Annotated in this window: 56 protein-coding genes (2 of these 56 cut by a window edge); 31 read left to right on the forward strand and 25 right to left on the reverse strand. The window is 58.5% G+C overall.

Annotated elements, in window-relative coordinates; genetic code table 11:
- A protein-coding gene (gene hemL / locus PMI22_RS11765) for a glutamate-1-semialdehyde 2,1-aminomutase (RefSeq protein WP_007946646.1) crosses the window boundary here: on the forward strand, window positions 1–743 show its 3' portion. It extends 541 nt beyond the left edge of the window; 743 of the gene's 1,284 nt are visible here — the last part of the coding sequence; the start codon falls outside the window, past its left edge; the stop codon is at window positions 741–743.
- A gap of 224 nt (window positions 744–967) precedes the next feature.
- Entirely contained in the window at window positions 968–1,522 is a 555-nt protein-coding gene (locus PMI22_RS11760) for a tetratricopeptide repeat protein (protein ID WP_007946647.1), read from the forward strand.
- 138 nt (window positions 1,523–1,660) lie between these two features.
- Here PMI22_RS11760 and PMI22_RS11755 read toward each other — a convergent pair whose 3' ends face one another.
- A complete protein-coding gene (locus tag PMI22_RS11755) occupies window positions 1,661–1,990 on the reverse strand; it encodes a DUF1820 family protein (protein ID WP_007894425.1) in 330 nt (109 codons plus the stop codon).
- Between the two features lie 135 nt (window positions 1,991–2,125).
- On the opposite strand from PMI22_RS11755, the gene miaB reads away from it, so the two are divergent.
- The 5 genes from miaB (at window position 2,126) to lnt (ending at window position 7,556) form a co-directional block, all read left to right on the forward strand.
- Complete coding sequence (gene miaB / locus PMI22_RS11750) at window positions 2,126–3,454, forward strand: tRNA (N6-isopentenyl adenosine(37)-C2)-methylthiotransferase MiaB (protein WP_033049358.1); 1,329 nt, start codon at window positions 2,126–2,128, stop codon at window positions 3,452–3,454.
- Window positions 3,455–3,687: 233 nt separating this feature from the next.
- Complete coding sequence (locus tag PMI22_RS11745; protein WP_033049346.1) at window positions 3,688–4,692, forward strand: PhoH family protein; 1,005 nt, start codon at window positions 3,688–3,690, stop codon at window positions 4,690–4,692.
- On the forward strand, window positions 4,685–5,179 hold the full coding sequence (gene ybeY, locus PMI22_RS11740; RefSeq protein WP_007946650.1) for an rRNA maturation RNase YbeY: 495 nt from the start codon (window positions 4,685–4,687) through the stop codon (window positions 5,177–5,179). The genes PMI22_RS11745 and ybeY overlap by 8 nt, the downstream gene beginning before the upstream one ends.
- Before the next feature lie 5 nt (window positions 5,180–5,184).
- Window positions 5,185–6,024 (forward strand): HlyC/CorC family transporter, encoded by an 840-nt coding sequence (locus tag PMI22_RS11735; protein ID WP_007946651.1) that lies wholly within the window; start codon window positions 5,185–5,187, stop codon window positions 6,022–6,024.
- Window positions 6,025–6,032: 8 nt separating this feature from the next.
- A complete protein-coding gene (gene lnt / locus PMI22_RS11730; protein ID WP_007946652.1) occupies window positions 6,033–7,556 on the forward strand; it encodes an apolipoprotein N-acyltransferase in 1,524 nt (507 codons plus the stop codon).
- A gap of 121 nt (window positions 7,557–7,677) precedes the next feature.
- On the opposite strand, the gene PMI22_RS11725 is transcribed toward lnt, so the two are convergent.
- Both PMI22_RS11725 and PMI22_RS11720 read right to left on the reverse strand, forming a co-directional pair.
- Window positions 7,678–8,439, reverse strand: a complete 762-nt coding sequence (locus PMI22_RS11725; RefSeq protein WP_007946653.1) for a YdcF family protein — start codon at window positions 8,437–8,439, stop codon at window positions 7,678–7,680.
- Between the two features lie 113 nt (window positions 8,440–8,552).
- Window positions 8,553–8,873, reverse strand: a complete 321-nt coding sequence (locus tag PMI22_RS11720) for a hypothetical protein (protein ID WP_007946655.1) — start codon at window positions 8,871–8,873, stop codon at window positions 8,553–8,555.
- A 279-nt stretch (window positions 8,874–9,152) separates the two neighbouring features.
- Here PMI22_RS11720 and leuS point away from each other — a divergent pair, with 279 nt between their 5' ends.
- From leuS to PMI22_RS11695, 5 genes are all read left to right on the forward strand, one after another.
- Window positions 9,153–11,759, forward strand: a complete 2,607-nt coding sequence (gene leuS, locus PMI22_RS11715) for a leucine--tRNA ligase (protein WP_007946656.1) — start codon at window positions 9,153–9,155, stop codon at window positions 11,757–11,759.
- Between the two features lie 88 nt (window positions 11,760–11,847).
- On the forward strand, window positions 11,848–12,453 hold the full coding sequence (locus tag PMI22_RS11710; protein ID WP_007946657.1) for an LPS-assembly lipoprotein LptE: 606 nt from the start codon (window positions 11,848–11,850) through the stop codon (window positions 12,451–12,453).
- Between the two features lie 39 nt (window positions 12,454–12,492).
- The gene (gene holA, locus PMI22_RS11705) at window positions 12,493–13,530 is read left to right on the forward strand and encodes a DNA polymerase III subunit delta (protein ID WP_007946658.1); all 1,038 of its coding nucleotides are present in this window, start codon (window positions 12,493–12,495) and stop codon (window positions 13,528–13,530) included.
- Between the two features lie 247 nt (window positions 13,531–13,777).
- Window positions 13,778–13,942, forward strand: a complete 165-nt coding sequence (arfA, locus tag PMI22_RS11700) for an alternative ribosome rescue factor ArfA (RefSeq protein ID WP_007946659.1) — start codon at window positions 13,778–13,780, stop codon at window positions 13,940–13,942.
- Between the two features lie 61 nt (window positions 13,943–14,003).
- Entirely contained in the window at window positions 14,004–15,326 is a 1,323-nt protein-coding gene (locus PMI22_RS11695; protein ID WP_033049348.1) for a lytic murein transglycosylase, read from the forward strand.
- Between the two features lie 119 nt (window positions 15,327–15,445).
- On the opposite strand, the gene PMI22_RS11690 is transcribed toward PMI22_RS11695, so the two are convergent.
- From PMI22_RS11690 to PMI22_RS11630, 13 genes are all read right to left on the reverse strand, one after another.
- Window positions 15,446–16,396 carry a S66 peptidase family protein gene (locus PMI22_RS11690; RefSeq protein WP_007946662.1) on the reverse strand — a complete coding sequence of 317 codons (951 nt, stop codon included), beginning with the start codon at window positions 16,394–16,396 and terminating at the stop codon, window positions 15,446–15,448.
- Window positions 16,397–16,566: 170 nt separating this feature from the next.
- The gene (gene lipA, locus PMI22_RS11685; protein WP_007946663.1) at window positions 16,567–17,589 is read right to left on the reverse strand and encodes a lipoyl synthase; all 1,023 of its coding nucleotides are present in this window, start codon (window positions 17,587–17,589) and stop codon (window positions 16,567–16,569) included.
- 1 nt (window position 17,590) lies between these two features.
- Window positions 17,591–18,238 carry a lipoyl(octanoyl) transferase LipB gene (gene lipB / locus PMI22_RS11680; RefSeq protein ID WP_007946664.1) on the reverse strand — a complete coding sequence of 216 codons (648 nt, stop codon included), beginning with the start codon at window positions 18,236–18,238 and terminating at the stop codon, window positions 17,591–17,593.
- Window positions 18,238–18,513: a DUF493 domain-containing protein gene (locus PMI22_RS11675; RefSeq protein ID WP_007946665.1), complete on the reverse strand. Its 276-nt coding sequence runs from the start codon at window positions 18,511–18,513 to the stop codon at window positions 18,238–18,240. Before PMI22_RS11675 ends, lipB begins: the two co-directional genes overlap by 1 nt.
- 87 nt (window positions 18,514–18,600) lie before the next feature.
- Complete coding sequence (locus tag PMI22_RS11670) at window positions 18,601–19,758, reverse strand: D-alanyl-D-alanine carboxypeptidase family protein (RefSeq protein ID WP_007946666.1); 1,158 nt, start codon at window positions 19,756–19,758, stop codon at window positions 18,601–18,603.
- A gap of 322 nt (window positions 19,759–20,080) precedes the next feature.
- Complete coding sequence (locus PMI22_RS11665; RefSeq protein ID WP_007946667.1) at window positions 20,081–21,094, reverse strand: septal ring lytic transglycosylase RlpA family protein; 1,014 nt, start codon at window positions 21,092–21,094, stop codon at window positions 20,081–20,083.
- Window positions 21,094–22,104, reverse strand: a complete 1,011-nt coding sequence (gene mltB / locus PMI22_RS11660; protein WP_007946668.1) for a lytic murein transglycosylase B — start codon at window positions 22,102–22,104, stop codon at window positions 21,094–21,096. Before mltB ends, PMI22_RS11665 begins: the two co-directional genes overlap by 1 nt.
- Window positions 22,105–22,121: 17 nt before the next feature.
- Window positions 22,122–23,225 carry a rod shape-determining protein RodA gene (gene rodA, locus PMI22_RS11655; protein ID WP_162131650.1) on the reverse strand — a complete coding sequence of 368 codons (1,104 nt, stop codon included), beginning with the start codon at window positions 23,223–23,225 and terminating at the stop codon, window positions 22,122–22,124.
- Between the two features lie 31 nt (window positions 23,226–23,256).
- Complete coding sequence (gene mrdA, locus PMI22_RS11650; protein ID WP_007946670.1) at window positions 23,257–25,152, reverse strand: penicillin-binding protein 2; 1,896 nt, start codon at window positions 25,150–25,152, stop codon at window positions 23,257–23,259.
- Window positions 25,153–25,162: 10 nt separating this feature from the next.
- Window positions 25,163–25,630 (reverse strand): 23S rRNA (pseudouridine(1915)-N(3))-methyltransferase RlmH, encoded by a 468-nt coding sequence (gene rlmH / locus PMI22_RS11645; RefSeq protein WP_007937439.1) that lies wholly within the window; start codon window positions 25,628–25,630, stop codon window positions 25,163–25,165.
- Between the two features lie 9 nt (window positions 25,631–25,639).
- Complete coding sequence (gene rsfS / locus PMI22_RS11640) at window positions 25,640–26,134, reverse strand: ribosome silencing factor (RefSeq protein WP_007946671.1); 495 nt, start codon at window positions 26,132–26,134, stop codon at window positions 25,640–25,642.
- 71 nt (window positions 26,135–26,205) lie between these two features.
- Entirely contained in the window at window positions 26,206–26,895 is a 690-nt protein-coding gene (nadD, locus tag PMI22_RS11635; protein WP_274517762.1) for a nicotinate-nucleotide adenylyltransferase, read from the reverse strand.
- Window position 26,896: 1 nt separating this feature from the next.
- Window positions 26,897–28,168, reverse strand: coding sequence for a glutamate-5-semialdehyde dehydrogenase (locus tag PMI22_RS11630; RefSeq protein ID WP_007946673.1), 1,272 nt, complete (start codon window positions 28,166–28,168; stop codon window positions 26,897–26,899).
- A 189-nt stretch (window positions 28,169–28,357) separates the two neighbouring features.
- Here PMI22_RS11630 and PMI22_RS11625 point away from each other — a divergent pair, with 189 nt between their 5' ends.
- The gene (locus tag PMI22_RS11625; protein WP_033049360.1) at window positions 28,358–29,056 is read left to right on the forward strand and encodes a DNA-3-methyladenine glycosylase; all 699 of its coding nucleotides are present in this window, start codon (window positions 28,358–28,360) and stop codon (window positions 29,054–29,056) included.
- A 179-nt stretch (window positions 29,057–29,235) separates the two neighbouring features.
- Complete coding sequence (locus tag PMI22_RS11620) at window positions 29,236–30,552, forward strand: bifunctional DedA family/phosphatase PAP2 family protein (protein WP_007946675.1); 1,317 nt, start codon at window positions 29,236–29,238, stop codon at window positions 30,550–30,552.
- A 21-nt stretch (window positions 30,553–30,573) separates the two neighbouring features.
- Here PMI22_RS11620 and PMI22_RS11615 read toward each other — a convergent pair whose 3' ends face one another.
- From PMI22_RS11615 to PMI22_RS11605, 3 genes are read right to left on the reverse strand one after another with little or no spacing between them, the layout of a single operon-like run.
- On the reverse strand, window positions 30,574–31,164 hold the full coding sequence (locus PMI22_RS11615) for an LON peptidase substrate-binding domain-containing protein (protein ID WP_007946676.1): 591 nt from the start codon (window positions 31,162–31,164) through the stop codon (window positions 30,574–30,576).
- A gap of 10 nt (window positions 31,165–31,174) precedes the next feature.
- Window positions 31,175–31,891, reverse strand: a complete 717-nt coding sequence (locus PMI22_RS11610; protein ID WP_007946677.1) for an LrgB family protein — start codon at window positions 31,889–31,891, stop codon at window positions 31,175–31,177.
- A complete protein-coding gene (locus PMI22_RS11605) occupies window positions 31,888–32,250 on the reverse strand; it encodes a CidA/LrgA family protein (RefSeq protein WP_007946678.1) in 363 nt (120 codons plus the stop codon). The genes PMI22_RS11610 and PMI22_RS11605 overlap by 4 nt, the downstream gene beginning before the upstream one ends.
- A 195-nt stretch (window positions 32,251–32,445) precedes the next feature.
- Between PMI22_RS11605 and PMI22_RS11600 the strand changes: the two genes are divergently transcribed.
- From PMI22_RS11600 to PMI22_RS11590, 3 genes are all read left to right on the forward strand, one after another.
- The gene (locus tag PMI22_RS11600; protein ID WP_007946680.1) at window positions 32,446–32,901 is read left to right on the forward strand and encodes a MaoC family dehydratase; all 456 of its coding nucleotides are present in this window, start codon (window positions 32,446–32,448) and stop codon (window positions 32,899–32,901) included.
- Between the two features lie 101 nt (window positions 32,902–33,002).
- Window positions 33,003–34,721 carry a C13 family peptidase gene (locus tag PMI22_RS11595; protein ID WP_007946681.1) on the forward strand — a complete coding sequence of 573 codons (1,719 nt, stop codon included), beginning with the start codon at window positions 33,003–33,005 and terminating at the stop codon, window positions 34,719–34,721.
- A 27-nt stretch (window positions 34,722–34,748) separates the two neighbouring features.
- A complete protein-coding gene (locus PMI22_RS11590) occupies window positions 34,749–35,390 on the forward strand; it encodes an oxidoreductase (protein WP_007946682.1) in 642 nt (213 codons plus the stop codon).
- A 110-nt stretch (window positions 35,391–35,500) separates the two neighbouring features.
- On the opposite strand, the gene PMI22_RS11585 is transcribed toward PMI22_RS11590, so the two are convergent.
- The 4 genes from PMI22_RS11585 to PMI22_RS11570 form a co-directional block, all read right to left on the reverse strand.
- Window positions 35,501–35,785, reverse strand: coding sequence for a YceK/YidQ family lipoprotein (locus tag PMI22_RS11585; protein WP_007946683.1), 285 nt, complete (start codon window positions 35,783–35,785; stop codon window positions 35,501–35,503).
- Entirely contained in the window at window positions 35,778–36,407 is a 630-nt protein-coding gene (ubiX, locus tag PMI22_RS11580) for a flavin prenyltransferase UbiX (RefSeq protein WP_162830879.1), read from the reverse strand. Before ubiX ends, PMI22_RS11585 begins: the two co-directional genes overlap by 8 nt.
- Window positions 36,407–37,756, reverse strand: coding sequence for a UDP-N-acetylmuramate:L-alanyl-gamma-D-glutamyl-meso-diaminopimelate ligase (gene mpl / locus PMI22_RS11575; RefSeq protein WP_007946685.1), 1,350 nt, complete (start codon window positions 37,754–37,756; stop codon window positions 36,407–36,409). The genes ubiX and mpl overlap by 1 nt, the downstream gene beginning before the upstream one ends.
- 176 nt (window positions 37,757–37,932) lie before the next feature.
- On the reverse strand, window positions 37,933–39,846 hold the full coding sequence (locus PMI22_RS11570) for a sigma-54-dependent Fis family transcriptional regulator (protein WP_007946687.1): 1,914 nt from the start codon (window positions 39,844–39,846) through the stop codon (window positions 37,933–37,935).
- Window positions 39,847–40,410: 564 nt separating this feature from the next.
- On the opposite strand from PMI22_RS11570, the gene exaC reads away from it, so the two are divergent.
- From exaC to PMI22_RS0129475, 11 genes are all read left to right on the forward strand, one after another.
- Window positions 40,411–41,931 carry an acetaldehyde dehydrogenase ExaC gene (exaC, locus tag PMI22_RS11565; RefSeq protein WP_007946688.1) on the forward strand — a complete coding sequence of 507 codons (1,521 nt, stop codon included), beginning with the start codon at window positions 40,411–40,413 and terminating at the stop codon, window positions 41,929–41,931.
- Window positions 41,932–42,179: 248 nt separating this feature from the next.
- Complete coding sequence (gene eat, locus PMI22_RS11560; RefSeq protein ID WP_007946689.1) at window positions 42,180–43,550, forward strand: ethanolamine permease; 1,371 nt, start codon at window positions 42,180–42,182, stop codon at window positions 43,548–43,550.
- A 111-nt stretch (window positions 43,551–43,661) separates the two neighbouring features.
- Entirely contained in the window at window positions 43,662–45,056 is a 1,395-nt protein-coding gene (locus PMI22_RS11555; RefSeq protein ID WP_007946690.1) for an ethanolamine ammonia-lyase subunit EutB, read from the forward strand.
- A gap of 8 nt (window positions 45,057–45,064) precedes the next feature.
- Complete coding sequence (eutC, locus tag PMI22_RS11550) at window positions 45,065–45,889, forward strand: ethanolamine ammonia-lyase subunit EutC (RefSeq protein WP_007946691.1); 825 nt, start codon at window positions 45,065–45,067, stop codon at window positions 45,887–45,889.
- Window positions 45,890–46,003: 114 nt separating this feature from the next.
- The gene (locus tag PMI22_RS11545; RefSeq protein ID WP_007946692.1) at window positions 46,004–46,465 is read left to right on the forward strand and encodes a GNAT family N-acetyltransferase; all 462 of its coding nucleotides are present in this window, start codon (window positions 46,004–46,006) and stop codon (window positions 46,463–46,465) included.
- A gap of 286 nt (window positions 46,466–46,751) precedes the next feature.
- Complete coding sequence (locus PMI22_RS11540; protein WP_007946693.1) at window positions 46,752–47,408, forward strand: DedA family protein; 657 nt, start codon at window positions 46,752–46,754, stop codon at window positions 47,406–47,408.
- A 6-nt stretch (window positions 47,409–47,414) separates the two neighbouring features.
- On the forward strand, window positions 47,415–48,227 hold the full coding sequence (locus PMI22_RS11535) for a zinc-dependent peptidase (protein WP_007946694.1): 813 nt from the start codon (window positions 47,415–47,417) through the stop codon (window positions 48,225–48,227).
- Between the two features lie 113 nt (window positions 48,228–48,340).
- On the forward strand, window positions 48,341–48,868 hold the full coding sequence (ppa, locus tag PMI22_RS11530) for an inorganic diphosphatase (protein ID WP_003205933.1): 528 nt from the start codon (window positions 48,341–48,343) through the stop codon (window positions 48,866–48,868).
- 228 nt (window positions 48,869–49,096) lie between these two features.
- A complete protein-coding gene (locus PMI22_RS11525; protein WP_007946695.1) occupies window positions 49,097–49,843 on the forward strand; it encodes a S24 family peptidase in 747 nt (248 codons plus the stop codon).
- Between the two features lie 425 nt (window positions 49,844–50,268).
- Entirely contained in the window at window positions 50,269–51,483 is a 1,215-nt protein-coding gene (locus PMI22_RS11520; RefSeq protein WP_007946696.1) for a tyrosine-type recombinase/integrase, read from the forward strand.
- Between the two features lie 110 nt (window positions 51,484–51,593).
- Complete coding sequence (locus PMI22_RS0129475; RefSeq protein ID WP_033049353.1) at window positions 51,594–52,334, forward strand: hypothetical protein; 741 nt, start codon at window positions 51,594–51,596, stop codon at window positions 52,332–52,334.
- Window positions 52,335–52,412: 78 nt separating this feature from the next.
- Here the strand turns inward: PMI22_RS0129475 and PMI22_RS11515 are convergent, their stop codons facing one another.
- Both PMI22_RS11515 and PMI22_RS0129480 read right to left on the reverse strand, forming a co-directional pair.
- Entirely contained in the window at window positions 52,413–53,435 is a 1,023-nt protein-coding gene (locus PMI22_RS11515) for a YagK/YfjJ domain-containing protein (protein WP_177323433.1), read from the reverse strand.
- A 420-nt stretch (window positions 53,436–53,855) separates the two neighbouring features.
- A complete protein-coding gene (locus PMI22_RS0129480) occupies window positions 53,856–54,131 on the reverse strand; it encodes a helix-turn-helix transcriptional regulator (RefSeq protein WP_007946699.1) in 276 nt (91 codons plus the stop codon).
- 578 nt (window positions 54,132–54,709) lie between these two features.
- On the opposite strand from PMI22_RS0129480, the gene PMI22_RS11510 reads away from it, so the two are divergent.
- The 3 genes from PMI22_RS11510 to PMI22_RS11500 form a co-directional block, all read left to right on the forward strand.
- Window positions 54,710–54,982 carry a hypothetical protein gene (locus PMI22_RS11510; RefSeq protein WP_177323434.1) on the forward strand — a complete coding sequence of 91 codons (273 nt, stop codon included), beginning with the start codon at window positions 54,710–54,712 and terminating at the stop codon, window positions 54,980–54,982.
- Between the two features lie 97 nt (window positions 54,983–55,079).
- Complete coding sequence (locus PMI22_RS11505; protein ID WP_007946701.1) at window positions 55,080–56,048, forward strand: DUF932 domain-containing protein; 969 nt, start codon at window positions 55,080–55,082, stop codon at window positions 56,046–56,048.
- A gap of 129 nt (window positions 56,049–56,177) precedes the next feature.
- Window positions 56,178–56,512 carry the 5' portion of a JAB domain-containing protein gene (locus tag PMI22_RS11500; protein ID WP_007946702.1) on the forward strand. Its footprint extends 163 nt past the window's final position, so only the first 335 of its 498 coding nucleotides appear in the window; its start codon is at window positions 56,178–56,180; its stop codon lies off the right edge, out of view.

Genomic DNA, 56,512 nt, shown 5'->3' on the forward strand with positions numbered 1-56,512 from the left:
TCAACGACATCGACGCGGTGGAAACCATGCTCGCCGAAGTCGGCCGTGACGTAGCGTGCATCATCGTTGAGCCGGTCGCCGGCAACATGAACTGCGTACCACCGGCGCCGGGTTTCCTCGAAGGCCTGCGGACCCTGTGCGACAAGCACGGCGTGGTGCTGATCTTCGACGAAGTGATGACCGGTTTCCGCGTCGCCCTCGGCGGTGCACAAGCGCACTTCGGCGTTACGCCGGACCTGAGCACCTTCGGCAAGATCATCGGCGGCGGCATGCCGGTCGGCTGCTTCGGCGGCAAGCACGAAATCATGTCGCACATCGCGCCATTGGGCCCGGTGTACCAGGCGGGCACGTTGTCGGGTAATCCTCTGGCCATGGCCGCCGGCCTGACCACCCTGCGCCTGATCAGCCGTCCGGGGTTCCATGCCGAGCTTAGCGACTACACCAGCCGCCTGCTCGACGGCCTGCAACAGCGCGCCGATGCCGCAGGCATTCCGTTCGTGACCACGCAGGCGGGCGGCATGTTTGGCCTGTACTTCAGTGGCGCTGACGACATCGTCACCTTCGATGACGTGATGGCCAGCGACGCGGCCCTGTTCGGTCGCTTCTTCCACTTGATGCTCGAAGGCGGGGTGTACCTGGCGCCGAGCGCTTTCGAAGCCGGCTTCACCTCAATCGCCCACGGCGAGGCCGAGTTGAAACTGACGCTGGATGCCGCCGAGCGCGCATTCGCCGCATTGAAATAACGCTCTGCCGCTGACGTTGGCGACTGCCAGCGTCAGCTTTTACCTACATTCGCACCGTTCTTCCTACGCTACTGCTAATAATCTCCCGCAAATTGGGCGATATATTCCCCGCGCAGCAGAAAAACGAGTAAAGACTTTGTAAGGTTGGCCCTGCTTATTTCATAATGCGCGCTTATTGGATCCCTCGATGGGTCCGCGCGCCCTTCAGAGGTAAGTCGATTCTCATGAACCGCACCGGCCGCGCCCTTTCAATGGGCTGCCTGTTGCTCCTTCAGCCCCTGCTCGCGCTCGCACAAGCAGGCGGCAACTCGTTGTTAATCCCAGCGATGGGTCGCTGCACCCTCAATACTCAGCCGCAAGACCTGACGCAAGCGCTCGCCGCCTGCCAGAAAGCGTCGGATGAAGGGGATGCGCAAGCGCAATACGAGTTGGGTGAGTTCTACTACAACGGCAAAAACACGCCGCGCGACCTCAATAAAGCCCTCAGCTATTTCGAAAAAGCCTCCCTGCAAGGCCACGCGCAGGCGCAATTCAAACTGGGCACCATGTTCTTCCACGGCGAAGGCGTACCGGCCAACAACATTCAGGCGTACATCGTGCTGAAGATGGCGGCGGTCAATGGCGCGGAAGATGCGCTGGACACGGCGGATGAAGTGGCCGAGAAAATGCCGCGCGAAGAACTTGAAGTGGCGACTCAAGTGCTGGGACAAATCTTTCGTAAATACCTGATGGAATTGCAGAGCGCGGATGGGCGAACGCCGTTTTCGCCACTGCCCTGATTTCTGTATTGATCTGACTGGCCCCTTCGCGAGCAAGCCCGCTCCCACAGTTGATCTCCTGTGAACACAACATTTGTTAACACTAGAGATTCTGTGGGAGCGAGCCTGCTCGCGAATGGGGCGACTCGGTCTTGAGGCCTACTTCTCAGGCATCGGCATCGGAAACGGCATGACATTGCCGACCGCGCCACGGGCTTCGCTGATTTTCGGTGTGCCCAGACGCTCTACCTCGTCGATGCGCACAATCGAATGCATCGGCACAAAACTGCGTACCACGCCTTCAAACTGAGCCTTGAGCTTTTCTTCGCTCGGATCGACGACCACTTGCGTGCGCTCGCCAAAGACGAACTCTTCCACTTCCAGAAAGCCCCACAGATCACTTTGATAGATCTGCTTGGCATACATTTCGTACACCTGGCCCTGGTTGAGGAAAATCACCTTGTAGATTGGAGCTTCACGTTTGGTCATGGTGGGCGAGCAACACATTTGGGGATAAAAATGAGGGCGCGAACTATAGCATAGCCGCCGGACGCACAATGGTAGGAACCTTGGAACATGTTCCCTATAATGCGCGGTTCTTTGAATCACGTGATGACTGTATCCATGGCCAAGAAGCTTTACATCGAAACCCACGGTTGCCAGATGAACGAGTACGACAGCTCGCGCATGGTCGACTTGCTGGGTGAACACCAGGCCCTGGAAGTCACCGCTCGCGCTGAAGATGCCGACGTGATCCTGCTCAACACCTGCTCCATTCGCGAGCGCGCCCAGGACCGGGTGTACTCCCAGCTCGGCCGCTGGCGCGAACTGAAACTCGCCAACCCGGACATGGTGATCGCCGTCGGCGGTTGCGTGGCCAGTCAGGAAGGCGCCGCCATTCGTGATCGCGCGCCATACGTGGACGTGGTCTTCGGCCCTCAAACCCTGCACCGCCTGCCGGAAATGATCGACGCCGCACGCGCCACCAAATTGCCGCAAGTCGATGTTTCCTTCCCGGAAATCGAAAAATTCGACCATTTGCCCGAGCCACGTATCGATGGCCCGAGCGCCTACGTGTCGGTCATGGAAGGTTGCAGCAAGTACTGCACGTTCTGCGTGGTGCCGTACACCCGCGGCGAAGAAGTCAGCCGCCCGTTCGACGACGTGATTGCCGAGATCATTCACCTGGCTGAAAACGGCGTGCGTGAAGTGACGCTGCTGGGTCAGAACGTCAACGGTTATCGCGGCACGACTCACGACGGGCGCCTGGCTGATCTGGCCGAACTGATCCGCGTTGTGGCGGCTGTCGATGGCATCGACCGGATTCGCTACACCACGTCGCACCCGCTGGAGTTCTCCGACAGTCTGATCCAGGCCCACGCCGACGTGCCGGAACTGGTGAAACACCTGCACCTGCCCGTGCAATCGGGTTCAGACCGGATTCTCTCGGCGATGAAACGCAACCACACGGCGCTGGAATACAAATCCAAACTGCGAAAACTGCGGGCCGCCGTGCCGGGCATCTGCATCAGTTCGGACTTTATCGTCGGCTTCCCGGGCGAAACCGAAAAAGACTTCGAGCAAACCATGAAGTTGATCGAAGACGTCGGTTTCGACTTTTCCTATTCGTTTGTCTACAGCCAGCGCCCGGGCACTCCGGCTGCCGACCTGGCCGACGAAACACCTGAAGAGCTGAAAAAAGAGCGCCTGAACGCCCTGCAACATCGCCTGAACCAGCAGGGTTTCGAGATCAGCCGACAAATGGTCGGGTCGATCCAGCGGATTCTGGTCACCGATTATTCGAAAAAAGACCCCGGCGAACTGCAAGGCCGGACCGAGAACAACCGTATCGTCAACTTCCGTTGCGACAATCCGACCCTGATCGGGCAGTTCGCCGACGTGCACATCGACGCCGCACAACCGCACTCGCTGCGGGGCTCGCTGATCCAGTAACACCAATTTCAATTCAATAGGGATCAAATGTGGGAGCTGGCTTGCCTGCGATAGCGGTATAACAGGCAACATCTCTTTTGGATGTGAGTCCCTCATCGCTGGCAAGGCCAGCTCCCACAGTGAAGCTGCTTTGTTCTCGAGAGCAGGTTCATCCATTTAAGAGCTTTCGCACCCAGCCCAGTGGCGTTATCCTTGATTTCATCTTAATTGCCCCAGGGCGGCTAAATACGACCTTGAACGCACCCATAGAACCACATCGTTTCATCCTCGAGCCCTTTGAGGCTCGCCGCTTCGCCAATCTGTGCGGGCAATTCGACGAGCATTTGCGCTTGATCGAACAGCGCCTGACCATCGAGATCCGCAACCGCGGAAACCAGTTCGAATTGATCGGCGAACCCAAACACACCACCTCCGCAGAAAACCTCCTGCGCCGCCTGTACCGGGAAACCAAAGGTACCGAGCTTTCGCCGGACATGGTTCACCTGTTCCTGCAGGAATCGGCCGTCGAAGAGCTGGACAACGTATCGCCGTCCGAACCCTCCGTAGCGCTGCGCACCAAAAAAGGCATGATTCGCCCTCGCGGCTTGAATCAACTGCGTTACGTGAAGGAAATTCTCGGCAACGACATCAACTTCGGCATCGGCCCTGCCGGTACTGGCAAGACCTATCTGGCCGTTGCCTGCGCGGTAGACGCGCTGGAGCGCGAGCAGATTCGCCGCATCCTGCTGGTTCGCCCGGCGGTTGAAGCAGGCGAGAAACTCGGCTTCCTGCCCGGCGACTTGTCGCAGAAAATCGACCCATACCTGCGACCGCTCTATGACGCCCTCTACGAAATGCTCGGCTTCGAACACGTCGCCAAGCTGATCGAGCGCCAGGTCATCGAAGTTGCGCCACTGGCTTACATGCGCGGTCGCACGCTGAACAACAGCTTCATCATCCTCGACGAAAGCCAGAACACCACCGTCGAGCAGATGAAGATGTTCCTGACCCGTATCGGCTTTGGCTCCACAGCGGTCATCACCGGTGATATCACCCAGGTCGACCTGCCGAAAGGCACCAAATCCGGGCTGCACCATGTGATCGAGGTGCTCAAAGACGTGCCGGGTATCAGCTTCACCCATTTCATGCCCAAGGACGTCGTGCGCCATCCACTGGTGCAACGCATCGTCGAAGCTTACGAGCGCTTCGAGAACCGCGTGGCCGAAGAAGCCCCCAAGGACCACCGCCGCGATGCTTGAGCTTGATCTTCAACTGGCTACACAAGCGCCCGCCCCCAGCGAAGCCGAGTTCCGCCAATGGTGCGAACTGGCCCTGCGCCAGCGCACAGCCGATTCGGAGATGACCATTCGCCTGGTCGACGAAGAAGAAGGCCGCGAACTGAATCACACCTGGCGGCAAAAAGATTACGCCACTAACGTTCTATCGTTCCCCGCCGATGTGCCCGATGAGTTTCTCGATATCCCGTTATTGGGCGATCTGGTGATCTGCGTGGCCGTGGTGGAGCGCGAAGCCGCTGAGCAAGGCAAGGCACTGAAGGCCCATTGGGCACATCTGGTCATTCACGGCTGCTTGCATCTACTGGGTTACGACCATATAGATGACGACGAAGCCGAAGAGATGGAAGCACTGGAACGAACGTTGCTTGCTGAATTGGGCTATCCGGACCCGTACGCGGACGACGAAACAGAAACATCCCCTATTGTTACAACAAAGGATTCAGAGTAATCGCTATGAGCGAAGATCGATCGAGCAACGGGCAGAAGTCCTGGCTGGGTAAGCTCACCCAGGCTTTTGCCCACGAGCCGAAAAACCGCCAGGAGCTGCTGGAGCTCCTGCGCGACGCACACCAGAACAAACTGTTGGACAGCGAAGCGCTGGCCATCGTCGAAGGCGCCATCCAGGTTGCGGACCTGCAAGTACGGGACATCATGGTCCCTCGTTCGCAAATGGTCAGCATCAAGGCGACCCAGAGCCCTCGCGAGTTCCTGCCTGCCGTCGTTGATTCGGCCCACTCCCGCTACCCGGTGATCGGCGAAAGCCACGATGACGTGATGGGCGTGTTGCTGGCCAAGGACTTGCTGCCGTTGATCCTCAAGGAGAATGGCGACCGTTTCAACATCAAGGACCTGCTGCGCCCGGCCACCTTCGTGCCCGAGTCCAAGCGCCTGAATGTGTTGCTGCGCGAGTTTCGCGCCAACCACAACCACATGGCCATCGTCATTGACGAGTACGGCGGTGTGGCTGGGCTGGTGACCATTGAAGACGTGCTGGAGCAAATCGTCGGCGATATCGAAGACGAACACGACGTCGAAGAAGACAGCTACATCAAGCCGCTGCCCAGCGGTGACTTCCTGATCAAGGCGTTGACGCCGATCGAAAACTTCAACGAGTTCTTCGACAGCGAATTTTCCGACGATGAGTTTGATACCGTCGGCGGCTTGGTGATGAGCGCGTTCGGGCATTTGCCAAAACGCAACGAAATCACTGAAATCGGCCCTTATCGTTTCCGCATCCTGAACGCCGACAGCCGGCGAATTCACTTGCTGCGCCTGACCCCAATTGCCCGTTAAGGATTGACATGCTCCGCGTAACCCGCCCCGGCTGGCCCGGTAATCTGCTGGCCGTGGCGGCCGGTGCAATCACTACCCTGGCCTTGGCGCCGTTCGATATCTGGCCGTTGGCGTTGCTGGCGGTCGGTTTCTTTTACGCCGGTTTACGCGAGCTGAACCCTCGTCAGGCCTTGGGCCGTGGCTGGTGTTTCGGTTTTGGTCTGTTTGGCGCCGGCACGAGCTGGATCTACTACAGCATTCACCATTTCGGCGGCGCATCGGTGCTGCTGGCCGGTTTCCTGATGCTGATCTTCACGGCCGCAATTGCCTGGTTCTTTGCCCTGCCGGCCTGGATTTGGGCGCGCTGGTTGCGCCGTAATGAAGCACCGCTGGCGGATGCCTTGGCATTTGCGGCGTTGTGGGTCGCTCAGGAAGCGTTTCGCGGCTGGTTCCTCACCGGTTTCCCATGGCTGTATTCCGGTTACAGCCAGCTTGATGGCCCATTGGCCGGACTCGCGCCCGTGGGCGGGATGTGGCTGATTTCCTTCACCCTGGCCCTGACGGCCGCGCTGATCTACAACGCGCTGCGTCTGGTGCGCACCGGGCGTAAAGGGTTTATCGCGGCAGGTGCGGTGCTGTTGATCGGACCATGGTTGGTCGGCATGGCACTCAAAGAACACGCCTGGACCAGCCCGGCGGGTCCAGCGCTAAGCGTCGCAGCGATTCAAGGCAACATCGAACAAAGCATGAAGTGGGACCCGGCGCAGCTCAATGCGCAATTGGCGCTGTACCGTGACATGAGCTTGCGTTCCAAACGCGCCGACCTGTTGATTTGGCCGGAAACCGCCGTACCGGTGCTCAAGGAGTCCGCCGAGAGCTACCTGAACATGATGGGTAACTTCACCGCCCAGCGTAATTCGGCACTGATTACCGGCATACCGATCCGTCAGGAAGTGCGTCACGAGAAACGCTTCTTCAACGGCATTACTGTTGTCGGAGAAGGCGATGGCACCTACCTCAAGCAGAAACTGGTGCCGTTTGGTGAATACGTGCCGTTGCAGGATGTGCTGCGCGGGCTGATCGCGTTCTTCGACCTGCCCATGTCCGACTTCGCGCGCGGGCCAGCCGACCAGCCGATGCTGCAAGCCAAGGGTTATCAGATTGCTCCATTCATCTGCTACGAAGTGGTCTACCCGGAATTCGCCGCCAGCCTCGCGGCCCGTAGCGACTTGCTGCTGACCATCAGCAACGACACCTGGTTCGGCACCTCCATCGGCCCACTGCAACATTTGCAGATGGCGCAGATGCGCGCGCTTGAGGCGGGCCGCTGGATGATCCGTGCGACCAACAATGGCGTGTCCGGGCTGATTAACCCGTTTGGCCAGATTACCGCGCAGATCCCGCAGTTTGAGCGCGGCGTCCTGTACGGCGAAGTGGTGCCGATGCACAACCTGACGCCGTACCTGCAATGGCGTTCGTGGCCGCTGATCATTGTTTGCATGCTGTTGTTTGGCTGGGCGTTGATTGCCAGCCGGATGGCCAAGACCGTTTAAGCAAGATCGTTCCCACGCTCTGCGTGGGAATGCATCCCGTGACGCTCTGCGTCACAGCATCAGAAGCGGACGCAGAGCGTCCATGGCGGCATTCCCACGCGGAGCGTGGGAACGATCATCTTCACCGATAGAAAAGCGAATACCCGATCTGCCCCACCGCTTCATTCAGCAATTGCCCGGATTGCCATAACGACTTGAATTCCGGCATCCAGCCGCCCAGCGGTCGGGCATTGTCCACGCCTAAAAAACCTACCGGCGCGGGCACCACTTCAAATCCTGCCTTCTGGAAACTCCAGACAGACCGCGGCATATGCCAGGCCTGAGTCACGACCACCACCCGCTTGACGCCCTGAGGCAATAACACCTCGGCACTGAACTGCGCGTTCTCCCACGTCGTGCGGCTGCGCCCTTCCTGCCAGCGCACCGTCACACCAAAATCATCGAGTAGCGAGTCCGCCATCAACTTCGCTTCGGTGGGTGGCTTACCGTAATGCAAGCCTCCGCTGGTCAGAACTGGCAAACCGGAAGCCTTGGCCAGACGCGCTGCATAACGCTCGCGCTCCAGCCCCACGCCAGTCGGCTGGTCGGCGCCCCAGGCCGGGTCGCCGCGTTCACGCCCGGAACCCAGCACCACGATAGCGTCCGCGCGCTGCCCCAGCGTCGCCCACTCGTCGCGTGCCAGCGGCGGTTCGCGCTCAAGCGCTTTAGCACTCCACTGCACCACCACGGGCAAACTCATCAGCCAGAAGCCCCCGCAACCCAAAACAAAGCACACACCCGCAAGTCTTGGCCTTGAGCGGCGCAACCACCACGCAAGCACCAACAACAGCAAGAGAAGGCCGGGAGGCAACAGAAGTTGTTTCACAAAATATCTAAAAGGCATCGAGCATCTCCAGAGATGCCCGAAGCCTAAGTGGGTTGACGCAAAGCGACAACAAATACGGAAGGACTACGCTATGGAATGTGTCAAATGAAGGGCCAATAGTTCTAACGCCCTTACTTGAATTGCAGAGACCGGACCTTTACCGCTTCCCTGCCAGGCACTTTATCCTTGAGCCAGATGATTTTGGCCGAACGTGGTGCGTCGAGTTGCTGCACTGCTGCTGACAAGCATCCACGTGTTTCACGTTCACTGCGATCCAGATAGGCTTTGACCAATTCAAACTCTGCGGGACTGAGGCCACGCAGTTCCAGCTCAAGGGGACGCTCATCGCGTAGCCGACCAGCAGTTTTTGCAGCATCCAGAGCCATTCCCAGACGATCAATCAGTCTTTCGTACAGCTCCGGTTTTGTGGCTTTGTGCTGTGACTCAACCATCCCTCACCTCATTGAAGATATGACTCGCTCCCCTTTTAGAGCTTAGCTTCCATGAACAAACCGGCTGAGCGCTGCGACCAACGGCCCTCGCAGCCATTTTTACAAGACGCGCGACAGTAATCAGGGTTTCCCTCGGTAGAGTGCGGTCATGTATGCTACGGCGCTTCCTGTAACTCCACTTCCAGCTCGTATGGGCACCGAAACGCCGATTTGGCGTGATCACCGTCCAGCGTTGCATTGAAGAGGATTAGGCCACCCCTATTCAGTTCAAAAGTAGCCATGCACGAACAATATCAGCCCCGTGAAATCGAAGCCGCCGCCCAGTCATTCTGGGATGAGCAAAAGTCCTTTGAAGTCAGTGAACAGCCAGGCAAGGAGACATTCTATTGCCTGTCGATGTTCCCTTACCCCAGCGGCAAGCTACACATGGGGCACGTGCGTAACTACACCATTGGCGACGTGATCTCCCGCTATCAGCGCATGCAAGGCAAGAACGTTCTGCAACCCATGGGTTGGGACGCCTTCGGCATGCCGGCGGAAAACGCCGCGATGAAGAACAACGTAGCACCCGCCAAGTGGACCTACGAAAACATCGCCTACATGAAATCCCAGCTGCGCAGCCTGGGCCTGGCGGTGGACTGGTCGCGCGAAGTGACCACCTGCAAGCCAGATTACTACCGTTGGGAACAATGGCTGTTCACCCGCCTGTTCGAAAAAGGCGTGATCTACAAAAAAAGCGGCACCGTGAACTGGGACCCGGTCGACCAGACCGTTCTGGCCAACGAACAAGTGATCGACGGTCGCGGCTGGCGTTCCGGCGCGCTGATCGAGAAGCGCGAAATCCCGATGTACTACTTCAAGATCACCGCTTACGCGGATGAGCTGCTGGAGAGCCTCGACGAGCTGACTGGCTGGCCTGAACAGGTCAAGACCATGCAGCGCAACTGGATCGGCAAGTCCCGTGGCATGGAAGTGCAGTTCCCGTACAACGTCGATTCCATCGGCGAAACCGGCGCGCTCAAAGTGTTCACCACCCGTCCGGACACCCTGATGGGCGCCACCTACGTTGCCGTGGCCGCCGAACACCACCTGGCCACCCTGGCCGCGCAGAACAATCCTGAGCTGCAAGCGTTCATCGCTGAATGCAAGGGCGGCAGCGTCGCTGAAGCCGACGTCGCCACTCAAGAGAAAAAAGGCCTGCCGACCTCGTTGTTTGTCGAGCACCCGCTGACCGGCGAAAAACTGCCGGTGTGGGTCGCCAACTATGTGCTGATGCACTACGGCGATGGCGCGGTCATGGCTGTCCCGGCTCACGACGAGCGTGATTTCGAATTCGCCACCAAGTACAACCTGCCGATCAAGTCCGTGGTGCGCACCAGTTCGGGTGACACCAACCCGGCACCTTGGCAGGACGCCTATGGCGAACACGGTACGCTGATCAATTCCGGCGAGTTCGACGGTCTCGATTTCGCAGGCGCTTTCGATGCGATCGAAGTCGCGCTGATCAAGAAAAACCTGGGCGCCTCGCGCACCCAGTTCCGCCTGCGCGACTGGGGTATCAGCCGCCAGCGCTATTGGGGCTGCCCGATCCCGATCATCCACTGCGATGCCTGCGGTGATGTGCCGGTGCCAGAAGACCAACTGCCTGTTGTGCTGCCAGAAGACGTCGTACCCGATGGTGCCGGTTCGCCACTGGCGCGCATGCCCGAGTTCTACGAGTGCAGCTGCCCGAAATGCGGTCAGCCTGCCAAGCGTGAAACCGACACCATGGACACCTTCGTCGAGTCCTCGTGGTACTACGCCCGTTACGCCTCGCCACACTATGAAGGTGGTCTGGTGGAAAAATCCGCTGCGGACCATTGGTTGCCGGTGGATCAGTACATTGGCGGTATCGAACACGCAATTCTTCACCTGCTCTACGCGCGCTTCTTCCACAAGCTGATGCGCGACGAAGGCCTGGTGAGCTCCAACGAGCCGTTCAAGAACCTGCTGACCCAAGGCATGGTGATCGCCGAGACTTACTATCGTCGCGAAGCCAATGGCGCCTATACCTGGTTCAACCCGGCGGACGTGGAGCTTGAGCGTGACAGCAAGGCCAAGGTTATCAGCGCCAAGCTGATCGCAGACGGCCTGCCGGTGGAAATCGGTGGCACCGAGAAGATGGCCAAGTCCAAGAACAACGGCGTCGACCCACAGTCGATGATTGACCAGTTCGGCGCAGACACTTGCCGCCTGTTCATGATGTTTGCCTCGCCACCCGACATGAGCGCGGAATGGTCCGACTCCGGCGTAGAAGGTTCGCACCGCTTCCTCAAGCGCGTCTGGCGTCTGGCTCAAGCCCACGTTACCCAGGGCCTGCCGGGCAAGCTGGACGTCGCCGGCCTGAACGACGAGCAGAAAGCCATTCGTCGCTCGATCCACCTGGCCATCAAACAGGCCAGCCACGACGTCGGCCAGAACCACAAATTCAACACCGCCATCGCTCAGGTGATGACGCTGATGAACGTTCTGGAAAAAGCCGCGCAAGGCACCGAACAGGATCGCGCACTGGTTCAGGAAGGTCTGGAAGCCGTGACGCTGCTGCTGGCTCCGATCACCCCGCACATCTGCCACGAGTTGTGGCATCAACTGGGTCACGCCGACCCGGTGATCGACGCCGGCTGGCCGGTGCTGGACGACAGCGCGCTGGTGCAGGACAGCCTGACACTGGTGATCCAGGTCAACGGCAAACTGCGCGGCCAGATCGAAATGCCGGCCAGCGCGACACGTGAAGAAGTCGAAGCCGCTGCCCGCGTCAACGAAAACGTACTGCGCTTTGTCGACGGCCTGACGATTCGCAAAGTGATCGTCGTGCCCGGGAAACTGGTCAATATCGTCGCCAGCTAATTGGATCAGGCACCGGGGGCCATGCCCGGTGCCGAATAAAACCTTTCGGGCCGCAACATCGGCCCATGGTTTCAAGGGGAGCAACAAAATGATCAAACGCAATCTGCTGGTGATGGGCCTGGCGGTCCTGTTGAGCGCCTGCGGTTTCCAGCTGCGCGGTACCGGCACCACCGAACTGGCGATCAAGGAACTCGACCTGAGCGCCCGCAATGCCTACGGCGAAACCGTAGTGCAACTGCGTAAGGCGCTGGAAAACAGCGGCGTGAAGGTTTTCGTCGGCGCACCTTACAAACTGGTGCTGACCAATGAGCAAGAAAGCCAGCGCATCCTCAGCTACACAGGCGGCGGTGGTACCGGTGAATATGAAGCGGTCACCGTATTGAGCTACGACATTCGTGGGGCACAGAACCTGCCGCTGATGAGCGACAAGATCGAAGTGCGCAAGATCTACGTTCACGACGGCAACAACCTGTTGGGTTCGGACCAGAAAGCCAGCGACGCCCGCAACGAAAGTCGCCGCGAGCTGATTCAACGCATGATCCTGCGCCTGCAACAGATTACCCCAACGCAACTGGACCAATTGCAGCAGACCGCCGAAGCCAAGGCCAAGGCCGAAGCCCAGGCGCTGGAAGCCGCACAGAAGGCTGAAGCGAATACTCCGCGCCAGTCGCCCATCCAGATCCCGCAGCAGTAAGACTTTCGGGGCGCTCCGGCGCCCCGTTGGCCCTCTCTTATGAAACTTGCCCCCGCCCAACTCGGTAAACACCTGCAAGGTGCCCTCGCGCCCGTCTATATCATCAGTGGCGATGACCCGCTGCTGTGCCAGGAAGCGGCCGATGCCATCCGTGCGGCTGCGCGCCAACAGGGCTTCGACGAACGTCAGGTCTTCGCCGCCGATGCCAGTTTCGACTGGGGCACGTTGTTGCAGGCGGGGGCAAGCATGTCGTTGTTTGCCGAAAAACGTCTGCTGGAACTGCGCCTGCCGTCTGGCAAACCCGGCGACAAAGGCGCCGCCGCGTTTATCGAATACTGCTCGCGCCCGGCCGAAGACACGATATTGCTGATCAGCCTGCCCAAGCTCGACGGCAGTGCGCAGAAAACCAAGTGGGGCAAGGCGCTGGTCGAAGGTCAGCAGACTCAGTTCGTGCAGATCTGGCCAGTGGATGCAAACCAGCTGCCCAGCTGGATTCGCCAGCGACTGTCTCAAGCCGGATTGTCCGCCAGCCAGGACGCGGTTGAACTGATTGCAGCCCGCGTCGAAGGCAATTTGCTCGCCGCCGCACAAGAAATCGAAAAGCTCAAATTGATGGCCGAAGGTGGGCAGATCACCGTCGAAACCGTACAGGCCGCCGTGGCCGACAGTGCACGTTTCGACGTGTTCGGCCTGACCGACGCCATCCTCAATGGCGAAGCGGCCCACGCGCTGCGCATGCTGGAAGGGCTGCGCGGTGAAGGTGTCGAACCACCGGTGATTCTCTGGGCGCTGGCCCGTGAACTGCGTCTGCTGGTTAACCTGTCACTGCAATACAGTCAGGGCGTACCGCTGGATAAAGCGTTCAGTTCCGCCCGACCGCCCGTCTGGGACAAACGCAAACCGCTGATGAGCAAGGCGCTGCAACGCTACTCGGCGCAACGCTGGGCACAGTTGCTGCTGGAGGCACAACGGATCGACGCGCAGATCAAAGGGCAGGCAGCCGGTTCGCCGTGGATGAGCCTCAGTCGATTGTCGCTGTTGATGGCTGGTCAGCGTCTGACTTTGCCTTCCGAGTAAACACCCCCCTGTAGCAGCTGGCGAAGCCTGCGTCCGACTGCGAAGCAGTCGTCAAGTCAGGAAATGAGTTACATCAGGATGATTGTGGGTTCAGGTTTTACGACTGCTTCGCAGTCGGACGCAGGCTTCGCCAGCTGCTACAGGACTGTGATCAGAGAAAGGTCCTACACAATGTGGGGACTAGACAGATCCTCAACTTCGGCCGATGATTTGCCCCGCAAAACCCACTCACTTGCGAGCAATCATCATGAGCAAAAAGCCATCAACGCATGGCCCCAACAAGGCCAAATCCATCATCGCCCAGCCACTGTTCCGCAGCCGTCAGGAACGAGCCGGCAAGGGCAAAGGCAGCTACCGCCGCGAAGCCTTCCAGTCTAATAGCTGGGAGGCTTCTTACTTTCTGGCTGCTTAAAGCAGAACACCCCTTCTACATGTTAAGGTCTGCATCTGAATTGATTGCCCTGGACCTGTGCATGCCCCTTTGTCTTTCCCGTCGTTGGCCCGTTCGCCAATTGATCGCTGCCTCCAGCCTCATTTTGCTTGTCGCTTGCGCGGAAAAACCGACCGCCGCCGACGCCCAGCCGCTCAAAACCCTTCCTGTCGCGACAGCCCCTGCGGTTATTCCGCCCGTGGTGCCGACGGGTGAAAACCTCGACGTCCAGCCCACCCAGTCGTTCGCCGAATGGCAAGCGGGTTTCCGCAAAGACGCACTGGCCGCCGGTATCCGCGCTGATCTGTTCGACCGCGCCTTTGCCAATGTCAGCTTCGACCCCAGCGTGATCCGTGCCGATCGCAGCCAGCCGGAATTTGCCCGTCCGGTGTGGGAATACCTCGATGGCGCCCTTTCGCCGTTGCGAGTACGTAAAGGCCAGTCGCAGATCGACGAATACACTGACATCCTGCAACGCATCGAACAGCGTTATGGCGTCGACCGCCAGGTACTTGTGTCGGTCTGGGGCATGGAGAGTAACTTCGGCCAATTCCAGGGCAGCAAATCGGTCATCAACTCCCTGGCGACCCTGGCGTACGAAGGCCGGCGCCCGGGCTTTGCGCACGACCAACTGATCGCGGCCCTGCAAATCCTGCAACAGGGCGACATATCACCCGAGAAAATGCTCGGTTCCTGGGCCGGCGCCATGGGCCAGACCCAGTTCATCCCGACCACATACAACACCCACGCCGTGGACTTCGACGGTGATGGTCGCCGCGACATCTGGAACAGCCCCGCCGACGCATTGGCATCGACTGCGCACTATTTGCAAAGCTCCGGCTGGCAGAAAGGCCAGCCGTGGGGCTTTGAAGTACGACTGCCAAGCAGTTTCAACTACGTTCTGGCCGATGGCACGATTCGTAAAAGCGTCGCCGAGTGGCAGCAACTGGGCGTTTCACTGCCCGCTGGGGCTCGGATTCCGCCTGGCTCGGAACACCTCTCCGCGGCCCTGTTGCTGCCAGCCGGTTATCGTGGCCCTGCGTTCCTGGTCCTCGACAACTTCCGCGCGATTCTCAAGTACAACAACTCGTCGTCCTATGCGTTGGCCGTGGGTTTGTTGTCACAACGCTTCGACGGTGCAGGTCTGATCAGCGGCAGCTGGCCCAAAGATGAGTTGCCACTGAGTCGCACCGAGCGCATGGAATTGCAAAGTCTGCTGAGCGCCCAGAATTACGACGCGGGCGTCCCGGACGGGATTATTGGTGCCAACACGCGCAAGGCGATTCGCAGTGCACAGCAGTCGTTTGGCTGGCCTGCGGACGGGTATCCGACGCGCAAGTTGCTGGAAGGATTGCGTAGCCGCTAAAAAGCATCGCGGGCAAGCCCGCTCCCACAGGGTTCAAAGGCGATCACAACATTTGTGTACACCTCAAACTTTGTGGGAGCGGGCTTGCCCGCGATGACTGACTATCAGGCGTCGGAACTCTAGCGCCTGACCACCACATCCTGCTCCAACACCAACTCCTTCTTCCCCGCATCCAGCTTGACCAACGCGCCCATCGGCAGCGTCAGGTTCGGATCACAATGCCCGCTGCGCCAACCGGCCAGCACCGGAATCCGCAAAGGCTCGAAGGTCTGTTTCAGCAATTGCTCCAGCCCTGCCACATCAACTCCCGCCACATCCCCCACCAAAACCCCACGAAGCTTGCCCAGCGTGCCAGCCAGCCGCAGATGGGTCAGTAGCCGGTCAATCCGATACAGCGGCTCGTTGATGTCTTCAATCAACAGGATCACACCCTCGGCCTCCAGCTCGTAAGGCGTGCCCATCGTTGCGGCAATCATCGACAAGTTGCCGCCCAGTAAGCGTCCGTGAGCGATGCCAGGCTCGATCGTGGTCAAGGGCCAGGCCGCCGGGTGCGCAAGTACGCTGCCAGCCTTCACCTGCCCCCTGAGCATGTTGAAAAACGATGACTCGGTAGGCTTCTGCTTGTCGCCCAGCAAATCGGCATTGAGCAGCGGGCCATGAAAGGTCACAAAACCGGCATAACGGCTGATCGCCAAGTGCAGCGCTGTGATGTCGCTATAGCCGATGAACGGTTTGGCGTTGTTTTGCAGCAGCTCGAAATCAATGCGATCGAGCAAACGGGGTGTGCCGTAACCGCCGCGCAGGCAGATAATCGCATCGACCTCTGTATCAGCGAACGCTGCGTGCAGATCATTGAGCCGCACCTCGTCACTGCCCGCCAGATAGCCATCCTTTTCATACACCCCGGGAAAAACCCGCAACGCATAGCCACGAGCGCGCATCCAGGCGACGGCCTTGTCGGTGTCCAGCCCGGCGGGACCGGCAGGCGCAATCACGCCGATCACGCCTTGCGAAGGCAAGGCCGGAACAGGCTTGTGCGGATACAACGTATGGGTCGGTCGAACGGTCATCCATGAATCTCCCTGCGCGAAAACTTCTGCACACAGTAGTCAGGAACGGGGACAAACAGAAGAGGGTCCGTGCCCGCAGGTTGTCAGAAAAACGCCAGTTGCCGTAGGCAAGGCAAAAAAACGCCCGCAAGGCCTAGAGACCTTGCGGGCGTTTTATGTTTCACAATCGATCAGGACGACATCAGCTCGGCTTTAACCAGCTTCGCTTGTTCGTCGGCGTGGTACGAGGAGCGTACCAGCGGGCCCGACGCGACGTTCTTGAAGCCCATTTTGTAACCTTCCTCGGCGAACCAGGCGAAGGTGTCCGGGTGCACAAAACGCTGCACCGGCAAGTGGCTGCGGGACGGTTGCAGGTACTGGCCCAGGGTCAGCATGTCGATGTCGTGTTCGCGCATGCGCTTCATGACTTCGATCACTTCTTCGTCAGTCTCGCCCAGACCCAGCATCAGGCCGGACTTGGTCGGAATGTGCGGCATCATTTGCTTGAAGCGTTGCAGCAGGGTCAGCGACCACTGGTAATCCGAACCCGGACGCGCAGCCTTGTACAGACGCGGCACAGTTTCCAGGTTGTGGTTGAACACATCCGGTGGCTCGGCGGCGGTGATTTCCAGCGCCACGTCCATCCGGCCACGGTAGTCCGGAACCAGGGTTTCGAGTTGAACGTTCGGCGACAGCTTGCGGATCTCGCGGATGCAGTCGGCAAAGTGCTGGGCACCGCCATCACGCAGGTCGTCGCGGTCTACCGAGGTGATCACTACATATTTGAGCTTCAGGTCGGCAATGGCGATGGCCAGACTTTCCGGCTCGTTGACGTCCAGTGGTTTCGGACGGCCGTGGCCAACGTCGCAGAACGGGCAGCGACGGGTGCAGATGTCGCCCATGATCATGAACGTCGCGGTGCCGCCGGAGAAGCACTCGCCCAGGTTCGGGCAGGAGGCTTCTTCGCACACGCTGTGCAGCTTGTGTTTGCGCAGCAGGGCCTTGATGCGGTCGACTTCCGGGGAAACCGGGATGCGCACGCGAATCCAGTCGGGTTTCTTCGGCAGTTCGGTAGTCGGAATGATCTTCACCGGGATACGTGCAACCTTCTCGGCGCCGCGCAGCTTGACGCCGGCTTCAACCTTGGCACGCGGGGCCGGACGCTCGGTAACATCAAGCGTCGGGATCATGGTTTGCACTGCATCAGTAGTCATATCAGTCGATTCCGCCCGTTAGGGTCGTCTGCTCAGCATAGTCGAGGTGTTTGACGAGCTGCGCGCGCAGCCGGGCACTTACCTCGGCAAATTCAATCGATCCTGCGTGATCGCTTAGCTGGGTCATCGCCAGCCCGGCGTACCCACAGGGATTAATCCGTCGAAACGGTTCCAGGTTCATGTCCACGTTCAGGGCCAGGCCATGAAAGGAACAACCGTGGCGGATCCGCAGACCCAGGGACGCGATTTTCGCCCCGTTGACGTACACACCCGGCGCATCTGGCTTGGCGGCGGCAACAACGCCGTAACTCGCCAGCAGTTCAATCAGGCACAGTTCCATGCGAGTGACCAGGTCACGCACACCAAACCCAAGTTTGCGTACGTCCAGCAGCAAATAGGCTACCAATTGGCCAGGCCCGTGATAGGTCACCTGACCACCACGGTCGACCTGTACCACCGGAATATCCCCCGGCAGCAACAGGTGCTCGGCCTTGCCGGCTTGACCTTGGGTGAACACCGGCGGGTGCTCGACCAGCCAGATCTCGTCGGCGGCATCGGTGCCGCGTTCGTTGGTGAAGCGTTGCATGGCATGCCAGACCGGCTCGTAAGCCATCTGGCCGAGCTCACGAAAGCCCAGCGTGCCAGACATCACAACACCATGTGCACGAAGCCGGTAGCCCGAAGTTCGCTGTTGATGTCGTACAGCTGTTCCTGGCCAGTGGCGACGATGTGCAACTGGATGGTGGTGTATTTGCCGTTGGTGCTTTGACGCTCGTCGACACGCTCATCGTTGATCGACGCGTGTTTCTTGACGATGTCGATGATCTTGTCTTTGTTGCCCACACCGGTATCGCTGATCACCTTGACGGGATAATCAGTCACCGGGAATTCGATTTTTGGCGCCTTTACTTCGGTATCGGTCATGGCGTAACGGCCTCGTAAGCGTAAGCCGTGGCGACGGGCATGACGCCGCGCAGGATCAGCGCGAAGTCATGCAGGTGCACACTGAATTCAGTTGAAGATGCCGTAGAAGAATAGACGGATGCTATCCCACATGCGGCGGAAGATACCACCCTCCTCGACAGCGTCCAGGGCGATCAGGTCGGCGCTGTGCACTACCTTGTCTTCCAGTTTCACTTCGACTTTACCGATCACGTCGCCCTTGGCGATTGGCGCAATCAGTTGCGGGTTCATGGTCATGCTCGCAGCGAGCTTTTTCAGCTGGCCTTTAGGCAGGGTCATGGTCAGGTCTTGAGCCAGGCCGGCCTTGACTTGATTGGTCGCGCCTTTCCAGACAGGGGCCTGAGCCAGCTCGGCGCCCTTCTGATAGAAGGTCTGGGTTTCGAAGAAGCGGAAACCGTAAGTCAGCAGCTTCTGGGTTTCGGCGGCGCGAGCCACTTCGCTGCTGGTGCCGAACACCACGGCGATCAGGCGCATGCCATCACGTACAGCCGAAGACACCATGCAGTAGCCGGCTTCGTCGGTGTGGCCGGTTTTCAGACCGTCGACGGTCTTGTCGCGCCACAGCAACAGGTTGCGGTTAGGTTGCTTGATGCCGTTCCAGAAGAACTCTTTCTGCGAGTAGATCGCGTAGTGGGCCGGGTCTTCGTGGATGATCGCGCGAGCCAGCACCGCCATGTCATGAGCCGACGAGTAGTGCTCCGGGTTCGGCAGACCGGTCGGGTTCATGAAGTGGCTGTTGGTCATGCCAAGGTCGGCCACGGTTTTGTTCATCATGTCAGCGAAGGCGTCTTCGCTGCCGGCGATGTGCTCGGCGAGCGCAACACTGGCGTCGTTACCCGACTGAATGATGATGCCGTGCAGCAGGTCGCTGACAGTCACCTGCGTGCCCACCTTGATGAACATCCGCGAACCGCCGGTACGCCAGGCGTTTTCGCTGACGGTCACCGGGTCGTTTTCGCCGATCTGGCCACGACGGATTTCCAGGGTCGCGAGGTAGGCGGTCATCAGCTTTGTCAGGCTGGCCGGCGGCAGACGCTGGTCACCATTGTTTTCAACCAGCACGTTGCCGCTGCTGGCATCCATGAGCACATAGGCTTTGGCAGCCAGTTGTGGTGGAGCTGGCATCACCTCGACCGCGAACGCGGCTGGCGAAAGGAGCAGCGGGACTAACAGGAACAGGCGTTTGGCAAAGGTGGTGATGTTCATCCGTCTCTCGAAATCGCTAATGGAAACTGCCCAGGGGCAAAACTAATCAGACAGCTTCCAGGCTTTGTCCAAAACTGCCTGCGCGACGATCATGCGGCGTTAAAAACAGCCTCGGAATGCTCATGTAGGTCCCCTACACTCCGCTTCCTCACCTGTTTTTGCCTTGCCTGATCGCCGCTCGGCGAGTTTTCGAACAAACCCTACGAGCTGTCGCGTGTTCGGTTGTTCACTCAAAACCCTTGCCGGGCTTTTGTTCTTTAACGAGCCAACAACCAGGTTCACCCCCTGAATCGCAAGTGAACCGTCAATCAGGTACTACGTATTACTCGGCGGTGACCAGGCTCGGCGAACCGAGATTGGCCATGCGCACACTGTTCTGCACTTGCTGGATTTCACCCGGAGAGCCGATCGGCCCCAGGCGCACCCGATGCAGTGTCTGTTGATTGCGCACGATCGAGCTGATGAACACCGGGGCGCTCACCATCCCGCTGAGCTTCGATCTCAGGAGTTCTGCAGCGTCCGGGTTGGCGAACGCGCCCACCTGCAGATACTGGCCAGAGGCTGGTACAGAAGCGTTTTTTTTTGCATCGATCTGAACCGGTACAACGGCCGCGGCGTGTTGCTGCGCCGGGGGGGTCCATTGCTCGACAGTTCCGGTCGAAGCCGTAATCACCGGGGCGCTATTTTGCGCGACTTTCGGTTCATTGAGCATCAAAGGTGCCGGACGGCCTTTTTGCGCCCACCACTGTTGCGGGTCGATGCCTTCGACCTTGACCCGCGCCGTGCCGGTTTCGGCGTAACCGAGTTTTTTGGCGGCAGCATAGGACAAGTCGATGATGCGGTCCGAATAAAACGGCCCTCGGTCGTTGACCCGCAGGATAACGCTCTTGTTGTTGTCCAGGTTGGTCACCCGGACATAACTTGGCAGTGGCAATGTCTTGTGTGCCGCACTCATGCCGTAGAGGTCGTATACCTCGCCGTTGGCGGTGTTCTGGCCATGGAACTTGGTGCCATACCAGGACGCCGTGCCCGAGGCGACATACGTCTTGGATTCTTGCAGCGGGAAATAGGTTTTGCCCAGCACCGTGTACGGGTTGGCCTTATAAGGACCAGAGTGCAGGGTCGGCGTGGCATCCGGGATGCGTGACACGTCGACATCCCACCACGGCGCGCCATCTTTGTGGGCGCGGTTGATGTCCAGCCCCGGCGTCGGGCGCACGGCAGTGGACGAGGTTTTCTGCGCCGGCGCGCGACTGGTCGAGCAACTGGCGAGCAGCACCGCCAACGCGGCGAAAGCCATGAGCTGCAGGGGTTTATTCAAAGGCAATGCCCGCATTACTTGACGCCCCGTGCTTGGACCAGCTGTTCAGACAGTTGATGTACGGCCATGGCGTACATCACGCTGCGGTTATAACGCGTGATCGCATAAAAATTCTTCAGGCCCATCCAGTACTCGGGGCCCTTGTCACCTTCCAGGCGGAAAGCCGTGACCGGCATATCATCGCGCAGCGCATCATGACTTGACCACCCTAGAGCCCGCAACTCCCCCGCGGTTTTAGTCGGCTCGATGCCCGTGGTCAAACCGGCATCCACCTGCTCGCCTCGAACATCGGCGCGGCTGACCACCGGTTCGCCGGCGACCCAACCGTGACGCTTGAAGTAACTGGCGACGCTACCAATGGCATCGTCGGGATTGGTCCAGATATTAATGTGACCGTCACCGTCGAAGTCCACCGCATACGCGCGAAAACTGCTCGGCATGAACTGCGGCAACCCCATGGCACCTGCGTAGGAGCCTTTGAGGGTCAGCGGGTCGACCTGCTCTTCCCGGGCCAGCAGCAAGAACTCCCGCAATTCCTTGCGGAAGAATTCAGCGCGGGGAGGATAGTCGAAGCCCAGGGTCGACAACGCGTCGATCACGCGAAAATTGCCGGTATTGCGCCCGAAAAAGGTTTCAACGCCGATGATCGAGACGATCACCTGCGCCGGCACACCGTATTCCTGCTCCGCACGTGCCAGCACTGCTTCGTGCTGACGCCAGAAGTCCACTCCCCGGGCGATACGCGCGTCGGTGATGAACATCGGGCGGTATTCGCTCCATTGCTTGACCCGTTCGGCGGGTTTCGAGATCGCGTCAAGAATCGACTGCTTTCGCTCGGCTTCGCGGAACACGCCCATCAGCTGTTCACCGGCGAAACCGTAATCGCGGGTCATTTCACCGACGAATTCGGCCACCTGGGGTGAGCCTTCGTAGTCGCCGGCCAACGCGTGCTGCGTTGTGCCAAGGATGCTTACCAGGCCGACCCATGGCGCGTATCGAGTCACCCAGCCACGCATTGCTTGCATTGAAATCTTCACCTTATTCAAACTTGTGCGATCCACTTACGATGGGTATGGATCGACATCAAAACCCCAAACGCTGACAGCAGCGTTACCAGCGAAGTTCCTCCGTAGCTAATGAACGGCAACGGCACCCCCACCACCGGCAACAGGCCACTGACCATACCGATGTTGACGAAAACATAAACAAAAAACGTCATTGTCAAACTGCCTGCGAGCAATTTGCCGAACAATGTCTGGGCCTGAGCGGTAATCACCAGCCCGCGGCCAATCAATAGCAGGTAAATCAACAGCAACGCGCAAATGCCGACCAGGCCGAACTCTTCACCCATTACCGCAATAATGAAGTCGGTGTGGCTTTCCGGCAGGAAGTCCAGGTGCGACTGGGTGCCCAGCAGCCAGCCCTTGCCGAACACACCACCGGAACCGATGGCGGCTTTCGACTGAATAATGTTCCAGCCAGTCCCCAACGGATCACTCTCCGGGTCGAGGAACGTCAGGATTCGCTGCTTCTGATAGTCGTGCATGATGAAATACCACATGCCCACGGCCACTGGCACGGCAGCCGCCAGCACGCTGATGATCCAGCGCCATTTCAAGCCACCCATAAACAGTACAAACGCGCCACCGGCCAGGATCAGTAGCGACGTCCCCAGGTCCGGCTGACGCACGATCAAGATAAAGGGCAAGCCAATCAAGAACAGACTGACCGCCACGTGCTTGAGTTGCGGCGGCAAGGTGCGCTTGGACAAATACCAGGCGATGGTTGCCGGCATCAGGATCTTCATAAACTCCGAGGGCTGGAAGCGGATCACTCCGGGGATGTTGATCCAGCGCGTGGCGCCCATGGCGTTGTGGCCCATGACGTCCACCACCACCAGCAACAGCACACCCAGCACATAACCGACCGGCACCCACCGCGCCATGAAACGCGGTTCGAACTGCGCGATGACGATCATCGACACCAGACCGATGCCAAACGAAGTGGCCTGCTTGGCCAGCAGGTCCCAGCTCTTGCCGCTGGCCGAATACAGCACGAACAGGCTGCCGGCGGCGAGGGTCAGCAGCAGAATGAGCAGCGGGCCATCGATGTGCAGGCGTTGCAACAACGTCGCGCGGCGACGCATCACATCCTCGCTGGAGAGCATGCGGTCAAAATTATTCATCATGGGCCGTAACCTCCGCGCTGATAGGGCTGGCGTACTCGGCCTTGAGATGGCCGTCCTGATCCAGGAGCCAGGCATCCATGATTTGGCGCACCACTGGCGCCGCGACCCCGGAACCGGACTCGCCGTTCTCGACCATTACCGACACCACGATTTGCGGGTTGTCCGCAGGCGCAAAACCGACAAACAAGGCGTGGTCGCGGTGACGTTCCTGAACCTTGGAACGGTCGTACTTCTCGCCCTGCTTGATCGCGACCACCTGAGCCGTACCACTTTTGCCGGCGATCCGGTATTGCGCGCCAATCGAAGCCTTGCGCGCCGTACCGCGAGCGCCGTGCATCACCTGCTGCATGCCGTGGTTGACCTTGGTCCAGTCCGACGGATCGCGCAGGACAATATTGGGCATCGGATTTTCATCCTTGGGCTTCTCGCCTTCGACCGTCTTGGCCAGGTGCGGACGGTTCCACACACCCTTGTTGGCCACCAGCGCGGTGGCTTGGGCCAGTTGCAGTGGCGTGGACTGCATATAGCCCTGACCGATCCCCAGAATCAGGGTTTCGCCCGGGTACCAGGCCTGGCGGCGGGTCGCACGCTTCCACTCGCGGGACGGCATCAGGCCCGGCGATTCTTCGAACATGTCCAGCGAGACCTTCTGGCCGATGCCGAACTTGCCCATATAGGCTGACAACCGGTCGATTCCCAGCTTGTGGGCCAGGTCATAGAAGTAGGTATCGTTGGAACGCATGATCGCCGTGTCCAGATCCACGTAGCCGTCGCCGGTACGGTTCCAGTTTCGGTATTTGTGATCGTAATTGGGCAGTTGGTAATAACCGGGGTCGTACACGCGGGTCGACGCGGTGACCACACCCGAATCCAGACCGGCAATCGCCACCGCTGGCTTGATGGTAGAACCCGGCGGGTACAGACCGCGCAGCACGCGATTGAACAGCGGCCGGTCGATGGAGTCGCGCAGTTCGGAATAGGCCTTGGAACTGATACCCGTGACGAACAGGTTCGGGTCGAAACTCGGCTGACTGACCATTGCCAGCACTTCACCGGTTTTCGGGTCCAGCGCCACGACGGCACCACGACGACCGCCCAGAGCCGCTTCGGCCGCTTCCTGCAATTTGATGTCCAGGCTCAGGACGATGTCCTTGCCGGAAATCGGTTCGGTACGCTTGAGCACACGCAATACGCGGCCCCGTGCGTTGGTTTCGACTTCTTCGTAACCGACCTGACCGTGCAATTCCGGCTCGTAGAAACGTTCGATGCCGGTTTTGCCAATTTGATGGGTGCCGCTGTAACTCACAGGATCCAGTGACTTGAGCTCTTTCTCGTTGATCCGCCCCATGTAACCCACCGAGTGCGCAAAATGCGCGCCTTGCGGATAGTGACGCACCAGCTGCGCGACCACTTCCACGCCCGGCAGGCGGAACTGGTTCACCGCGATCCGGGCGATCTGCTCTTCGGTCAGCTCGAACAGGATGGGCACCGGCTCGAATGGCCGACGCCCCTGACGCATGCGTTTCTCGAAGATCACCCGGTCCTCGGGTGTCATCTCCAGCACTTCGACGATCACGTCGAGCACTTGCTGCCAGTCGCCGGAGCGCTCGCGAGTCATGCTCAGGCTGAAGCTGGGCCGGTTATCGGCCACCACCACGCCATTACGATCGAAAATCAGCCCACGGGTGGGCGGAATCGGCTGCACATGAACGCGATTGTTTTCCGACAGGGTCGAGTGGTACTCGTACTGGATCACCTGAAGGAAATACAGCCGCGCAATCAGCACACAAAAAAGCGCGACTACTGCAATTGCACCGAACACGACGCGACCACGCACCAGACGGGCGTCTTTTTCGTGGTCCTTGATACGGATCGGCTGAGACATGAGGGCAAAACTACTTGTGGTAAGGGTGGCCGGACAAGACTGTCCAGGCACGATACAGCTGTTCGCCGATCAGGATTCGCACCAGCGGGTGCGGCAACGTCAACGGCGACAATGACCAACGCTGATCGGCTCGGGCACAGACTTCCGGCGCCAGCCCTTCGGGGCCGCCGACCATGAAATTCACCGTGCGCGAGTCCAGGCGCCAGCGATCGAGTTCGACCGCCAGCTGCTCAGTGCTCCAGGGCTTGCCGTGGACTTCGAGGGTGACAACACGCTCGTTCGGCCCGACCTTGGCCAGCATGGCTTCGCCTTCCTGACGGATGAAGCGCGCCACGTCGGCGTTCTTGCCACGGGTATTGAGCGGTATTTCCACCAGTTCCAGCGCCAGCTCGGACGGAAGACGCTTGGCATATTCATGCCAGCCTTCTTCCACCCACTTGGGCATCCGTGAACCGACGGCGATCAGTCGCAGTCGCACAGCGGGCCCTTATTGCTGGTCTTTGTTGAGCTTGATGAAATGCTCGTGGGTATTTTCCGGGCTGTGGTGAGCCGCGTTCAGGGCACGGCTCTGTTCCGCGCCGGACCACAGACGCTCCAGGTCGTAGAACTGGCGAGCCGAGGCGGTCATCATGTGCACGATGACGTCGTCCATATCCAGCAGCACCCAGTCGCTGTCGCCCTTGCCTTCTTCACCCAGCGGCTTGACGCCCTGGGCTTTTACGGCTTCGCGAACCTTGTCCAGCATCGCGCCGATCTGGCGGTTGGACGTACCGGTGGCGATGATCATGAAGTCAGTGATGCTCTGCTTTTCACGAACGTCGATCACCTGAATGTCCTGGGCCTTGACGTCTTCCAGGGCCGCCACGGCAACCTTCACCAGCTCTTCACCGGCCAGCTCTGGGCCGGTAGGTGCTGCTACTGGCAGCGGAGCGCTTTTGAATGTGCCTTTGCGCTTTACTTTTGGTAGTTCTTTGTCAGTCATATAAAACTCGTTTTGCTCATATGTTCGGGGGCTTCGATACACGTGATCACGTGCCTTGAAGCGCGCCTCTTTCAGTTCGACGCACGGTAAAGTCCGTGCGCATCGATGTAGGCCAGGACCGCGTCGGGCACCAGGAAACGTACCGACTTACCGCTGGCCAGCAGTTGACGGATCTGGGTGGCGGATACCGCGAGCGGTGTCTGCCAGACGAATGCAATCTGTCCGCTCGGCCCTTTGAGGGCCAGCGGGTCGCTTACCGAGCGCGCTGCCAGCAGATTGCGCAAGGCATCCGGCGGTTCGCTATCGGCATCCGGGCGTTGCAGCACCAGGATGTGGCAATGCTGGAGCAACTCTTCCCAGCGGTGCCAAGTGGGCAGGCCGCAAAATGCGTCCCAGCCCAAAAGTAGAAAAACCTGGGTCTGGGCGGCCAGTTCAGCCCGCATCAGTTCCAGGGTATCAATAGTGTAGGACGGTTTGTCCCGCTGCAATTCGCGGGCGTCCACCACCAACGGTGCCACACCGGCCACCGCGCACTCGACCATCGCCAGACGGTCTTTGGCCGACACTTGCGGCGTACCGCGATGCGGAGGCCTGGCACTGGGTGTCAGACGTAACTCATCGAGCGCCAGCGATTCGGCAACTTCCAGCGCACTGCGCAGATGGCCAATGTGCACCGGGTCGAACGTACCGCCCAGCATGCCAATCCGGCGAGGTTGAGGCTCGCTTGAAGTGGCTGGGGCTGTCGGGTCGAGGTCGCCCAAGTCAGACCGACGCCTGGCCGCGCAACTGGCCATCACCGACCACGATGTACTTCTCGCAGGTCAAACCTTCGAGACCCACCGGGCCGCGGGCGTGCAGCTTATCAGTAGAAATGCCAATCTCGGCACCCAATCCGTATTCGAAGCCATCGGCGAAGCACGTCGGGGTGTTGATCATCACCGACGACGAATCGACTTGCGCGACAAAACGCCGTGTGTCGGCGAGGTTTTCGCTGACGATCGAGTCGGTGTGATGGGAGCCGTGCCTATTAATATGCTCGATGGCCTGTTCCAGCCCGTCGACCACACGAATCGACAGAATCGGCGCCAGGTATTCGGTGGTCCAGTCTTCTTCGGTGGCCGCCACGGCATCGATGATCGCACGCGTGCGCTCGCAACCACGCAGCTCAACGCCTTTTTCGCGGAACTGTGCAGCCATCGAGGGCAGGAAGTCTTTGGCGACGGTTTGATCAACCAGCAGCGTTTCCATGGCACCGCAGATGCCATAACGGTAAGTCTTGGCATTGAACGCGATGCGCTGGGCTTTCGCCAGATCGGCATGTTCACTCACGTAAACGTGGCAGATGCCGTCCAGGTGCTTGATCACCGGCACGCGGGCGTCGCGGCTGACACGTTCGATCAGGCCACGGCCACCACGGGGCACGATGACGTCGACGTATTCCGGCATGGTGATCAGCGCGCCCACGGCGGCACGGTCGGTAGTTTCGACTACTTGCACCACGGCGGCCGGCAGTTCGGCTTCGGCCAGACCACGCTGGATGCAGGCGGCGATGGCGCGATTGGAATGAATCGCTTCGGAACCGCCCCGCAGGATGGTGGCATTGCCAGACTTGAGGCACAGGCTGGCGGCATCGATGGTCACGTTGGGACGGGATTCGTAGATGATCCCGATCACGCCCAGCGGCACGCGCATTTTACCGACTTGAATGCCCGACGGCCGGAAGCTCATGTCGCGAATCGCGCCGACCGGGTCGGGCAATGCTGCTACCTGGCGCAGGCCGACGATCATGCCGTCGATGCGTTCCGGGGTCAGCGCCAGACGTTCCAGTAACGCAGGTTCAAGACCATTGGCACGACCCGCCGCCAAATCCAGTTCATTGGCCGCCGTCAACTCGGTGCGTGCAGCGTCCAGCGCATTGGCCGCAGCCTGCAAGGCGCGGTTTTTCTGCGCGGTGCTGGCACAGCCAATGACGCGAGAGGCTTCGCGGGCAGCGCGACCCAGGCGGGTCATGTAGTCAAGAACGGACTCAGTCATGGTCTGGTTTAGTCTTTGCTAAGGTCTTGGTAAAGAGTAAAGCGGCAGATTATAGCTGTCGCGCCCCCCGACTAACAGCGGTGACGGGCGGATGGTCGAAATCGATGTCAATTTGCTGGGGTTCAGCCGTGCTTAAGCTTCAAATTGTTATCATCAGCGCTCAATCAGCCCTGATAAATGCCGTTGATCATGTCTAACCTGACTGTTCGAACCTGCGCTGCGAGCCGCCCCACCGGGCTTGCGGATGCGTTTTTCGACCGTGACGCGCAAGCTCTGGCCCGGGACTTACTCGGCAAAGTGATTCGTCACCGTGTCGGTGACCTGTGGCTCAGTGCCCGGATTATCGAAACCGAAGCCTATTATTTTGAAGAAAAAGGCAGCCACGCCTCCCTCGGCTACACAGAAAAACGTAAGGCTTTGTTTCTGGATGGCGGCCACATCTATATGTATTACGCCCGTGGCGGCGATTCGCTGAATTTCAGTGCAAAAGGCCCCGGCAATGCGGTATTGATCAAATCCGCCTATCCGTGGGTCGATGAGCTGAGCGGGCCGGCGAGTCTGGCGCAGATGCTGTTGAACAACCCCGACGCCCAAGGCCGCCCTCGCCCCTCGCAAAAGCTGTGTGCCGGGCAAACCCTGTTGTGCAAGGCCTTGGGGTTGAAAGTGCCGGTCTGGGACGCCAAGCGTTTCGATCACGAAGTGCTACTGGTGGAAGACATCGGCCCGGCGCCCGCCCATATCATCCAGACCACGCGCCTGGGCATCCCCCATGGGCGCGATGAACATTTGATGTACCGCTTTGTCGATGCCGCTTATGCACCGTATTGCACGCGCAACCCGCTGCGACGGGGGCAGGTCGAAGGTCGCGATTATTTTTTGCTGCCTTGAAGATTGATATCCCCCCTGTAGGAGCGAGCCTGCTCGCGATAGCGGAGTATCAGGCGACATCCATGTCGGCTGGCAGCCTGCTTTCGCGAGCAGGCTCGCTCCCACAAGGGATCTATTGTGTATTGAAGATTGCGTTCGTCCCCCATGGGACCAATTGAACATTCGATGGAGTTGTTTTTATGGGCCCATGGCTCGATAGCGTCACCGATTGGTTGACGGTCAACCCGCAATGGCTGGCTGCGGCGGTGTTCATAGTGGCCTTTGTGGAATGCCTGGCGATTGCCGGGTTGATCGTGCCCGGTACGGTGTTGCTGTTTGCGGTGGCGGTCCTGGCCGGCAGCGGCGCGCTGTCGTTGAGTGAAACGCTGCTGCTGGGGTTCGTTGCCGGGGTGCTGGGTGACGTCGTCTCGTACTTCGTCGGACGCCATTTCCATCAGAACATTCGGCGTCTGCCCGGCTTACGCCATCACCCGGAATGGATTGCGGGAGCCGAGGCGTATTTCCAGCGTTATGGCATCGCCAGCCTGCTGGTCGGACGCTTTATCGGGCCGCTGCGCCCGATGTTGCCGATGGTTGCCGGGATGTTCGATATGCCATTCCCGCGATTTTTCGCCGTCAGCCTGCTGGCTGCCGCTGGCTGGAGTGTCGCGTATCTGCTGCCTGGTTGGGCGACGGGAGCGGCAATTCGGCTGCCATTGCCGGAAGGTTTCTGGCCTGAGGCGGGAGTCGTCGCCGGCGCTATTGCCGTCATGGTTGGTTTGAGCGTCACCAGCAGCCTGCGCCGCCATCGCAAGGCGACGATGCTGATTGCCGGTATGAGCTTGCTGATTCTGGCGGGACTGTTTATCGGCTATCCGCACCTGACCGCGCTTGATCAGGGCGTGATGACATTGGTGCAGGAACACCGCAGCCCGATGCTCGATGAAGTGGCCGTGGTCTTTACGCTTATGGGCGAATTTCGCAACATGCTGCTGCTCAGTTCACTGCTGACCGGCCTGCTGCTGATCGCGCGACAATGGCGGCAGGCAATTTTTGCCGGCAGCACCCTGCTCTGCACCGCGCTGGGCAATACTGCAACCAAATACTTTTTCGCCCGCGTGCGCCCGGAAATACTCAGCGATCCCCTGACCAGCTACAGCATGCCCAGCGGCCACGCCTCGGGGTCATTTGCGTTATTCCTGACAATCGCCGTTCTGGCGGGTCGCGGACAACCACCGCGGATGCGCCTGACCTGGTTGCTGCTGGGCTGCTTGCCAGCGTTGGCGATTGCGTTGTCGCGGGTGTATCTGGGCGCGCACTGGCCGACGGATGTAGTGGCCGGCGCCATGTTGGCTGCCTGTGTTTGTGCGGCGAGCCTGTGGCTGAATCAGCGCCAGACACCGCTCAACGCCATGCCGCCCAAAGTCTGGTGGCTGGTGTTGCCGGCGCTGATGGCGTTGTTTGCGTTCTTTGCGTTTCGGCACTTGCCGCATGCGATGTTGCGGTATGCGTATTGACGTGCAATCTATCAGCCGCAATCAGGCAAACAACTCACCCTGCAATTCATCCAGCAGCGCCTGAATCGCATCCAGTCGCTGCTGCGGATCATCGAGTTGCAGCAGGTCAATCTTGTCCACTTCCGCGAACGGCAGCAGATAGGCCAACTGATTAGCCAATGATTGTTGCCCGGTTGCCTCAGTGCCCATGTTCAACGCTTCAACCATCGGGTGTTCGGCCAGCGCCTTGAGCAATGCCACCAGGTCGGCGTCTTCATCCTGCAACGGCTGCTCAGGTTCGTCTTCCAGCCACTCGACGTCGGCGACGGTCAACTGGTCGCGCTGCACTTCGGTGCGCAAGACATGGAAACGCCGCCCGCCCTGTACCCGAATCCCCAGCAGGCCGTTGTCCTGCTGCTTGAAATCGGTGATCAGCGCTTCACACCCCACCAAGGCATACCCTGCCGGAGCGATGCCGACTTCTTCGCCGTCGAGGATGCACACCACGCCGAAGCCACCGCCCTGTTTCATGCAGCGGCCGATCATGTCCAGGTAGCGCGCTTCGAAGATCTGCAAGTCGAGGATGCAGCCAGGAAACAGCACCGTGTTCAGTGGGAAAAGCGGCAAGCTCATAGACATTTCCTTACACCACCATCGACACCGCCAACGGCAGGAACACCGCCGTGGCCACACCCATCAGACTCATCGCCAGCGCCGCAAAGGCGCCGCACTCTTCACTTTCCTGCAAGGCCACCGAGGTGCCGACCGCATGGGCGGTCATGCCCAGTGCCATACCGCGGGCCTCAGGACTGTGCACGCCGAGCCGGGTCAACAGGCTCGGGCCGAAGATCGCACCGATCACACCGGTGATCAACACGAACACGGCTGCCAGCGCTGCGACGCCGCCGATCTGCTCGGCCACCAGCATGGCAATCGGTGACGTCACCGACTTGGGCGCCATGGTCATCAGGACCATGTGCCCGGCACCGAACCCCCAGCCCAGCAACACACCCATGCCCGTGGCCACCACGCCACCTATCACCAGCGTAGTAAAAATCGGCCAGAACAACTGCCGAATCCTTCGCAAATTGAGGTACAGCGGCACGGCCAGCGCAACGGTCGCAGGTCCGAGCAAAATACTGAGGATCTCGGTGCTCTTGCGATATTCGGCGTACGTCAGGCCGCACGCCAGGAGAACACCGATCACCACCATCATGGAGACCAGTACCGGTTGCAAAAAGATCCAGCGGGTTTTTTCGAAAGCCGCCAACACCAACTGATAAGCGCCCAACGTAATGCCGATGCCGAACAACGGATGGTGAATCACCGCGTCGAGCGCGCCGTGCCAATCAAGGGTCATTGGTCTTCTCCACGCGGGGCGTGACGCTTGACCATGCGCTGCATCAGTACCCCGGCAAACGCCATGGACAGCAACAGGGACAACACCAGCGCACCGACGATGGCCCAGAAATCCGCCGCAATATCCTTGGCATACACCATCACACCCACGGCCGGCGGCACCAGCAGCAACGGCAGGTAACGCAGCAGGCTACTGGCCGCCAGGCTCAACGAATCGCCGACTTGCCCGCGTGAAATCAGGTACACCAGTAATAGCAACAAGCCAATAATCGGCCCCGGCAACACCCCTAAAAACAAGTGGTTGATGGCTGTGCCCAGCAATTGGAACAGCACCAGCCAGGTCAGGCCACGTAACAGCATCCGGTATCTCCCGCGCTCTCCCCACCAAAAAGGGGCCGAGCATTATAAGCACGTCAGCGCTATGGATCGGCATTCGCGAAAAGCATGTTCAGTTGACCGGAGCAATTTGCCATGTTGATCTAAAGTGGTTCACTGAGAAGTGAAACCCCCTTACTTCAAAAACTATAAATCCGATGAAACCCAAGGAGAGTCTCAATGCCCCATGTTCCGGTTGCAGAACTCAAAGATTATGTCGGCAAGGAACTCGGACGTTCCGAATGGCTCACCATCGATCAGGAACGCATCAACCTGTTCGCCGAAGCCACAGGTGACTTTCAGTTTATTCATGTCGACCCGGTCAAAGCCGCTCAAACACCTTTTGGCAGCACCATCGCCCATGGATTCCTGTCACTGTCATTGATCCCGAAACTGATGGAAGACATCCTGGTCGTTCCCGAAGGCGTGAAGATGGTCGTCAACTACGGTCTCGACGGCGTGCGTTTCATTCAACCGGTCAAGGTCAATTCGAAAGTGCGCCTCAAAGTCGATCTGTCCGACGTCACCGAGAAAAAACCAGGCCAATGGTTACTCAAGGCCACCACCACCCTTGAGATAGAAGGCTCTGACAAACCGGCCTATGTCGCTGAATCCCTGTCTCTCTGTTTCGTATAACTCTCCCGGATGCGAAGCAGCTCACGCTGTTTCGCGACCGTCTCTATATATACGACACATAGCTGCGGCATACTCCGTCGCCTAATTGCCCGGATCCCGCTATGCGCTCACTTGCACTTCTTGCCTTGACCCTGTTGCTCACCGCGTGCGGCGATGGCGAATCGCTGATGCCTCCCGATGCCCGCTTGCCGGACGGTGGACGCTATCGTGGGGATCTGGTCGACGGCTTGCTGCAAGGCCAGGGCCGCATCGACTACCCGAACAAGAGCTGGTACGCCGGCGAGTTCGACAAGGGTCAATGGCATGGCCAAGGCGAATGGCATGGCAGCAACGGCGAAGTTTTTCGCGGGCAATTCAATCAGGGCCTGTTCGACGGCCAAGGCACGCTGACCACGCCGGGCAGCGAATACACCGGCGGGTTCAAACTCGGTCGGCGCGATGGCGAAGGCACGCTCAAAGAAAACGGCATGACCTATCGCGGCGAATTCAAGGCCGATCAATATTCAGGGCTCGGTCGTCTCGAACTCGACGACGGCAGCTCCTACCAGGGCCAGTTCACCCAAGGCAAGCCGAACGGTGAAGGCCAGCGCGGCGACGCCAGCGGCAATCAGTTCACCGGACATTTTGTCAACGGACAGCTGGAGGGCAACGGAACGTTCAACAGCGCTGAGGGCGACATTTACGTCGGCGGTTTCAAGAACAATCAACTGCATGGCAAGGGCCGCTACGAGAATGCCGACGGTGATGTCTGGCTGGGTCAGTTCAAGGAAGGTTCGCTGAACGGCAAGGGCGAGTTGATCGGTGCCGATGGCAGCCATTACATCGGCCGGTTCAGCGACTGGCGCTTCACCGGCCAGGGGCGACTGAACCTGCCGGACGGCAGCTTCTACACCGGCCAGTTCGACAATGACGGTTACTCGGGACGCGGCACGCTGGTGCTGACTGACGGCACCGTGCAAAGCGGCACCTGGATCAATGGCCAACGTGTGCGAGACGCCGACGGCAAACTGCTGCCCGACAGCCTGGAGCTCGGGTTGCTGGCTCAGGGCCGCTTGCTCGACGACGCGCTGCGTAACGTTCCGGAATCGACTCCCGCCATCGAGTTGTACACCCTGACCTTGGGCGGTGACGGCAAACAAAGCGTGTTCCTGCGCGAATCCGATTACGTCAGCAACATGCTCGCCAGCCGCTTCGGTGCATTTGGCCAGATCCGTCTGGTGAATCATCGCGACCATCTCGTCGACCGGCCGATGGCCACCCGGGAAAACCTGCGCCGCGCCGCGTTGACGCTGGCCGAGCGTACCGGCCCGGAAGACCTGATCTTCATTTACCTGACCAGCCACGGCACCAGCGAACACGAACTGGTGCTCGATCAGCCGCGCATGGAACTGCCCGATCTGCCAGCCGATGAGCTCGCTGCGGTGCTTGCACCGTTGAAGAACCGCGACAAGATCATTGTGATTTCGGCCTGCTATTCCGGCGGTTTCATTCCCGCATTGAAAGACGAACGCACCTTGATCATCACCGCTTCGCGGGCAGACCGTGTGTCCTTCGGCTGCTCCGAAGAAGCCAACTCCACCTACTTCGGCGACGCCCTGTTCGCCCAGGCGCTGAACCAGACCGACGACCTGGAGCACGCCTTCAAACTGGCCAAGGCTACCGTCGCCGAGCGCGAACTGGCGGACAGCTTCGAGGCCTCTGAGCCGCAGATGTGGGCGCCTAAAGCGGTGATCTCGCGCTGGCAGCTTTTACGCAAGCAGCAGGCACGAAAAGCGCTACAAAGTATCTCTACCGACAGCAAGGATTCAAAGAACAACTAAGCTGAACAGTATCAAGGGAGAAACACTATGTACTTGACGCCTCAGCATGTATTGCTTGCCGGAGCTACCGGGTTGACCGGTGAACACTTGCTTGATCGCTTGCTCAATGAACCCACGATTTCAAGAGTATTGGCCCCTTCACGCCGACCACTGGCCAAACATCCGCACCTCGAAAACCCGGTCGGCGACCCGACGGTGTTTCTGCCGCAACTGAACGGCCGCGTCGACATCGCCTACTGCTGCCTCGGCACCACGATCAAACAGGCCGGCTCCGAAGAAGCGTTTCGCGCGGTGGACCTGGACATGGTCGTGGCGTTTGCCAAACGCGCGCGAGAAATGGGCGCACGCCACTTGATCGTCATCAGCGCCTTGGGCGCTGACCGCAGATCCTCGATTTTCTACAACCGGGTTAAAGGCGAGATGGAATACGCATTGCGCGCGCAGGATTGGCCGCAACTGACCATTTGCCGCCCTTCTCTGTTGCTCGGTGATCGCATCACGCCACGTCTGGGTGAGAAAATTGCCGGCCCGCTGTCGCGCCTGATCCCCGGTAAATACCACGGCATCGAAGCCTGCCAACTGGCTCGGGCGATGTGGCGGCTTGCGCTGGAAGAGCAGGATGGGGTGCGGGTTGTCGAATCGGATGAGTTGCGCAAGCTAGGTAAATAATTCCTAAAGATCGTTCCCACGCTCTGCGTGGGAATGCAGCCCGTGACGCTCCGCGTCACATGCCAAAGCAGACGGTTCGACGCCTCGACGTGGGAACGATCAGCCGAATGCTACAACCCGCCCGTTGCCTGAAAACTCACCCCGATCACCGTCAACACCGACAACGGCAGCAACAGCGTGTCGAGCAAAGCGCTGGCCGGCAGGTCGACGCCGGGGTACTTCGGCGCTTCTGCGCCAAAGCGGTCCATGGCACAGCACCCGCCGTTCATGGCGTACAAATCCAGACGCGTCCCCGCATACACCAGCGGCGCTCCGGGCTTGGCGGCATCAAGGGTGCGCGCCGTGGCGCAGCCCGTCAGCTGCAACACCAGCAGAAGGACCAGTAGCTTATTCATCGCTGCTCAAATGGTGCTCGCCCCAACGTGGCAGCATGTCCTGCGGAATATTCAACAGATTGAGAATCCGCGCCACGACAAAGTCGATCAAGTCATCGATGGTTTGCGGCTGATGATAGAAGCCTGGCGAAGCCGGCAGGATCGTCACGCCCATGTTCGACAGTTTGAGCATGTGTTCCAGATGAATGCTCGAGTACGGCGCTTCACGCGGGACCAGGATCAACTGGCGACGCTCCTTCAAGGTGACGTCGGCGGCACGTTCGATCAGGTTGTTGCAGGCACCGGTCGCGATGGCCGACAACGTCCCCGTGGAACACGGCACCACCACCATCGCCGCAGGTGCACCGGAGCCCGAAGCCACCGGCGACATCCAGTCTTCCTTGCCATACACCTTGATTTTCCCGGCCGCCGCGCCGGTGTATTCGGTGAGGAAAGCCTGCATCATTTGCGGTTTTGGCGGCAGCGTGACGTCAGTCTCGGTGGCCATCACCAGCTGCGCCGCCTTGGAAATCAGGAAGTGCACTTCGCGATCTTCGCGCACCAGGCAATCGAGCAGACGCAAACCATATTGGGCGCCGGAAGCGCCGGTCATGGCCAGCGTGATGCGATCCGGGCCGCTGATCATTGCAGCGCCTCGGCGAGTTTGCCGTGCAGGCCGCCGAAGCCGCCATTGCTCATGATCACCACGTGAGTACCGGGCTGAGCCTGACTCTTAACGCGCTCGATGATGCCTTCCAGCGAATCGCTGACTATCGATGGCACGGTGCACAACGCGGCAGTACCGGCCAGATCCCAGCCGAGGTTGGCCGGGGCGTACCAGATCACCTGGTCGGCATCGGCCACGCTTTCCGGCAAACCGTCGCGGTGCGCGCCGAGCTTCATGGAGTTGGAGCGCGGCTCGATGATCGCGATCAAATGCGCATCGCCGATGCGTTTGCGCAGGCCATCCAGGGTGGTGGCGATGGCGGTCGGGTGGTGGGCGAAGTCGTCGTAGATGGTGATACCGCGTACCTCGGCGACTTTTTCCATGCGCCGCTTCACGCTTTTGAACGCGCTCAACGCGGCGATACCCATGGCAGGCACCACGCCGACATGCCGCGCGGCGGCCAATGTTGCCAAGGCGTTGGCCACATTGTGCTGACCGGTCATGTCCCACTCGACCACGCCTTGGGCGACGCCTTCGAACATCACTTCAAATTTCGACCCGTCTTCGCTGAGCAGTTTGACCTGCCACTGACCGCCTGCACCGGTGGTTTGCACCGGCGTCCAGCAGCCCATTTCGATAACGCGTTGCAACGCCGGTTCGGTGGTCGGATGGATCACCAGGCCTTCGCTCGGAATGGTCCGCACCAAATGGTGAAATTGCCGCTCGATGGCCGGCAGATCGGGGAAGATGTCGGCGTGATCAAACTCAAGATTGTTCAGGATCGCCGTGCGCGGGCGGTAGTGAACAAACTTGGAGCGTTTATCGAAGAAGGCGCTGTCATATTCATCGGCTTCGATCACGAAGAACGGCGTGCCGCCCAAGCGCGCCGACACCGAAAAATTCTGTGGCACGCCGCCGATCAGGAAGCCCGGGCTCATGCCCGCGTGCTCCAGGGCCCAGGCGAGCATGCTGCTGGTGGTGGTTTTGCCATGAGTACCGGCGACGGCCAGCACCCAGCGGCCTTGCAGCACGTGATCGGCCAGCCATTGTGGACCGGAGACGTACGGCAGGCCTTTGTTCAGCACGTATTCGACGGCCGGGTTGCCTCGCGACATGGCGTTGCCAATCACCACCAGATCCGGTGCCGGATCGAGCTGTGAAGGATCGTAGCCTTGGGTCAACTCAATGCCCTGAGCCTCAAGCTGAGTGCTCATCGGCGGATAGACATTGGCATCGGAGCCGGTCACGTGATGGCCCAGTTCTTTGGCCAGAACCGCCATCGAACCCATGAAAGTGCCGCAGATACCCAGAATATGAATGTGCATTAGTCGACCTCGTAAAACATGGCCGCAGGTTAGCGTAGGGAGGGGAAAATCGCACCTTGTCTTTGATGATCGTTCCCACGCTCTGCGTGGGAATGCAGCGAGGAACGCTCTGCGTCCCATGGGTGGACGCGGAGCGTCCGGGGAGGCATTCCCACGCGGAGCGTAGGAACGATCAGTTACGCCGAGCGGGCAATACCGTGCTTGCGCAGCTTCCTGTAGAGGGTATTGCGGCTCACCCCCAACTGCTCAGCGGTATGGGTCATATGCCAATGCGTGTGCTCCAGCGCGCTCAACAACGCCAATCGCTCGGCATCTTCCAGGGGATGGTTCGATGACTCTTCTACAGCCAACACCGGACGCGCCTGACGAATCATCGCCGGCAAATCCGCAAGCCCGATCCGCCCGCCGTCACACAATGCCGCCAAGGTGCGCAGCACATTGCGCAATTGCCGTACGTTGCCTGGCCAGGCAAAACCCAGCAAGGCTTCCCGCGCCGGTCCGTCGATCAGGATGGTTTCCCCTCCCGCCTCTTCGGCCAGTAAAAAATCGAGCAGCTGCGATTTATCACTACGCTCACGCAATGCCGGCAACGCCACTTCCAGCCCATTGAGCCGGTAATACAAATCCTCACGGAAGCTGCCGTCCTGCACCCGATCCAGCAGATTACGGTGAGTGGCGCTGATGATTCGCACATTAACCGCCTCGGGCTCCCCGCCAATAGGCACTACCTGTCGATCTTCCAACACCCTTAAAAGCCGGGTCTGCAAGGCCAGCGGCATGTCGCCGATTTCGTCGAGAAACAGGGTCCCCCCATCGGCCTGCTGCAACTTGCCCCGCATGCCTTCCTTGCGCGCACCGGTGAAGCTGCCGCCGCGATAGCCGAACAGTTCGCTCTCGATCAGGCTTTCAGGAATGGCCGCGCAGTTGAGCGCGACGAAGGCTTTTTCCGCCCGTTGACTGGCCTGATGCACCGCTTTGGCAAACGCCTCTTTGCCGGAACCGGTTTCGCCATTGATCAGCAACGGGACATCGCGCTCGAACACCCGCAGCGACTTGCGAAAATCTTCCTGCAATGCGGCATCACCGATGCAGATGCCCGACACCCTTGAACGTTCGGCAATCGCCGGGCTTTGCACCACGGGCACCGGAATGCTGCGCGGCTGCCCACGCAATACGGCAAACAGACTACGGCCGTCGCGGGTGCGCAACGGCCAACTGGCACTGGCATTTACACTGGCACGGCCGAGCAACTCATCCAGCGAACAGTCGAAAAACGCTTCCACCGGTTTGCCCAGCAAGCCGCCGCGAATGTGCCCGAGCAGGTTCAGGGCGCTTTGATTGACCGCGCAGATCCGACCTTCCCCGTCGAACGCCAGCAGCCCTTCGCTGAACAACCCGACAGACTCGGCCTGCAAGTGAAAACGCAGCAGCCATTGATTATCGAAATAACGCAGGAAATAGCAGCTCTCGATCATCTTCGCCGACAGATTGACCAGGGCCATGGTGTGGAACTGGCTCTGGCGCGAGACATCGTGGCGCGCCGAAGACACGTCGAGCACCGCCAGCAGTTCGCCATGCGGGTCGAACACCGGGCTCGCCGAGCAGGTCAGGCCAGTGTGGCGACCGCGAAAGTGTTCGTCTTGATGGATGGTCAGCGACTGCCGCTCCACCAGGCAAGTACCGATGCCGTTGGTGCCTTCGCAGGCTTCGCTCCAGTCGGCACCGAGCCAGAGGCCGGCGCGCTCGAAAATTTTCCGCTCGGCGGGCGCGGTGACGCAATTGAGGATCACACCTCGGGCATCCGTCAGCAGCACTGCATGGCCGGCACCGGAGAGTTGTTGGTGGAGGCTGGACATTTCATTGCCGGCGATGTGCAGCACTTGCTGCAATCGCTCGCGACTTTCCAACACGCGGCCATGTTCCAGGACGGTGGGCGCCATCGTCAGGGCCGGGTCGAGGTGATAATCCTCAAGACAGCGCAGCCAGGAGCGGGCAATGGAGGGGTCGCTGCCTGGGCCGTGCAGGTGCGATTTGCCCTGAGTCACGGTCAAGACTTGTTGGGCATGGCGACTCAAATGATTGTCGTGCATTTCTTATTATTCTCCCCACAAGATCTGGCTCGCCCCGTGTAGCAGCTGCCGAAGGCTGCGTCCGGCTGCGAAGCAGTCGTAAAACCTGTGTCCCGTATGCATGGCGAAAACGAGGCGAGCGCTGCGCACTCGGACGCAGCCTTCGGCAGCTGCTACAGGGAGCGCGAGTCCGAGCATCCTCCAGCCTAGCGTGCATTGCAATGCTGGCAAGACCGCCCGGTCACAGGCTGTGCCACAAGCGGTACAAAGTGTCACGGGGTTGTACCGAAAGCGTCACAGCGCACACCCGCCGGTCCGACAAAAATCACGCAAGGCCTTGATTTGCCTGCCCTGCAAGGCAGTGGCCCGACCTTTGCTCTACGCTTATACAAGCGCACATGCGCTCTCCCCAGGGTTGGTACGAAAACTCGCCGAGCGGCGATCAGGCAAGGCAAAAACAGATGAGGAAGCGGAGTGTAGGGGACCTACATGAGCATTCCGAGTCTGTTTTTAACGCAGCATGATCGTCGCGCAGGCAGTTTTCGGGCCGAGTCTGATAAGCACAATAGCCAAGGAGAATCCACCATGCGTTACGCTCACCCCGGTACTGAAGGCGCTATCGTTTCGTTCAAGGCCAAATACGGTAACTACATCGGCGGCGAGTTCGTCGCGCCTGTCAAAGGTCAGTACTTCACCAATACCTCGCCAGTGAATGGCCAACCGATTGCCGAATTCCCGCGTTCCACCGCCGAAGACATCGACAAGGCCCTGGACGCTGCCCACGCAGCTGCCGATGCCTGGGGTGCCACGTCCGCCCAGGCGCGTTCGCTGGTGCTGCTGAAAATCGCCGACCGCATCGAGCAAAACCTCGAACTGCTGGCAATCACCGAATCCTGGGACAACGGCAAAGCCGTTCGCGAAACCCTCAACGCCGACATCCCGCTGGCCGCCGACCACTTCCGCTACTTCGCCGGTTGCATCCGCGCCCAGGAAGGCAGCGCTGCCGAGATCGACGGCAATACCGTCGCCTATCACATCCACGAACCACTGGGGGTGGTCGGTCAGATCATCCCGTGGAACTTCCCGATCCTGATGGCCGCCTGGAAACTCGCCCCGGCCCTGGCTGCCGGTAACTGCGTGGTGCTCAAGCCTGCCGAGCAGACTCCGCTGGGCATTACCGTACTGGTCGAGCTGATTGGCGACCTGCTGCCGCCCGGTGTGCTGAACATCGTGCAAGGCTATGGCAAAGAAGCCGGCGAAGCGCTGGCCACCAGCAAACGCATTGCCAAAATCGCCTTCACCGGCTCGACCCCGGTCGGCTCGCACATCATGAAATGTGCCGCCGAAAACATCATTCCGTCCACCGTGGAGCTGGGTGGCAAATCGCCGAACATCTTCTTCGAAGACATCATGCAAGCCGAACCAACCTTCATCGAGAAAGCCGCCGAAGGCCTGGTGCTGGCGTTCTTCAATCAGGGCGAAGTCTGCACCTGCCCGTCCCGCGCCCTGGTGCAAGAGTCGATCTACGACGACTTCATGAAAGTCGTGATGAAAAAAGTCCTGTCGATCAAACGTGGCGACCCGCTGGACACCGACACCATGGTCGGCGCCCAGGCGTCCGAGCAGCAATTCGACAAAATCCTTTCGTACCTGGAAATCGCCAAGGGCGAAGGCGCCGAGCTGCTGACCGGCGGAAAAATCGAAAAACTCGAGGGCAACCTGGCGACCGGGTATTACATCCAGCCGACCCTGCTCAAGGGCACCAACAAAATGCGCGTGTTCCAGGAAGAAATCTTTGGCCCGGTGGTGAGCATCACCACCTTCAAGGACGAAGCCGAAGCCCTGGCCATCGCCAACGACACCGAGTTCGGCCTGGGTGCCGGCCTCTGGACCCGCGACATCAACCGCGCCTATCGCATGGGCCGCGCCATCAAGGCCGGCCGTGTGTGGACCAACTGCTACCACCTGTACCCGGCGCACGCCGCGTTCGGTGGCTACAAAAAGTCCGGCGTCGGCCGTGAAACCCACAAAATGATGCTCGACCACTATCAGCAGACCAAAAACCTGCTGGTGAGCTACGACATCAATCCGCTGGGCTTCTTCTAAAAAGCCGGGGGCGATACAGGAATTCCTGCATCGCCCTTTTTATAGCTATCGCGAGCAGGCTCGCTCCCACAGTGGTTATCCAGTGTTCACATAACCAATGTGGGAGCGAGCCTGCTCGCGATGGCGTCCTTAATGACACCGCACAACTGCCCTGGCCGCTCTGGCACGGGCTTTGCGTGCCCGCTTTTCAACTAAAACGTCGTACCGCAAGTCCAAAAGATCAAACAATAAAAAGACAGCGAGGACTTATGACTTCATCTACACAGCTCAAACCCACACTCGGCACCCTGCACCTATGGGGCATTGCCGTCGGCCTGGTGATTTCCGGTGAATACTTCGGCTGGAGTTACGGCTGGGGCACTGCCGGCACCCTGGGTTTTCTCGTCACAGCCCTGATGGTGGCGACGATGTACACCTGCTTCATCTTCAGCTTCACCGAACTGACAACCGCGATTCCCCACGCGGGAGGGCCGTTTGCCTACAGCCGGCGGGCGTTTGGTGAGAAAGGCGGATTGATTGCCGGTATTGCCACCCTGATTGAATTCGTCTTTGCGCCACCGGCCATTGCGATGGCGATTGGCGCTTACCTCAACGTGCAATACCCGGAACTTGACCCCAAAATCGCCGCCGTTGGCGCGTATTTCGTGTTCATGACCCTCAATATTCTCGGCGTCAGCATCGCCGCCACCTTCGAACTGGTGGTCACCGTGCTGGCGGTCGCCGAGCTGCTGGTGTTCATGGGTGTCGTCGCGCCAGGCTTCAGCTTCAGTAACTTCGTACTCAATGGCTGGTCGGGTTCCAACGAGTTCACTATCGCCTCCATCCCCGGCATCTTTGCGGCCATTCCCTTCGCGATCTGGTTTTTCCTCGCGATTGAGGGAGCGGCAATGGCCGCTGAAGAAGCCAAGGACCCGAAACGCACGATTCCCAAGGCTTACGTCAGCGGCATTCTGACCTTGGTTTTCCTGGCCATTGGCGTGATGGTGATGGCTGGCGGCGTCGGCGACTGGCGCCAACTGTCGAACATCAACGACCCGCTGCCCCAGGCGATGAAAGCCGTGGTCGGCAACGATTCGACCTGGATGCACATGCTGGTGTGGATCGGTCTGTTCGGCCTGGTGGCGAGTTTTCACGGGATCATCCTCGGCTACTCGCGACAGTTCTTCGCCTTGGCGCGAGCCGGTTACCTGCCGAGCGGCCTGGCCAAACTTTCGCGCTTCCAGACCCCGCACCGCGCCATTCTGGCCGGTGGTGTGATTGGCATCGCGGCGATCTACAGCGATGGCCTGGTCAACCTGCAAGGCATGACGCTGACGGCGGCGATGATCACCATGTCGGTATTCGGTGCCATCGTGATGTACATCATCAGTATGCTGAGCCTGTTCAAGTTGCGTAAAACCGAACCGAACCTGGAACGCACCTTCCGCGCACCGGGCTATCCGATTGTCCCGGGCATTGCGCTGTTTCTGGCGGTGGTGTGTCTGGTGGCGATGGCCTGGTTCAATCCGCTGATCGGGTGCGTGTTCCTCGGCATCATGGCGGCCGGTTACCTGTACTTCCAGTTGACCGCCAAACAACGCGCCGATGCGCCGTCCGACGCGATGCTCGAAGGTATCTGAGTTGCACCGGCGTCGAGCTTGCTGCCCGGCGCCTGCCATATAGAAGTGCACGCAGTTCCCCTGTGGGAGCCAGTGTTATTGAGAATTGTACAAATCAGGAGGAATCGCCCCATGGCCGCATTCGCCCACTCCGTCGGCGCTCAGACCTATCGCTTCGAGAGCCTCAAGGACGTCATGGCCAAGGCCAGTCCGGCGCGCTCCGGTGATTTCCTGGCAGGCGTCGCTGCGCTCAACGATGGCGAGCGCGTGGCCGCGCAGATGGCTCTGGCGGACATCCCGCTGACTCACTTCCTGCAGGAAGTACTGATTCCCTATGAGGCCGATGAAGTCACCCGACTGATCATCGACACTCACGACATACACGCCTTCGCCGTGGTCAGCCATCTCACTGTCGGCGGTTTTCGTGACTGGCTGCTCAGCGATGCCGCCGATGAACAGACTCTGCGCACGCTCGCCCCCGGCCTGACGCCGGAAATGGTGGCCGCCGTGTCGAAGATCATGCGCGTCCAGGATCTTGTGCTGGTAGCGCAGAAAATCCATGTGGTCACGAAGTTTCGCGGCACCATGGGATTGCGTGGCCGACTATCCACCCGCCTGCAACCCAATCATCCCACCGACGAGCCCGCGGGCATTGCGGCGAGCATTCTAGACGGCCTGCTGTACGGAAACGGCGACGCAATGATAGGCATCAACCCGGCCACGGATAGCATCGCCTCGATCTGCGCCATGCTGGAAATGCTCGATGCAATCATCCAGCGCTACGAAATCCCGACTCAAGCCTGCGTGCTGACTCACGTCACCACGTCGATCGAGGCGATCAATCGCGGGGTTCCGCTGGATCTGGTGTTCCAGTCAATCGCCGGCACCGAAGCAGCGAACGCCAGTTTCGGCATCAACCTGAATGTCTTGAAGGAAGGTTACGACGCCGGTTTGAGCCTCAATCGCGGCACGCTGGGCCAGAACCTGATGTATTTCGAAACCGGTCAGGGCAGCGCGCTTTCAGCCAACGCCCACCACGGTATCGACCAACAAACCTGCGAAACCCGCGCCTACGCCGTGGCGCGTCATTTCAAGCCGTTCCTGGTCAACACGGTTGTCGGTTTCATTGGCCCGGAATACCTCTACAACGGTAAACAGATCATTCGCGCCGGTCTCGAAGACCACTTCTGCGGCAAGTTGCTGGGCGTGCCGATGGGCTGCGACATCTGTTACACCAATCACGCCGAAGCCGACCAGGACGACATGGACACCCTGCTGACCCTGCTGGGCGTGGCCGGGATCAACTTCATCATGGGTATCCCCGGTTCCGACGACATCATGCTCAACTACCAGACCACCTCGTTCCACGATGCCCTCTATGCCCGTCAGACGCTGGGCCTGAAACCCGCGCCGGAATTCGAACAGTGGCTGACAAAAATGGGTATTTTCACCCAGGCAGACGGCAAAATTCACTTCGGCGACAGCCTGCCCCCGGCCTTCCGCCAGGCGATGGCGCAATTGGGATGAGTGCTTTCATGGATAAACCACCCGTTGATCCACAAAACCCGTTGCTGGAGTTGCGACGCCTGACCCCGGCGCGAATTGCCTTGGGGCGCACTGGCACCAGCATGCCGACCAGCGCCCAACTGGATTTCCAGTATGCCCACGCTCAGGCGCGGGACGCGGTGCATCTACCGTTCGACTCGGCAGGGCTTGGTTCGCAGCTGGCGGAGATCGGGCGCAAGAGTGTTTTGCTGCACAGCGCCGCGACGGACAGAAACAGCTACTTGCAGCGCCCTGATTTGGGGCGAAAGTTGAGCGATGAGTCGACGCAGACGCTGCGCACCTATGCCTCGGCCAATCCCGGCGGCGTCGATCTGGTCATCGTGGTGGCCGACGGGCTGTCAGCGCTGGCCGTTCATCGCCATACCCTGCCGTTTCTCGCACGCCTGGAAGAACAGGTGCTGGCCGAAGGCTGGTCCGTGTCGCCGGTGATGCTGGTCGAGCAGGGCCGCGTTGCGGTGGCCGACGAGATCGGTGAACGATTGGGGGCGAAAATGACGGTGATCCTGATTGGAGAGCGCCCAGGCCTCAGCTCCCCGGACAGTCTGGGTTTATATTTCACTTACAATCCAAAGATCGGCCTGACGGACGCTTATCGCAATTGCATCTCCAACGTTCGGCTCGAAGGCCTGAGTTACGGCATGGCGGCACACCGTTTGCTGTATTTGATGCGCGAGGCCTGTCGCAGACAGTTGTCAGGGGTCAATCTCAAGGACGAAGCGCAGCTTCAGGCACTGGATTCAGACGCAGGAGCGGACATGAAACGCAACTTTCTGTTGGGTCAGACAGATGCCTGAACCGTTTCTGCATTGCGTTTCTGCGCCTGTTTAAGGCAGGATCGACGAACGGCCGCCACGGGTTTCCCATCGCCGTCAATGCAGTAAGACAGCCACTTGAAGACGAGACCTACCATGCGGATTATTCAAGCGACCCTCGAACACCTGGACCTTCTGACGCCATTGTTCGTGAAGTATCGTGAGTTTTATGGATCCCTGCCGTACCCGGACTCGTCGCGTGCGTTTCTTGAAAAGCGCCTGCGTCGCAAGGAATCGGTGATTTATCTGGCGCTGTCCGACGATGACAACAATAAACTGATGGGCTTCTGCCAGTTGTACCCGAGCTTTTCCTCGCTTTCGCTTAAACGCGTATGGATCCTCAACGACATTTATGTCGCCGAAGACGCCCGCCGCCAATTGGTGGCCGACAATCTGATCCGTACAGCGAAAAAAATGGCCAAGGAAACCAATGCCGTGCGCATGCGCGTTTCCACCAGCAGCGGCAACGAAGTTGCGCGCAAAACCTACGAATCCATCGGGTTCAAGGAAGACACCGAGTTCAAGAACTACGTGCTGCCGATCAGCGACAGTCTTTGACGCTCACTGGCCCTCTGTGGGAGCGAGCCTGCTCGCGATAGATACACCTCGGTTTGACTGATTCACCGAGGTGAGGCCATCGCCAGCAGGCTAACGCCTACAAAAGCAACGCCTCAACCATCGGTCTAGCGCAACATTCCCCGCTACAAACTGAACGCTCTTTTCACACGTCAGCCCGTATAATCCCGAGCATTCCGACTTGTAAGAAAAACTACCTCGATCTGTAGTCTTACGCGAAGTCATCCGCACAGGCCTGCAGAGTCAGGCCGTCACCACAGGTGCCCCTATGGATTTCAACCCGATCGACATTATTCTGCATCTCGACGTTTACCTCGACATGCTGGTGACCAACTACGGGACCTGGATCTACGCCATTCTGTTTCTGGTGATTTTTTGTGAAACCGGCCTGGTGGTGATGCCGTTCCTGCCAGGCGACTCCCTGCTGTTCATCGCCGGTGCCGTTGCGGCCGGTGGTGGCATGGACCCGGTATTGCTGGGCGGCCTGTTGATGCTCGCGGCGATTCTCGGCGACAGCACCAACTACTTGATTGGTCGAACGGCAGGCGAAAAACTCTTCAGTAACCCGGACTCGAAGATCTTCCGCCGCGACTACCTGCAACAAACCCACGATTTCTACGACAAGCATGGTGGTAAAACCGTAACGCTGGCGCGCTTCCTGCCGATCATCCGCACCTTTGCGCCGTTCGTCGCCGGCGTCGGCAATATGCCTTACCCACGTTTCTTTTTCTTCAGCGTGATTGGCACGATCCTTTGGGTCGGTGGACTGGTGACGTTAGGTTTCTTCTTCGGCAACGTACCGTTCATCAAGCAAAACCTCTCGTTGCTGGTGGTGGGTATCATCCTGCTATCGCTGGTTCCGATGATCATTGGCATGGTCCGCAGCCGCCTCGGCAACGCCGCGTCCAAAGCCCAATCGCGCTGATCTGCGATGTGGTCGCTTAGCGCCTGGCGCCGCCAGCGCATCCTGACCAGACACCCGATTGCCGACGACATGTGGCAACGGGTGCGCCATCACCTGAGCTTTCTCGACGGTATCAGCGCCGCTGAAAACCAGTGGCTGCGCGAAGCCTGTGTGCTGTTCCTCGAAGACAAACACCTGACTGCCCTGCCCGGTGTCGAACTGCACCAGGAGCAGCGCTTGCTGCTGGCAGCACAGGCGCAATTGCCGCTGCTGAAGCTGGGTGAGTTGAACTGGTATCAGGGTTTCCACGAAATCATCCTCTATCCCGACGACTTCCTCAGCCCCCAGCGCCATCGCGACGCCAGCGGTGTCGAACATGAGTGGGACGGCGAACACAGCGGCGAGGCGTGGCAGCAAGGCCCGATCATCCTCGCCTGGCCGGGCGTGATGGCCAGTGGTGGCTGGGAAGGCTACAACCTGGTCATCCACGAACTCGCCCACAAACTCGACATGCTCAACGGCGTCGCCAATGGCCTGCCGCCGCTGCACCCCGATATGCGGGTCAGCGAGTGGGCCAAAGTGATGCAAGAGGCCTACGACGACCTTGACCGGCAACTGGAACGCAACCCGGAAACCGAAACCGCCATCGACCCCTACGCCGCGGAAAACCCCGCCGAGTTTTTCGCCGTCACCAGCGAATACTTCTTCAGCGCCCCGGATTTGCTGTTCGAGGCTTACCCACGGGTCTATGAGCAGCTCAAGCTTTTCTACCGACAGGATCCACTCAGGCGGTTACGGCAACTTCTGGCCGAAGACCCGGTCTATCAGGCACGCGACTAAAGTCTGTACGACCCTTGGTACGTAGCATCCACGGCGGAATATGCCTATAATCGCCGCCACTTTTTGGTCAATCCGGCCAAGTATCTTTGGTCAACTAACGGGGGCACCGCCCAATGAGCTACAGCAAGATTCCGGCTGGCAAAGACCTGCCGAACGACATCTACGTCGCGATCGAGATTCCGGCCAACCACGCGCCGATCAAATACGAAATCGACAAAGACAGCGATTGCCTGTTCGTTGACCGTTTCATGGCCACCCCGATGTTCTACCCGGCCAACTACGGTTACATCCCGAACACCCTGGCTGACGACGGTGATCCCCTCGACGTGCTGGTAGTAACCCCTTACCCGGTGGCTCCAGGCTCGGTCATCCGTGCACGTCCGGTCGGCATCCTGAACATGACCGACGACGGCGGCGGCGATGCAAAAGTCATCGCTGTTCCACACGACAAGTTGTCCCAGCTGTACGTCGACGTGAAGGAATACACCGACCTGCCACCGCTGCTGATCCAGCAGATCGAGCACTTCTTCGCGAACTACAAAGATCTCGAAAAAGGCAAATGGGTGAAGATCGAAGGCTGGGCCGGCGCAGATGCCGCCCGCGAAGCGATCACCAAGTCGGTTGCAGCCTATAAAGGCTAAGACGCCAGTGGCCTCGCGCCAATGACGCCTTGAAAAAACCCCGGTTGATCCGGGGTTTTTTGTGGGCGCTGATAAAGTGATTTAAACAACGTGTTTATCTTTAGGTCGCTGCGGTTTTTTTCTGTTTAATTTGTTCCAAATACGTCTTACATCCGGTCGTAAATTTCCCTCGAAATTTGAACGGTTCGTTTATTCAAAGCCCCGCCCTGCGCCCGTAGACTCGTGTTTATGAAAAAGAACACTAGCGGCCCACGGTTCAAAGCACTCCTCGAAAAAGCGAACATCACAACGACAGGATTTGCCGCTTTTTTCGACACGGAAGCACAAAACATCCACAACTGGTACACCCGCGGTGTGCCCGCCTACCGCATGGAAGAGGTGGCCAGATTACTCTCGGTAAACAGCCATTGGCTCAAAACAGGTGAAGGTCCGGAAGACGCCAAACACCTGCACCTGCTCGACGAGTCGGGCCACACCTTCGACGCCCAGGCCATTCGCGGCATCTACACGGTCATCGAGCCGATGGATGTCGAACTGCCCCTCTACAAAGAAATGCCCGTCGCCCCGGGGTCCCCTAAAACCCACATCGTGGAAGACAACGGCCAATTCATCCGCCTGCCCAAAAGCCACCTCGACTCCCTGGAAATCAATCATGCGGATGTGTTCTGCGTCCACATGCTCGGTAACGGAATGGGCGCGAGGATTGAAGATGGCTCCACACTGGCCATCGACCGAGGGCTGACCAAGGTGATTGATGGAGAGATTTACGCCATCGATCATGACGGGATGCTGCGCATCAAATACCTGCACCGCATGCCCGGCAACGCACTGCGGCTGCGCAGCTACAACAAAACCGAGCACCCGGATGAGATCTTCAGTGCCGAGCAGATTGAGAAGCAGAACATCAGGGTGTTGGGGTGGGTGTTCTGGTGGTCGACGCTTAACAAGCGTCGGCCGGCGGTGCCGTTTTTGTAAACGCACAGCCCTGTAGCGGCTGGGGCAATCGCTTTAGCCACACACCACGCTGGGAATTTCTCCAAAAAATCAGTATGCTGCGCCCCACATTTGCGCATCAACCCGCCTCGCGGCTCAGATCGCACCGACAAGGCAGATGATTTTCTCGCCGAGTCCCACAGCCGGACGCAAGATCCGGGTGTACGTTTTGAAGGCTGGCGCGGTTTACCAAAAATGATCCAAGCCAGTCCCCGAGAAGCCGGCCACAAGCCGGCTTTTTAATTGTCCTAAATAATCCTATCCAATCTAAGAATCCACCTGATAGCCTCTCTATTCCGGGGTCTATAGGCATTTCTCTGTCCAATGGTGTTCAATGCCATTTGACCTCATCCGACAATGTGATGGGGGGACAATTGGGGGGACAAAGGGACGAAAGGGGAAATCAAATGGGTAAGCTGAATCCGAAACAAGTCGAGAACCTAACTGAACCCGGCACCTATGAGGATGGTGGCGGGCTTCGCTTGGTCGTAAAGGCTACCGGGCGGAAATCTTGGATACTTCGCTTCCAACTGGCAGGCCGTCGCAGAGAGATGGGCTTGGGCTCCTTTCCTGAAGTCACTCTCAAGAAAGCCAGGCAAGACGCTAGCAATAAACGAAACCAGTTGAGTGACGGAATAGATCCTCTAGCCGCTCGTGACCTTGAGCGCGCCGCTCAACGAGAAGCACAGCGAACGAGTGAGGCAAAACAGCTGAAGTTCGAAACACTTGCGAAAGAGTACTGCGAGGCCCACGGGGCGACCTGGTCAGATAAGTGGCGCAGAGGATGGCTGCGGAAGCTGGAGCTGTATGCGTTTGACGTCATTGGTAAGCTGTCAGCCGAGGAGATCGGTACTCCTCAGGTAATCAAGGTATTGCAACCCATTTGGGCCACTAAAACCAGAACCGCCGATGAGTTACGCGGACAAATCGAACAAGTTCTGGACGCTGCCAAGGCGCGAAATCTACGAGAGGGCGAAAACCCTGCTCGCTGGCGTGGGCATTTAGACAATCTGCTGAGTCGCACCGAAAAGAAAAAGGCCCGAAAGCGCGAGCACTTTGAGGCCTTGCGATGGCAGGATGTGCCAGTCCTGATGGCAAGCCTCGGCGCAAACCGCACACCGGCGTCGCTTGCTGCTCAGCTGCTTATCATGACCGGCGCACGCGCCCACATGGTGCAGTTCGCTCGTTGGGATGAGTTTGATTTGGAAGCGTGCACTTGGTCATTGCCTGCTGAGCGCATGAAAATGCGGGTAGCTTTCGTAATCCCGCTTGCCGACGAGGTCGTGACCCTAGTGAAGAACATTCCGCGAGATGAAAGAAGCGCCTTCCTATTTCCAGGGCAGGGCAAATCTGGCGTGATGCATGCCAACGCTATTCGCACGCTCCTTCATGCCATGGACTACAAACACATCACTCGACACGGCTTTCGCTCCTCATTTCGAGACTGGGCCGGGGAGTGCACCCATTACCCACGCGAGGTCTGTGAAATGGCGCTGGCGCATGATGAGCGCGACCAAACTGAAGGAGCCTATTCGCGTTCAGATTTTCTCGACAAGCGGCGCCTTCTAATGAACGACTGGATCACATTCATTACCCCCCCCACAACAGCAACCCGACGCTGAACGCGCATCCACCCCACCTTATCGGCCAGAAATAGAGCTATGCCCCATCGCGGCCCGTCCCCAAAGGCACCTCACAATATACTTCAACGACATTCATCAAGAAGTAAACAATGAAAAATTCCACGCCACGACTATTTTCACCAACACAACATGCAATAAATACAAATGAACGCATAGGCAACACAACGCCCCGTTCAGCCATAGATAGAAATCACCATTTTCTTTTTAATAATTTTTTCGAGCCTCTATTCGCGCTTGATGAGTACATCAAACTTCTAGAAGACATCCGCGCTGTGACAAGTGACCCAGCACTGCAAGGTAAGCTAATGACAACATGGGAACACGAAGTCTATAAGCGTTCTGAGGACACTAAGGGTCTCGATGAGGAAATCAATGTACTGTTGGTTCATGTACGGCATGCCTGTCTTTACCTCGAGCTAGCTAGGGCAGCCGACGACAATAAAGACCGTGACAGGGCTTGGGCCTTTACTAACGAAGCCAGCTTGATGATTGACTGGATTGGAGGATCATCGGGACCAATCTTCGACAAGATAGATGTTGCCAACCGAGTTAAGCAAAATAGAGAGAACGGCAAAGGACGAAACAAAGCTCACCTGCCGGTTAAAGAGGCGGCGATAAGGCTACTGGATGAGATGAAGCCAGAAGGCGGCTGGCCTACCAAGACCAAAGCGGTTAAGGCTATTGAGACACATCTGGCCGAGGTTATTGAAAAAGAGCAGATCCTTACGTTAGACATCTCAAACGTTGAGAAATGGCTGACAACATGGCTGCGTGACGACGAACTCGTTAAACCTGCTTGGGAATTGAATAAGCATGGGGATGCACGATGAGCTTTAGACTTCACACTATGGAGCTTTCAAGATTAACCAAAGGTTCTCAATGCCGCTGAGAGCCTTTGGTGCCCCCCCCTATGGTACAACTCTGATCATCGAGACAGCCCTTGGCCTCCCTCGTAGACTTTTTGGTGAAGGGATATTCATCCTTCCCATACTCCGGCCTTCAGTTTGAAGCTTCATGTAGAGATCAGTCTTTGTAAGGTAAACTACAGCCCTGCGTAACCCTTCACGCATTTCTCCATCGACATGATCAATCATCCCTATCCCACAGCTCTTATACTTGTGTTTGACGGCATTGCAGTTGAAATACAGGCCTTGGCCCCGGGTTATGTTTTCTTTCCAGTAGCGACCTATCAGAGCGGCTCTGGTTACATCTTCCCGCACCTTGGAACCATCGAAGAAAAACATCACATGGTAATGGAAGCCTTTCTCCGGTCCATGTTCCAACTTCCAGACATACCCCACCATGTCTTTAAACAGGTTGTTCGATCTTGCATTTTGAAGCAGATGCTCTCGATCTCGCTTCGCTTGATCCTGCGTAGTTTTTGAATGGTCCTTTGAATAGGAAAGATCAACCCTTAGCACCAGCAGTCTGGAATAGCGCTCAAACAGCGCATCAACGTATTTGTTCAACTCCTTGTAGTTCTTGTTGCTTGATCGCCGATAACTATTGAGTGCGGATCCAAACTGCTTACTTCGGGCTTCTTGACGAATATCGTCGACGCACTTGTTCAGTTGCTGCGCAATCGCCTTAGCATCCTCAATGTGCACGGCTGTTCTAGGAGTCAAATATGCTTGATTAAGTTTAGACTTCGCAATCTGATTAAACGCCATCTCAATATAAGGCTCAAACTGATATAGCGTTTTGTACCCATTTCCCATTGGCGCATAGCTTTTTATTATCTGCCGCAACAGCTTCCCTGATTTAGCGGTTATCACACGAGCGTTACCATCCTCGTCTACAACCTGAACCTCAAAAGCGTCACCTTCTGATTTTATAAGGTGTTGAATCCACCCTGATACTTGTTTGAGTTCCGCAATCAAACCAACGTCTACAGACCCAGGCTGAATATCGCCTACTCCTTCGATCTGCATGCGACACTTACTCAAGAGCGCTAGACCACGCTCGTAATAACCAACCTCCATAGCAACCTCTTATATGAATATCTGATCAGACCAATACAACCTTCACGACATGTCAGATATCTAATTGACTTTGAATGTTCTATTTGTATTTCTCTTGCTGCTAACGGTATCTCGCTGATACCTAACGCACCACTCTAGTATCTCTTGATCATTGACTTCTTCGGTTACAATTAACCAATGGTAACTATTGATACTGCTAATAACATATAAACCAAAAATCTTCGGGCATATTTATCCGAGCCAGGACACTGGTATTAGTGCTCCTCGCAATTGAAATTTTGATTCAAGCGTTATGCAGAGTTAGTGGTGGGTCTCCGCTGGAGATATCAGCCTCTCCACCGAGAGGCTGCTCAATGATTCGGACGTCTTCTAGGCGGCCATGCGCTGCTCAAGCCAGGCAGTGATTTCGGAGTCGATCCAACCCACGGCCCCCGGACCCAATTTGACGGACCGAGGAAACGTTGGGTCATACCTCGGCGACAGCTTATCCATACGGTCGTAGATCGTTGACCGGGAGAGGCCGATGCGTGCGGTTAGAGGTTTGAGACGTATAATTCTCGGGTAGAACTCTCTCTGCTTGAAGGTCATTTTCGTTCTCGTCATGTTGTGTTTGGAAGAGATCGGACTGTAAGTCGGACTCGCCATGACAAAAATCCGGCAGCGACCAGTATTTTTTCCCCACGCTTAAAAAGCGACTCAGATTCGATTTCGGCGAACGCGGTTTCAGCATCTGACCGTCGTCGGAGCGCTTGGCTGCCCCCCTCAATTCTTCAGTATCACCGTCCGCGTTTGGGGCATTGTTGGACGCCTACCGATTGGGATCTGACTGCGCTCGACCGTCATGCGCCTTTCGCTGACATAGGGCAGCGATCAAGCAGGCGAAGCGAATTGAGCGGTTTGTTGATGAACATGCCATAGGGCATACAGGTATTTCTTCTATCTAACCCAATCTTCTGGTCAAAAGCCTGGATTGGGACGAAAAGAACCAACTCCGCATAGTTAGGAACTAACACCACACAGTAAGGAACCAACTCCACATAGTTGGGGCCAGGGCAATGCTAGAGCTCAGACTGTCACGCTGCCTCCAACCTCGATCCAGCCCCGCACATTGAAACGAATTTCGCACCTATATCACGACACTGAATATCCCTCATGGAACTCGCCCCATGTCACTTCAGTGCCCTTGCTGTACCTCTAGAAAAATCGCTTCCCTCAGAACAGCCATGACGGTGGGTGCCGTTGTGGGCTCCATCGGCGGTGCGGCACGAGGCGTGAGCTGCGCACTTGCCGACAGTCACATCGGCGCCACTCTAGACATTCTTATCCGTCCGCCCGGCCTCTGCATCGGCTCAGTCTCTAGCGCCATCCTCGGCGGATTGGCTGGCGGCGTGAGTGGATGCGTTATAGGCGCACAACTCGGCGAAAAGCTGGATCGCCATGTGTTGTCCAACAATCTCTGTTTGATGTGCGGGCACCGCTTCAACCTGCCCACCTAATCCGTCGCCCGTCCTTTCATCACTCGTCTATCAATCTCGTTTGGTGCTGCGTTCTACGCAGCGCTTATGCCGACCTGCATCCAAAGGAATCTCTCTCATGGCTCATCTCATCGAACAAATGGCTTACGTTGGCGCTACCCCTTGGCATGGCCTGGGCTCTGCTTTGTCGCCGAAGCAACCGCTGGAAATCTGGCAACGCGAAGCTGGCATGAACTGGCAGATTGAGGAAAGCCCGGTTCACTTCAAGTCCGACATCATTGGGGCGCTCGGCACAATTCATTCCTTCCCTGAACAAAAAGTGCTGTATCGCTCCGACACCAAAGCACCGCTGTCGGTCGTTTCCCAGCGTTATCAGGTGGTACAGCCGCGTGAAGTGTTGGAGTTCTACCGAGACCTGACCGAGTTCTCTGGTTACGAACTGGAAACCGCAGGCGTGCTCAAGGGAGGTCGCAAGTTCTGGGCTCTCGCCCGAACGGGTCAGGCCACGGTGTTGAAGGGCAATGATGAGGTCAATGGCTACCTGCTACTGGCCACCTCCTGCGACGGCACACTGGCGACCACTGCGACGCCCACCACCGTGCGTGTGGTCTGCAACAACACACTGACCATTTCCCTGGCCGGCGCCGATCACGCCATCAAGGTCCCGCACAACACCCGCTTCGATCCGCGAACGGTCAAAAAGCAGTTGGGTATCGCCGTCTCGCAATGGGACGAATTCATGTATCGGATGCGCACCCTCGCAGAACGCAGGGTTCAGACCAAGGAGGCTCTCGGCTTCTTTATGGAAGTGCTGTGCGACACCAGCGCCCATGCCCCCATTCCGGACGCGCTGCCCAACAAGCGAGCGATGGAGAAGGTACAAACGCTCTATGAAGGTAAAGGCCGAGGATCTGAAATGGAGTCCGCTCGCGGAACAGCATGGGGCTTGCTGAATGCCGTGACCGAATATGTGGATCATGAAAAGCGTGCCAATAGTTCTGAGTATCGAATGGATTCGGCATGGTTTGGGCAAGGTGCAGCAATCAAACAGAAGGCACTCAATGCCGCATTACAACTTGTTGCGTAAACCATTGGCCCCAGCAACGCCGAGCGCTCTCCCTTAACGGTGCGTTCGGAATCATTTAATCCCTACAGCCCCGCCAGTAACTGCGTCCACCCCCTAGTGCTTTCACGCGTTCGTGATAGGAGTCCCTGCATGAAATATCCCAAGCTCAAATCCGGTGAAATGACCAATACCTATGCTCTGGAGTCACCACTTACCGAGGCAGACGTCTTGCAGATGGCTCAACAACTCGCGATGTATCGTCTTTCTAAAGGACGTGCATTGACTGAACGCCGACTCGTATTCAGCCACCTACAAACTTTACTGCAGTTTCATGATTACGAAGTCTTTGCGCTGTTACTGCTCGACATAGAACACCGGGTTATTGGTTTCAGAGAGCTATTTAGCGGCCCTCTGGAAGGCGCCAGCGTGTATCCACGGGAAGTGGTAAAAATCGTACTGGAACACAACGCTGCGGCCGTGATCCT

The sequence above is a fragment of the Pseudomonas sp. GM21 genome (genome assembly GCF_000282215.1).
In the GTDB taxonomy this organism is placed as follows: domain Bacteria; phylum Pseudomonadota; class Gammaproteobacteria; order Pseudomonadales; family Pseudomonadaceae; genus Aquipseudomonas.

What these genes read in the sequence shown, in the direction of transcription:
- rsfS (WP_007946671.1), bottom strand. Translation starts at nt 26,134, where the DNA reads ATGACTGACAAAGAACTACCAAAAGTAAAGCGCAAAGGCACATTCAAA.
- lnt (WP_007946652.1), top strand. Translation starts at nt 6,033, where the DNA reads ATGCTCCGCGTAACCCGCCCCGGCTGGCCCGGTAATCTGCTGGCCGTG.
- PMI22_RS11615 (WP_007946676.1), bottom strand. Translation starts at nt 31,164, where the DNA reads ATGAGCTTGCCGCTTTTCCCACTGAACACGGTGCTGTTTCCTGGCTGC.
- PMI22_RS11585 (WP_007946683.1), bottom strand. Translation starts at nt 35,785, where the DNA reads ATGAATAAGCTACTGGTCCTTCTGCTGGTGTTGCAGCTGACGGGCTGC.
- PMI22_RS11695 (WP_033049348.1), top strand. Translation starts at nt 14,004, where the DNA reads ATGCCCCTTTGTCTTTCCCGTCGTTGGCCCGTTCGCCAATTGATCGCT.
- eutC (WP_007946691.1), top strand. Translation starts at nt 45,065, where the DNA reads ATGGATAAACCACCCGTTGATCCACAAAACCCGTTGCTGGAGTTGCGA.
- leuS (WP_007946656.1), top strand. Translation starts at nt 9,153, where the DNA reads ATGCACGAACAATATCAGCCCCGTGAAATCGAAGCCGCCGCCCAGTCA.
- PMI22_RS11725 (WP_007946653.1), bottom strand. Translation starts at nt 8,439, where the DNA reads ATGCCTTTTAGATATTTTGTGAAACAACTTCTGTTGCCTCCCGGCCTT.
- PMI22_RS11735 (WP_007946651.1), top strand. Translation starts at nt 5,185, where the DNA reads ATGAGCGAAGATCGATCGAGCAACGGGCAGAAGTCCTGGCTGGGTAAG.
- PMI22_RS11590 (WP_007946682.1), top strand. Translation starts at nt 34,749, where the DNA reads ATGTACTTGACGCCTCAGCATGTATTGCTTGCCGGAGCTACCGGGTTG.
- PMI22_RS11720 (WP_007946655.1), bottom strand. Translation starts at nt 8,873, where the DNA reads ATGGTTGAGTCACAGCACAAAGCCACAAAACCGGAGCTGTACGAAAGA.
- holA (WP_007946658.1), top strand. Translation starts at nt 12,493, where the DNA reads ATGAAACTTGCCCCCGCCCAACTCGGTAAACACCTGCAAGGTGCCCTC.
- lipB (WP_007946664.1), bottom strand. Translation starts at nt 18,238, where the DNA reads ATGTCTGGCACGCTGGGCTTTCGTGAGCTCGGCCAGATGGCTTACGAG.
- PMI22_RS0129480 (WP_007946699.1), bottom strand. Translation starts at nt 54,131, where the DNA reads ATGGCGAGTCCGACTTACAGTCCGATCTCTTCCAAACACAACATGACG.
- lipA (WP_007946663.1), bottom strand. Translation starts at nt 17,589, where the DNA reads ATGACTACTGATGCAGTGCAAACCATGATCCCGACGCTTGATGTTACC.
- PMI22_RS11545 (WP_007946692.1), top strand. Translation starts at nt 46,004, where the DNA reads ATGCGGATTATTCAAGCGACCCTCGAACACCTGGACCTTCTGACGCCA.
- arfA (WP_007946659.1), top strand. Translation starts at nt 13,778, where the DNA reads ATGAGCAAAAAGCCATCAACGCATGGCCCCAACAAGGCCAAATCCATC.
- mpl (WP_007946685.1), bottom strand. Translation starts at nt 37,756, where the DNA reads ATGCACATTCATATTCTGGGTATCTGCGGCACTTTCATGGGTTCGATG.
- PMI22_RS11670 (WP_007946666.1), bottom strand. Translation starts at nt 19,758, where the DNA reads ATGAACATCACCACCTTTGCCAAACGCCTGTTCCTGTTAGTCCCGCTG.
- PMI22_RS11605 (WP_007946678.1), bottom strand. Translation starts at nt 32,250, where the DNA reads ATGCTGTTACGTGGCCTGACCTGGCTGGTGCTGTTCCAATTGCTGGGC.
- exaC (WP_007946688.1), top strand. Translation starts at nt 40,411, where the DNA reads ATGCGTTACGCTCACCCCGGTACTGAAGGCGCTATCGTTTCGTTCAAG.
- ppa (WP_003205933.1), top strand. Translation starts at nt 48,341, where the DNA reads ATGAGCTACAGCAAGATTCCGGCTGGCAAAGACCTGCCGAACGACATC.
- mrdA (WP_007946670.1), bottom strand. Translation starts at nt 25,152, where the DNA reads ATGTCTCAGCCGATCCGTATCAAGGACCACGAAAAAGACGCCCGTCTG.
- eat (WP_007946689.1), top strand. Translation starts at nt 42,180, where the DNA reads ATGACTTCATCTACACAGCTCAAACCCACACTCGGCACCCTGCACCTA.
- PMI22_RS11535 (WP_007946694.1), top strand. Translation starts at nt 47,415, where the DNA reads ATGTGGTCGCTTAGCGCCTGGCGCCGCCAGCGCATCCTGACCAGACAC.
- PMI22_RS11570 (WP_007946687.1), bottom strand. Translation starts at nt 39,846, where the DNA reads ATGCACGACAATCATTTGAGTCGCCATGCCCAACAAGTCTTGACCGTG.
- PMI22_RS11520 (WP_007946696.1), top strand. Translation starts at nt 50,269, where the DNA reads ATGGGTAAGCTGAATCCGAAACAAGTCGAGAACCTAACTGAACCCGGC.
- PMI22_RS11710 (WP_007946657.1), top strand. Translation starts at nt 11,848, where the DNA reads ATGATCAAACGCAATCTGCTGGTGATGGGCCTGGCGGTCCTGTTGAGC.
- mltB (WP_007946668.1), bottom strand. Translation starts at nt 22,104, where the DNA reads ATGCAAGCAATGCGTGGCTGGGTGACTCGATACGCGCCATGGGTCGGC.
- PMI22_RS11620 (WP_007946675.1), top strand. Translation starts at nt 29,236, where the DNA reads ATGGGCCCATGGCTCGATAGCGTCACCGATTGGTTGACGGTCAACCCG.
- PMI22_RS11665 (WP_007946667.1), bottom strand. Translation starts at nt 21,094, where the DNA reads ATGCGGGCATTGCCTTTGAATAAACCCCTGCAGCTCATGGCTTTCGCC.
- miaB (WP_033049358.1), top strand. Translation starts at nt 2,126, where the DNA reads ATGGCCAAGAAGCTTTACATCGAAACCCACGGTTGCCAGATGAACGAG.
- PMI22_RS11675 (WP_007946665.1), bottom strand. Translation starts at nt 18,513, where the DNA reads ATGACCGATACCGAAGTAAAGGCGCCAAAAATCGAATTCCCGGTGACT.
- PMI22_RS11760 (WP_007946647.1), top strand. Translation starts at nt 968, where the DNA reads ATGAACCGCACCGGCCGCGCCCTTTCAATGGGCTGCCTGTTGCTCCTT.
- PMI22_RS11690 (WP_007946662.1), bottom strand. Translation starts at nt 16,396, where the DNA reads ATGACCGTTCGACCGACCCATACGTTGTATCCGCACAAGCCTGTTCCG.
- PMI22_RS11525 (WP_007946695.1), top strand. Translation starts at nt 49,097, where the DNA reads ATGAAAAAGAACACTAGCGGCCCACGGTTCAAAGCACTCCTCGAAAAA.
- PMI22_RS11510 (WP_177323434.1), top strand. Translation starts at nt 54,710, where the DNA reads ATGACGGTGGGTGCCGTTGTGGGCTCCATCGGCGGTGCGGCACGAGGC.
- PMI22_RS11630 (WP_007946673.1), bottom strand. Translation starts at nt 28,168, where the DNA reads ATGACTGAGTCCGTTCTTGACTACATGACCCGCCTGGGTCGCGCTGCC.
- PMI22_RS11755 (WP_007894425.1), bottom strand. Translation starts at nt 1,990, where the DNA reads ATGACCAAACGTGAAGCTCCAATCTACAAGGTGATTTTCCTCAACCAG.
- PMI22_RS11555 (WP_007946690.1), top strand. Translation starts at nt 43,662, where the DNA reads ATGGCCGCATTCGCCCACTCCGTCGGCGCTCAGACCTATCGCTTCGAG.
- PMI22_RS11515 (WP_177323433.1), bottom strand. Translation starts at nt 53,435, where the DNA reads ATGCAGATCGAAGGAGTAGGCGATATTCAGCCTGGGTCTGTAGACGTT.
- PMI22_RS11505 (WP_007946701.1), top strand. Translation starts at nt 55,080, where the DNA reads ATGGCTCATCTCATCGAACAAATGGCTTACGTTGGCGCTACCCCTTGG.
- ybeY (WP_007946650.1), top strand. Translation starts at nt 4,685, where the DNA reads ATGCTTGAGCTTGATCTTCAACTGGCTACACAAGCGCCCGCCCCCAGC.
- PMI22_RS11540 (WP_007946693.1), top strand. Translation starts at nt 46,752, where the DNA reads ATGGATTTCAACCCGATCGACATTATTCTGCATCTCGACGTTTACCTC.
- PMI22_RS11595 (WP_007946681.1), top strand. Translation starts at nt 33,003, where the DNA reads ATGCGCTCACTTGCACTTCTTGCCTTGACCCTGTTGCTCACCGCGTGC.
- PMI22_RS0129475 (WP_033049353.1), top strand. Translation starts at nt 51,594, where the DNA reads ATGAAAAATTCCACGCCACGACTATTTTCACCAACACAACATGCAATA.
- PMI22_RS11610 (WP_007946677.1), bottom strand. Translation starts at nt 31,891, where the DNA reads ATGACCCTTGATTGGCACGGCGCGCTCGACGCGGTGATTCACCATCCG.
- PMI22_RS11625 (WP_033049360.1), top strand. Translation starts at nt 28,358, where the DNA reads ATGTCTAACCTGACTGTTCGAACCTGCGCTGCGAGCCGCCCCACCGGG.
- PMI22_RS11600 (WP_007946680.1), top strand. Translation starts at nt 32,446, where the DNA reads ATGCCCCATGTTCCGGTTGCAGAACTCAAAGATTATGTCGGCAAGGAA.
- rodA (WP_162131650.1), bottom strand. Translation starts at nt 23,225, where the DNA reads ATGCGTCGCCGCGCGACGTTGTTGCAACGCCTGCACATCGATGGCCCG.